The organism is Hydrotalea sp., assembly GCF_049968455.1.
GTDB lineage: Bacteria > Bacteroidota > Bacteroidia > Chitinophagales > Chitinophagaceae > Hydrotalea.
This window is the reverse complement of the sequence record NZ_JBMFQT010000005.1, coordinates 115,079-172,749: the sequence shown is the minus strand read 5'-3', so window position 1 is coordinate 172,749 and position 57,671 is coordinate 115,079. Positions and strand designations below refer to the sequence as shown.

At 34.2% G+C, this 57,671-nt stretch carries 53 protein-coding genes (2 of these 53 running past the window's edge); 23 read left to right on the top strand and 30 right to left on the bottom strand.

Going from position 1 to position 57,671, the window contains the following annotated elements:
- The 3 genes in view from ACP5P5_RS05400 to ACP5P5_RS05390 are tightly spaced (at most 9 nt apart) and all read left to right on the top strand, a layout consistent with a single transcriptional unit that may run on beyond the window.
- Positions 1-55, top strand: the final stretch of a protein-coding gene (locus tag ACP5P5_RS05400; RefSeq protein ID WP_428285084.1) for an AtpZ/AtpI family protein. 155 nt of this gene lie to the left of the window's left edge; only the last 55 of its 210 coding nucleotides appear in the window; its start codon lies beyond the left edge, outside the window; the stop codon is at positions 53-55.
- Between the two features lie 2 nt (positions 56-57).
- Entirely contained in the window at positions 58-459 is a 402-nt protein-coding gene (locus ACP5P5_RS05395) for a hypothetical protein (RefSeq protein ID WP_428285083.1), read from the top strand.
- Between the two features lie 9 nt (positions 460-468).
- Complete coding sequence (locus ACP5P5_RS05390; protein WP_428285082.1) at positions 469-1,095, top strand: SprT-like domain-containing protein; 627 nt, start codon at positions 469-471, stop codon at positions 1,093-1,095.
- Positions 1,096-1,153: 58 nt separating this feature from the next.
- On the opposite strand, the gene sucC is transcribed toward ACP5P5_RS05390, so the two are convergent.
- The 15 genes from sucC to ACP5P5_RS05315 all read right to left on the bottom strand — a co-directional run bounded on the left by sucC (position 1,154) and on the right by ACP5P5_RS05315 (position 18,357).
- Positions 1,154-2,365 (bottom strand): ADP-forming succinate--CoA ligase subunit beta, encoded by a 1,212-nt coding sequence (gene sucC / locus ACP5P5_RS05385; protein ID WP_428285081.1) that lies wholly within the window; start codon positions 2,363-2,365, stop codon positions 1,154-1,156.
- A 73-nt stretch (positions 2,366-2,438) separates the two neighbouring features.
- Positions 2,439-2,954 carry a DinB family protein gene (locus ACP5P5_RS05380; protein ID WP_428285080.1) on the bottom strand — a complete coding sequence of 172 codons (516 nt, stop codon included), beginning with the start codon at positions 2,952-2,954 and terminating at the stop codon, positions 2,439-2,441.
- Positions 2,955-2,972: 18 nt separating this feature from the next.
- The gene (locus ACP5P5_RS05375; protein WP_428285079.1) at positions 2,973-4,649 is read right to left on the bottom strand and encodes a S8 family peptidase; all 1,677 of its coding nucleotides are present in this window, start codon (positions 4,647-4,649) and stop codon (positions 2,973-2,975) included.
- 124 nt (positions 4,650-4,773) lie between these two features.
- Positions 4,774-5,100 (bottom strand): cupin domain-containing protein, encoded by a 327-nt coding sequence (locus ACP5P5_RS05370; protein ID WP_111293045.1) that lies wholly within the window; start codon positions 5,098-5,100, stop codon positions 4,774-4,776.
- A 9-nt stretch (positions 5,101-5,109) separates the two neighbouring features.
- Positions 5,110-6,633, bottom strand: a complete 1,524-nt coding sequence (gene amaB, locus ACP5P5_RS05365; RefSeq protein ID WP_428285078.1) for an L-piperidine-6-carboxylate dehydrogenase — start codon at positions 6,631-6,633, stop codon at positions 5,110-5,112.
- A gap of 202 nt (positions 6,634-6,835) precedes the next feature.
- A complete protein-coding gene (locus tag ACP5P5_RS05360) occupies positions 6,836-7,528 on the bottom strand; it encodes a LytR/AlgR family response regulator transcription factor (protein WP_428285077.1) in 693 nt (230 codons plus the stop codon).
- A 51-nt stretch (positions 7,529-7,579) separates the two neighbouring features.
- Entirely contained in the window at positions 7,580-8,743 is a 1,164-nt protein-coding gene (locus ACP5P5_RS05355; protein ID WP_428285076.1) for a sensor histidine kinase, read from the bottom strand.
- Between the two features lie 87 nt (positions 8,744-8,830).
- Positions 8,831-9,646 (bottom strand): 3-methyl-2-oxobutanoate hydroxymethyltransferase, encoded by an 816-nt coding sequence (panB, locus tag ACP5P5_RS05350; protein ID WP_428285075.1) that lies wholly within the window; start codon positions 9,644-9,646, stop codon positions 8,831-8,833.
- Between the two features lie 37 nt (positions 9,647-9,683).
- Complete coding sequence (locus ACP5P5_RS05345) at positions 9,684-10,571, bottom strand: exopolyphosphatase (RefSeq protein ID WP_428285074.1); 888 nt, start codon at positions 10,569-10,571, stop codon at positions 9,684-9,686.
- Positions 10,552-12,648: a polyphosphate kinase 1 gene (ppk1, locus tag ACP5P5_RS05340; RefSeq protein WP_428285073.1), complete on the bottom strand. Its 2,097-nt coding sequence runs from the start codon at positions 12,646-12,648 to the stop codon at positions 10,552-10,554. The genes ACP5P5_RS05345 and ppk1 overlap by 20 nt, the downstream gene beginning before the upstream one ends.
- A gap of 108 nt (positions 12,649-12,756) precedes the next feature.
- Positions 12,757-14,511 (bottom strand): YfbK domain-containing protein, encoded by a 1,755-nt coding sequence (locus tag ACP5P5_RS05335; RefSeq protein ID WP_428285072.1) that lies wholly within the window; start codon positions 14,509-14,511, stop codon positions 12,757-12,759.
- A gap of 88 nt (positions 14,512-14,599) precedes the next feature.
- A complete protein-coding gene (gene hpt / locus ACP5P5_RS05330) occupies positions 14,600-15,139 on the bottom strand; it encodes a hypoxanthine phosphoribosyltransferase (protein WP_428285071.1) in 540 nt (179 codons plus the stop codon).
- A 14-nt stretch (positions 15,140-15,153) separates the two neighbouring features.
- Positions 15,154-16,257 (bottom strand): glycoside hydrolase family 73 protein, encoded by a 1,104-nt coding sequence (locus ACP5P5_RS05325; protein WP_428285070.1) that lies wholly within the window; start codon positions 16,255-16,257, stop codon positions 15,154-15,156.
- A gap of 2 nt (positions 16,258-16,259) precedes the next feature.
- Positions 16,260-16,898 (bottom strand): O-methyltransferase, encoded by a 639-nt coding sequence (locus tag ACP5P5_RS05320; protein WP_428285069.1) that lies wholly within the window; start codon positions 16,896-16,898, stop codon positions 16,260-16,262.
- Entirely contained in the window at positions 16,882-18,357 is a 1,476-nt protein-coding gene (locus ACP5P5_RS05315; RefSeq protein ID WP_428285068.1) for a sodium:solute symporter, read from the bottom strand. Before ACP5P5_RS05315 ends, ACP5P5_RS05320 begins: the two co-directional genes overlap by 17 nt.
- Before the next feature lie 103 nt (positions 18,358-18,460).
- On the opposite strand from ACP5P5_RS05315, the gene ACP5P5_RS05310 reads away from it, so the two are divergent.
- Positions 18,461-19,012, top strand: a complete 552-nt coding sequence (locus tag ACP5P5_RS05310) for a TIGR00730 family Rossman fold protein (RefSeq protein ID WP_428285067.1) — start codon at positions 18,461-18,463, stop codon at positions 19,010-19,012.
- On the opposite strand, the gene ACP5P5_RS05305 is transcribed toward ACP5P5_RS05310, so the two are convergent.
- Together ACP5P5_RS05305 and ACP5P5_RS05300 are read right to left on the bottom strand one after the other, a co-directional pair.
- A complete protein-coding gene (locus ACP5P5_RS05305) occupies positions 18,981-19,646 on the bottom strand; it encodes a hypothetical protein (RefSeq protein ID WP_428285066.1) in 666 nt (221 codons plus the stop codon). The genes ACP5P5_RS05310 and ACP5P5_RS05305 overlap by 32 nt on opposite strands.
- Before the next feature lie 61 nt (positions 19,647-19,707).
- Positions 19,708-21,147, bottom strand: coding sequence for an FAD-binding oxidoreductase (locus tag ACP5P5_RS05300; protein ID WP_428285065.1), 1,440 nt, complete (start codon positions 21,145-21,147; stop codon positions 19,708-19,710).
- Positions 21,148-21,417: 270 nt separating this feature from the next.
- On the opposite strand from ACP5P5_RS05300, the gene pckA reads away from it, so the two are divergent.
- Positions 21,418-23,034 carry a phosphoenolpyruvate carboxykinase (ATP) gene (pckA, locus tag ACP5P5_RS05295; protein ID WP_428285064.1) on the top strand — a complete coding sequence of 539 codons (1,617 nt, stop codon included), beginning with the start codon at positions 21,418-21,420 and terminating at the stop codon, positions 23,032-23,034.
- Between the two features lie 94 nt (positions 23,035-23,128).
- Here pckA and ACP5P5_RS05290 read toward each other — a convergent pair whose 3' ends face one another.
- The 4 genes from ACP5P5_RS05290 to ACP5P5_RS05275 all read right to left on the bottom strand — a co-directional run bounded on the left by ACP5P5_RS05290 (position 23,129) and on the right by ACP5P5_RS05275 (position 27,968).
- The gene (locus ACP5P5_RS05290) at positions 23,129-23,764 is read right to left on the bottom strand and encodes a deoxynucleoside kinase (protein ID WP_428285063.1); all 636 of its coding nucleotides are present in this window, start codon (positions 23,762-23,764) and stop codon (positions 23,129-23,131) included.
- Between the two features lie 80 nt (positions 23,765-23,844).
- The gene (gene trpS, locus ACP5P5_RS05285) at positions 23,845-24,840 is read right to left on the bottom strand and encodes a tryptophan--tRNA ligase (RefSeq protein WP_428285062.1); all 996 of its coding nucleotides are present in this window, start codon (positions 24,838-24,840) and stop codon (positions 23,845-23,847) included.
- A gap of 75 nt (positions 24,841-24,915) precedes the next feature.
- The gene (locus tag ACP5P5_RS05280; RefSeq protein WP_428285061.1) at positions 24,916-26,208 is read right to left on the bottom strand and encodes an MgtC/SapB family protein; all 1,293 of its coding nucleotides are present in this window, start codon (positions 26,206-26,208) and stop codon (positions 24,916-24,918) included.
- 146 nt (positions 26,209-26,354) lie between these two features.
- A complete protein-coding gene (locus ACP5P5_RS05275; protein ID WP_428285060.1) occupies positions 26,355-27,968 on the bottom strand; it encodes an amidase in 1,614 nt (537 codons plus the stop codon).
- Between the two features lie 125 nt (positions 27,969-28,093).
- On the opposite strand from ACP5P5_RS05275, the gene recG reads away from it, so the two are divergent.
- The 3 genes from recG to ACP5P5_RS05260 all read left to right on the top strand — a co-directional run bounded on the left by recG (position 28,094) and on the right by ACP5P5_RS05260 (position 35,053).
- A complete protein-coding gene (gene recG / locus ACP5P5_RS05270) occupies positions 28,094-30,205 on the top strand; it encodes an ATP-dependent DNA helicase RecG (protein WP_428285059.1) in 2,112 nt (703 codons plus the stop codon).
- A 107-nt stretch (positions 30,206-30,312) separates the two neighbouring features.
- Positions 30,313-34,005 carry a PKD domain-containing protein gene (locus ACP5P5_RS05265; protein ID WP_428285058.1) on the top strand — a complete coding sequence of 1,231 codons (3,693 nt, stop codon included), beginning with the start codon at positions 30,313-30,315 and terminating at the stop codon, positions 34,003-34,005.
- A gap of 1 nt (position 34,006) precedes the next feature.
- Entirely contained in the window at positions 34,007-35,053 is a 1,047-nt protein-coding gene (locus ACP5P5_RS05260; protein WP_428285057.1) for a PorP/SprF family type IX secretion system membrane protein, read from the top strand.
- On the opposite strand, the gene ACP5P5_RS05255 is transcribed toward ACP5P5_RS05260, so the two are convergent.
- The 4 genes from ACP5P5_RS05255 to ACP5P5_RS05240 form a co-directional block, all read right to left on the bottom strand.
- Positions 35,054-35,551 carry a methylated-DNA--[protein]-cysteine S-methyltransferase gene (locus tag ACP5P5_RS05255; RefSeq protein WP_428285056.1) on the bottom strand — a complete coding sequence of 166 codons (498 nt, stop codon included), beginning with the start codon at positions 35,549-35,551 and terminating at the stop codon, positions 35,054-35,056.
- 144 nt (positions 35,552-35,695) lie between these two features.
- On the bottom strand, positions 35,696-36,568 hold the full coding sequence (locus ACP5P5_RS05250) for a transglutaminase family protein (RefSeq protein ID WP_428285055.1): 873 nt from the start codon (positions 36,566-36,568) through the stop codon (positions 35,696-35,698).
- Positions 36,569-36,805: 237 nt separating this feature from the next.
- On the bottom strand, positions 36,806-39,364 hold the full coding sequence (topA, locus tag ACP5P5_RS05245) for a type I DNA topoisomerase (RefSeq protein ID WP_428285054.1): 2,559 nt from the start codon (positions 39,362-39,364) through the stop codon (positions 36,806-36,808).
- A gap of 106 nt (positions 39,365-39,470) precedes the next feature.
- The gene (locus ACP5P5_RS05240) at positions 39,471-40,349 is read right to left on the bottom strand and encodes an alpha/beta hydrolase (RefSeq protein WP_428285053.1); all 879 of its coding nucleotides are present in this window, start codon (positions 40,347-40,349) and stop codon (positions 39,471-39,473) included.
- A 14-nt stretch (positions 40,350-40,363) separates the two neighbouring features.
- Between ACP5P5_RS05240 and ACP5P5_RS05235 the strand changes: the two genes are divergently transcribed.
- The 4 genes from ACP5P5_RS05235 to ACP5P5_RS05220 all read left to right on the top strand — a co-directional run bounded on the left by ACP5P5_RS05235 (position 40,364) and on the right by ACP5P5_RS05220 (position 44,320).
- Positions 40,364-41,158 (top strand): Rossmann-like and DUF2520 domain-containing protein, encoded by a 795-nt coding sequence (locus tag ACP5P5_RS05235; RefSeq protein ID WP_428285052.1) that lies wholly within the window; start codon positions 40,364-40,366, stop codon positions 41,156-41,158.
- A 261-nt stretch (positions 41,159-41,419) separates the two neighbouring features.
- Positions 41,420-42,361, top strand: coding sequence for a geranylgeranylglycerol-phosphate geranylgeranyltransferase (locus ACP5P5_RS05230; protein WP_428285051.1), 942 nt, complete (start codon positions 41,420-41,422; stop codon positions 42,359-42,361).
- 34 nt (positions 42,362-42,395) lie between these two features.
- Positions 42,396-42,983, top strand: a complete 588-nt coding sequence (locus tag ACP5P5_RS05225) for a Maf family nucleotide pyrophosphatase (protein WP_428285050.1) — start codon at positions 42,396-42,398, stop codon at positions 42,981-42,983.
- 38 nt (positions 42,984-43,021) lie between these two features.
- Positions 43,022-44,320: a DUF2851 family protein gene (locus ACP5P5_RS05220; protein WP_428285049.1), complete on the top strand. Its 1,299-nt coding sequence runs from the start codon at positions 43,022-43,024 to the stop codon at positions 44,318-44,320.
- Between the two features lie 3 nt (positions 44,321-44,323).
- Here the strand turns inward: ACP5P5_RS05220 and ACP5P5_RS05215 are convergent, their stop codons facing one another.
- Entirely contained in the window at positions 44,324-44,734 is a 411-nt protein-coding gene (locus tag ACP5P5_RS05215) for an OsmC family protein (RefSeq protein WP_428285048.1), read from the bottom strand.
- Positions 44,735-44,775: 41 nt separating this feature from the next.
- Between ACP5P5_RS05215 and ACP5P5_RS05210 the strand changes: the two genes are divergently transcribed.
- The 3 genes from ACP5P5_RS05210 (at position 44,776) to ACP5P5_RS05200 (ending at position 47,695) form a co-directional block, all read left to right on the top strand.
- On the top strand, positions 44,776-45,594 hold the full coding sequence (locus ACP5P5_RS05210) for a hypothetical protein (RefSeq protein ID WP_428285047.1): 819 nt from the start codon (positions 44,776-44,778) through the stop codon (positions 45,592-45,594).
- Positions 45,595-45,739: 145 nt separating this feature from the next.
- Complete coding sequence (gene lipA / locus ACP5P5_RS05205) at positions 45,740-46,675, top strand: lipoyl synthase (RefSeq protein ID WP_428285046.1); 936 nt, start codon at positions 45,740-45,742, stop codon at positions 46,673-46,675.
- Between the two features lie 141 nt (positions 46,676-46,816).
- A complete protein-coding gene (locus ACP5P5_RS05200) occupies positions 46,817-47,695 on the top strand; it encodes a DUF6089 family protein (protein WP_428285045.1) in 879 nt (292 codons plus the stop codon).
- A gap of 315 nt (positions 47,696-48,010) precedes the next feature.
- Here the strand turns inward: ACP5P5_RS05200 and ACP5P5_RS05195 are convergent, their stop codons facing one another.
- Positions 48,011-48,427 carry a nucleoside-diphosphate kinase gene (locus tag ACP5P5_RS05195; RefSeq protein ID WP_428285044.1) on the bottom strand — a complete coding sequence of 139 codons (417 nt, stop codon included), beginning with the start codon at positions 48,425-48,427 and terminating at the stop codon, positions 48,011-48,013.
- A gap of 137 nt (positions 48,428-48,564) precedes the next feature.
- Between ACP5P5_RS05195 and ACP5P5_RS05190 the strand changes: the two genes are divergently transcribed.
- Together ACP5P5_RS05190 and ACP5P5_RS05185 are read left to right on the top strand one after the other, a co-directional pair.
- The gene (locus ACP5P5_RS05190; protein ID WP_428285043.1) at positions 48,565-49,572 is read left to right on the top strand and encodes a DHH family phosphoesterase; all 1,008 of its coding nucleotides are present in this window, start codon (positions 48,565-48,567) and stop codon (positions 49,570-49,572) included.
- Positions 49,573-49,601: 29 nt separating this feature from the next.
- The gene (locus ACP5P5_RS05185) at positions 49,602-50,528 is read left to right on the top strand and encodes an FKBP-type peptidyl-prolyl cis-trans isomerase (protein ID WP_428285042.1); all 927 of its coding nucleotides are present in this window, start codon (positions 49,602-49,604) and stop codon (positions 50,526-50,528) included.
- Between the two features lie 98 nt (positions 50,529-50,626).
- Here ACP5P5_RS05185 and folP read toward each other — a convergent pair whose 3' ends face one another.
- Positions 50,627-51,460 carry a dihydropteroate synthase gene (gene folP / locus ACP5P5_RS05180; protein ID WP_428285041.1) on the bottom strand — a complete coding sequence of 278 codons (834 nt, stop codon included), beginning with the start codon at positions 51,458-51,460 and terminating at the stop codon, positions 50,627-50,629.
- Between the two features lie 135 nt (positions 51,461-51,595).
- Here folP and ACP5P5_RS05175 point away from each other — a divergent pair, with 135 nt between their 5' ends.
- The 4 genes from ACP5P5_RS05175 (at position 51,596) to ACP5P5_RS05160 (ending at position 54,946) form a co-directional block, all read left to right on the top strand.
- Positions 51,596-52,132, top strand: coding sequence for a DUF1599 domain-containing protein (locus tag ACP5P5_RS05175; protein WP_428285040.1), 537 nt, complete (start codon positions 51,596-51,598; stop codon positions 52,130-52,132).
- Between the two features lie 70 nt (positions 52,133-52,202).
- Positions 52,203-53,303, top strand: a complete 1,101-nt coding sequence (locus ACP5P5_RS05170) for a BT_3928 family protein (RefSeq protein ID WP_428285039.1) — start codon at positions 52,203-52,205, stop codon at positions 53,301-53,303.
- A 9-nt stretch (positions 53,304-53,312) separates the two neighbouring features.
- Positions 53,313-54,344 (top strand): ABC transporter permease, encoded by a 1,032-nt coding sequence (locus ACP5P5_RS05165; RefSeq protein ID WP_428285038.1) that lies wholly within the window; start codon positions 53,313-53,315, stop codon positions 54,342-54,344.
- A gap of 179 nt (positions 54,345-54,523) precedes the next feature.
- Positions 54,524-54,946, top strand: coding sequence for a CBS domain-containing protein (locus ACP5P5_RS05160; RefSeq protein WP_428285037.1), 423 nt, complete (start codon positions 54,524-54,526; stop codon positions 54,944-54,946).
- Between the two features lie 9 nt (positions 54,947-54,955).
- On the opposite strand, the gene ACP5P5_RS05155 is transcribed toward ACP5P5_RS05160, so the two are convergent.
- Both ACP5P5_RS05155 and recF read right to left on the bottom strand, forming a co-directional pair.
- The gene (locus ACP5P5_RS05155; protein WP_428285036.1) at positions 54,956-55,237 is read right to left on the bottom strand and encodes a DUF721 domain-containing protein; all 282 of its coding nucleotides are present in this window, start codon (positions 55,235-55,237) and stop codon (positions 54,956-54,958) included.
- 18 nt (positions 55,238-55,255) lie between these two features.
- A complete protein-coding gene (recF, locus tag ACP5P5_RS05150; protein ID WP_428285035.1) occupies positions 55,256-56,338 on the bottom strand; it encodes a DNA replication/repair protein RecF in 1,083 nt (360 codons plus the stop codon).
- A 63-nt stretch (positions 56,339-56,401) separates the two neighbouring features.
- On the opposite strand from recF, the gene pyrR reads away from it, so the two are divergent.
- Both pyrR and ACP5P5_RS05140 read left to right on the top strand, forming a co-directional pair.
- Positions 56,402-56,929 carry a bifunctional pyr operon transcriptional regulator/uracil phosphoribosyltransferase PyrR gene (gene pyrR, locus ACP5P5_RS05145; protein ID WP_428285034.1) on the top strand — a complete coding sequence of 176 codons (528 nt, stop codon included), beginning with the start codon at positions 56,402-56,404 and terminating at the stop codon, positions 56,927-56,929.
- A gap of 28 nt (positions 56,930-56,957) precedes the next feature.
- Positions 56,958-57,671, top strand: the 5' portion of a protein-coding gene (locus ACP5P5_RS05140; protein ID WP_428285033.1) for an aspartate carbamoyltransferase catalytic subunit. Its footprint extends 213 nt past the window's final position; 714 of the gene's 927 nt are visible here — the first part of the coding sequence; the start codon lies at positions 56,958-56,960; the stop codon falls past the right edge of the window.

Here is a 57,671-nt window from a genome sequence, read left to right as displayed (position 1 = left end):
ATTGGTTATTATTGCATTAATTGTAAAAGTTATTAAAGACACAAGCAAAGAGTAAATATGCAACAAAAACCGGTATCGTTTTTAAAAAGTATTGTTCCCTTGCTTATTGTATTTGTTGTAGTAAACATTTTATTGTTATTCCTGCATCATTTCATGAATACACATCAAATTAATGCTTGGGTAGTTTTTACTGCAAACGATTTATTGTTCATCGTTAGTTTATTGAGCCTTTTTTTACATATACAAGCCACTCAAAAAAAATCGGCCATGCGTTCGGTTAATAATGTTATGTTGGCTTCGGTTATTAAATTATTGGTTTTAGGGGGCGCTGCAATTTTGTATTTAATAGCTTCAGGCAGTAATCGAAGTATTTATGCCATTTTAGTAGGGTTGGTGTTATATATTATTTACACAGCTTTTGAAGTTTCAATTGCAACAAAAATAAATGGTAAAAAGTAGTAAGTAATTATGGCTGCAACGCAACATCCCATGCAGGCTTTAGCCGCTTTTTTACCTGATGGTTGTTTTGAACCTGTTGTAGATTATTTAAATCATTATAAAGTTCATTTAACCATTACCAAAAAAAGAAAATCGGTTTTGGGTGATTATAGGCATGCTTCAATGAATAGCCATCATGCAATAACCGTAAATGGCAATTTGAACAAATTTGAATTTCTAATTACTTTGTTACACGAATTGGCACATTTATTAACCTTTGAAGCATATAGTAATAGGGTAGAAGCACATGGTAAAGAATGGAAGATGTTTTACAGTAAATTGTTATTGCATTTTACTGAAAAGAATATATTCCCTCCTGATATTTTACAAGCCTTACAAAAAAGTATTCGTAATCCTTCTGCAACGGCAAATGGTGAAACAGAATTATTAATGGTATTACGCAAATACAATACAGTTACCCGAACTGATATTTTATTGTTGGCCCAAGTTCCTGAAGGTGTAATTTTTAAAACAGAAAATGGTCGATTGTTTAAAAAGGGGCCTAAACGTAGAAAGCGATATGAGTGTATTGAAATTCATTCAGGTTTAAAATATGCTTTTAGTCCCATTTGTGAGGTAAAAATTCATATGCAATAAAAAAAGCTGATTAGCGTTTTACTAACCAGCTCTTTTTAATATATAGTTGTCGTAAAACTTATGCTACCGCTTTTTTTACTAAATCAGCAGCTTCACTTAATTCAATAGCTGATTGTACTTTTAATCCACTTTCATCAATTAATTTTTTAGCTTCTGCAGCATTGGTTCCTTGCAAGCGAACAATAATAGGAATATTAATATTTCCTAGTTTATTGTAAGCTTCAATAACTCCGGCAGCAACCCTGTCGCAACGTACAATTCCACCAAAAATATTAATAAGAATGGCTTTAACATTGGGGTCTTTCATAATAATTTTAAAACCGGCTTCAACAGTTTGAGCGTTAGCTGTACCACCAACGTCTAAAAAGTTGGCAGGTTCACCACCACTTAATTTAATCATATCCATAGTAGCCATAGCTAAGCCTGCACCATTTACCATACATCCAACATTACCATCTAATTTTACAAAGTTTAGATTGTATTGACCGGCTTCCACTTCTGTAGGATCTTCTTCTGTAATATCGCGTAAAGCAGCTAAATCGGAATGACGCATTAAAGCATTGTCATCTAAATTCATTTTACAATCTACTGCAATAATTTTATCGTCACTGGTTTTGAACAAGGGGTTAATTTCCAACATTGAACATTCAAGACCTAAATACGCATTATATAAATTGGTTACAAATTTTACACAGTTTTTAAAAGCCTCGCCAGTTAAGCCGAAATTAAAAGCAATTTTTCTTGCTTGGAAGGGTAATAAACCACCGGATGGGTGTACCCATTCTTTATATATTTTTTCCGGTGTTTTGTGGGCTACTTCTTCAATATCAACACCGCCTTCGGTGCTGTACATAATTACATTTTGGCCCTTTGCTCTATCTAATAAAATTGATAAATAAAATTCTTTAACGGGGTTGGGGCCTGGGTAATAAACATCTTGCGCTACAAAAATTTTATTTACTTTTTTTCCGGCAGGTCCGGTTTGAACAGTTACTAAAGTACCACCCAAAATATTTTTAGCAATATTAGCAGCATCTTCAGCATTTTTTGCAACGGCAACACCTCTTTGTTCGGTGCCTACAATTTTACCTTTACCGCGGCCACCGGCATGTATTTGGGCTTTAATAACCGCAAAATTATTATTGGTTTGAGTTTTAATTTGTCTGTAAGCTTCTTCTGCTGCCATAACATTGTCAACAGCAATACCGTCTTGTACGGGAACATTGTATTTTTTCAACAATTCTTTCGCCTGAAATTCATGTAAATTCATACGTAACTATTTAGATTGCGAAGATAAGGTTTTTGTATGGGTAGATAAGGGGTTCGTAGTATTAAAAAAAGCTTTACTGTAAGTATTTTTCCTGCAATACTTTTTTGTGGTGCAATAAATGACCAAATAGCATAAAGCCCATAGCGTTTACAGTTACTTTATAGTTATTGGCGGTGCCTGAAAGAGATAGCATATCTTCAGTTAATGACATAAAAAACTGATTGGTTGAAGCACGTAATGCTACCCATTCATCTTGTAAGCTTTTTAAAGTTCTATTACTAGCATTGGCTCTTTTGGCATACCATTCTTCATCAAAGCCCGGTAGGTTTTTATTATCAGAACGAGCGAAGGTTAACATTCTATAAACCATTATTCGTTCTGTATCAATAACATGTTGAAGAATATCTTTGGGTGTCCACTTTCCGGGTGCATAACTAAAATTTTCCTTATCAACCGGAAGGCTGGTATAAAACTCCTGTAATGAATTGCTGAAATTTTGCACCAATTCATGCATATTATTACTGCCACTGGTTAATTGAATGTAATTTTCATAATAGGCAGGATAATCACCAACTAAAGGTCTGCTCATATTGTTCAATTATTTTGTTTAGTTAATTTTTTTGTTTGAACGATTTTTTTCAGCCGCCCATTCCTTTTCCATGTTTTCAGCCATTTTAACGGCATTATCAGCATTAATAATACCGCCTGTTTTTGATAACTCATTAAATGCAATGGCTTGTTGGGTTCCGGGTTTAAAATCGGCTAAAGTACTATCGGGGTGCATGACAGATTGCAAAATAATTTGCTTTACTTGTAATGCTGTTAGATTTGGAAAGTAGGAACGTAATAAGGCTGCAACACCGGTAACAATTGGTGCAGCCATACTAGTACCTTGTAAATTTCCATACTCGTCTTTGGTAGGTAAGGTTGAATAAATTTTTACCCCGGGTGCAAACACATCTACCTCTTTTGAACCATAATTACTGAAGTCGGCCGCTAAACCTTGTCCCATAGATGGATCATTACTGGCGCCAACAGTAATGACATTGTTAGCTGTGCCATTTTGAAACAAGAAATGAGGATTAGGATAGTTTTCTTTCGTATCAATATTGGCAGATTCATTACCTGCAGCATGAATAATCAATACATCTTTTTGCTCGGCATAACGCATAGCACTATCTACCCAATATTTCTGCGGGGAATATGATTTGCCAAAACTCATGTTAATAACTTTCGCCCCATTATTCACAGCATAAAAAATGCCCAATGCAACATCTTTGTCATATTCATCCCCATCTGGTACTACTCTTACCATCATTACTTTTACATTGTCGGCAACGCCATCCATACCAATGCCATTATTACGCTGTGCGGCAATTATACCGGTTACATGTGTACCATGCATGGGGTCGGGCCCCATCACATCTGGATTACCGTAGTATTTGTCGTTAATATTATTGTAATCGTCCTTAATAATTTTGCTTCTGTAGTTTATTGGCGGAGTTTCTTTTTCATTCAAAGCATCTTGTTTGCCATCAATGTATTCCTTTAATTCATTAATTACGGTTGTGTTCTTTTCTTCAGGGTCGATGCCAACCATACGCATTAAAGTTAAATAACCATATTTTGCTTTTTTCCCTTCAGTAGAAGAAGGCTCAAAACTTTCAAGCTGTGTACAGTTAAATACATTTTTACCCATTTCCTGTTGAAGGATTGAGTCATTTTTTTTGATGGAATTTAGGGTAATATTTAAAAAGTTAATTTCCATTTGGTCGTCGCCTGATTTATTCATTTCATCGGCTGCCATTTTCCAAATACGGTATTCATATTTTTGTTTGGCAGAAAGTACAGTAGTATCTACTTTTTTTCCATCAAATTCATTCTTAAACTGATAATATACCCTTGAGCGCTCATCGCCGGCCTTTTTAATATTTTCCCCATCTTTGTTTCCTAAAAAATTCCACCCATATATATCATCCACATAACCATTATGGTCATCATCAATGCCGTTGCCGGGAATTTCTTTAGGATTATGCCATAAAATTCCTTTCAGGTCTTCATGTGTAGTGTCTACTCCGGAATCTAAAACAGCTACAGTTACAGGTTTCGATTGAATGTGGTGGTCTTTTAAATATTGATAGGCTTCATTTAAACTAATGCCATAATATTTGTCTTTTGATGCATCTAATAGATGCCAACCTTTGGGTACTGCACTTTTTTGGGCATTTGCACTAAGGCTAAACAGCAAAACAATTGTTAGCAGTCGAAAATAAAGTTTAGTCATGTATATGTTTTTTACAGCAGATGAAAAGTTGCATAAAATTGCAACTTTTGCAAAGTTCTTATTAAAGTAGGAAATTGTATGAATTCCCACACTGTTTTAGCTTATTATTAAGCTAAATATTGTGTTATAGCGCTTTATAGTCTTCCCGTTCGGGATAAAAAACATCTAATAAACTACAATTTGTAATAGCCAATCCCTCATGAGGAACATTGGGTGGAATAACCATTACCTGCCCAGGCTGTAAGGTATAGGCAATGCCATCTACCGTTAATTGAAATGTGCCCTCCAATACATGTGCAATTTGTTGGTGGGGATGATGGTGTAAGCCTAAATGGCTACCCGCCTTAACTTGCAAATAGGAAAAAGTGTTTGTGCCGGTGTGAATAAAACGAGCTTTATATCCCGGCACAATTTCTTTTTCAGGTAAATGGTTTAATTCTATTAATGGCATAATGGTTAATTATAATTCAAATGTTATACCCTGTGCTAAAGGAAGTTGTGTACCCCAATTAATGGTATTAGTTTGGCGACGCATATAAGCTTTCCAGGCATCACTACCACTTTCACGTCCACCGCCGGTTTCTTTTTCACCTCCAAAAGCGCCACCAATTTCGGCACCACTGGTTCCAATATTTACATTGGCTATTCCACAATCACTGCCTGCATGTGATAAGAAACTTTCTACTTCACGAAGGTTTAAAGTCATAATGGCTGAGGATAAGCCCTGTGGTACTTGATTTTGTATTTCAATGGCTTCATCCAAAGTTTTGTAAGGCATTATGTAAAGGATAGGGGCAAATGTTTCGTGATGCACAATAGGCATATTCGGTTGCACCTCAGCTATACAAGGTTTTACATAACAACCACTTTCAAAGCCAGAGCCTTCCATAACGCCACCCGGAACAATAAACTTGCCACCTTGTTGTTGACATTGTTCAATGGCATGTAAATATAGTTGAACAGCAGTTTTATCAATTAATGGTCCTACATGGTTTTCCGGTTGTAATGGGTTACCAATTTTTAATTGTTGGTAAGCTTTCACCAACTTGTTTTTAAACGTTTCATAAACTGATTCGTGAATAATTAAGCGGCGAGTGGTGGTGCATCTTTGCCCTGCTGTTCCTACGGCACCGAATAAGCAACCTAATAAGGCCATGTCTAAGTCGGCGTGTTGTGAAATAATAATAGCGTTATTTCCACCCAATTCTAAAATACATTTACCTAAACGAGCAGCAACGGCAGTATTTAAGGCTTTGCCCATTCTTGTTGAACCGGTTGCACTAATTAAGGGAATTCGGGTATCATGGCTTAACCATTCACCTACGGTTTTATCGCCTTGAACCAAACAACTTACCCCTTCAGGTACATGGTTTTTAGCAAAAACATCGGCTACAATTTTTTGAACGGCGATACTGCACAAAGGGGTTTTTTCACTGGGTTTCCAAATACATACGTTGCCACAAACCCAAGCTATGGCTGTATTCCAACTCCAAACTGCAACGGGGAAGTTAAATGAAGAAATAATGCCCACGATACCTAATGGGTGCCATTGCTCATACATACGATGATTAGGCCTTTCGCTATGCATGGTTAGGCCGTATAGTTGGCGCGACAATCCAACGGCAAAATCACATATATCAATCATTTCCTGCACTTCACCCATTCCTTCTTGCAGGCTTTTTCCCATTTCAAAACTTACCAATTTACCCAGGTTTTCTTTATTGGCTCTGAGCGCCTCACCCAATTGGCGAACAATTTCGCCACGCTTTGGGGCAGGCCAATTTCGCCAAATTTTAAATCCTGAAGCAGCCTTGTGAACAACGGCTTCATAAGCCTCTTTGTCAGTGGTAGTAACACTGGCTATTAAAGAACCGTTTACGGGTGTAAAACTTTGTATTTCGTTTCCATAACTGGTTAGCCATTCATTTCCGGTTGAAGTACCCATATTGGTGGGTTCAATGTGCAGCAATCTGATGAAATCCATAACTGATTATTTTGGGTATGCAAGGTAAGTTAAATTATAGGTAACAAAAAAGGTATTGCCCAGATTGCGATCAATCAGCAATACCCTTTATTAAATGTAACCCTGCATGAAAATAAAACAGTTTGAAACTGATGTAAAGTTGAGAACAATGGTTGAACAATAAATATTTGATAGGTGAAAACGGAAAAGTTACCGATGAATTTTAACTGGGTTGTTTGCTTAATAGCAAATCGTACACATCGGAATAACTACTGCCGATAGGTATTTCTTTCCCTGCTACATAAATTTTGTTCTTATTAAATTTTTCAACCTTACTAATGGGAATTATATAGGAACGATGTACACGCACAAATTCCTTTTCAGGCAATTTTTCTTGCATATTTTTCAATGTCATTAAAGTTAAAACAGGATAGGGTTTAATGTGAATTTTAATATAGTCATCCAATGCTTCAATTAACTCAATATCTTTTAAATTAATTTTCATCATTTCATAGTTCACTTTCACATAAATAGAATTCAACTGTAATTCTTGTGAACTTAGAAACTCTTGGTACTCATTAGCTTTGTAGGCAGCTTTTAAAAAACGATTATAATCAAATGGCTTTAATAAATAATCAATGGCATCTACATTAAATCCCTCAACAGCAAAATCTTTAAATGCCGTTGTAAAAATTACCAAGGGTTTATTTGTTAAGTTTTTGTATAACTGAAGTCCATTAATATCCGGCATTTGAATATCTAAAAACAATAAATCAATTTTATTTACTTGTAAATACGCAATGGCTTCTTTGGGGTTGGTAAAGGTTTTTTCTAACTGTAAAAAGGGAATTTTATCGCAATACTGCGCTATTATTTTTAAGGCTAAAGGTTCATCATCTATGGCTATACATTTCATAATACTTCATTTATTGGTTAAATAAATATTGGTTAGATGGAAGCATGACAGTTATACCATTTTCAAAAGTGTTAATGTAACCCTAAAAGTATTTTTTTCCTTTTCAATCACAAGTTTATGCATATCGGGATACAAAAGCGCTAATCTTCTTTCCACATTTTTTATACCTATTCCTGTAGTTTCTGTGATTGTATTACCTGCGTTGGCAGCTATTGAATTAACAACAGAAAATACTATAGCATTTTCATTGATGTTTAAGTTTATTTGAATAAATGAATTTTCTACTGTGCTTACCCCATATTTAAAGGCATTTTCAACAAAAGGAATAAACAGTAATGGTGCTAATTTTTGATTGGTAATGTTGCCGTTAATATTAACATTTAAAACTACATTATCTGTAAGCCTAACTTTTTGCAATTCAATATAATCATTCAAAAAGTCAATTTCACTTTGAATGGGCACCCAGTCATATTTTGTTTCTGTTAAAATGTAACGCATAATGGCCGATAATTTTAATATAGCTGAGGCCGTTTTATCGCTACCGATAATTGCAAGGGAATAAATGTTATTAAGTGTATTAAAGAAAAAGTGTGGGTTAATTTGTGTTTTTAAAAATGATAATTCTGTTCTTAGCATTTCTTTTTCAATTTCTTCTTTTGTTTGTTCAACTTTTAGCCATTGTTGCAATAAAGAAATGCTTAAACCTACAGCAAGTACTAGCAAAAAGATAGCTTCACGTCCCGGAAAATAGCGACTGTTTCTACGTTTATTCAAATTGTCGGATTGTATTTGGGATTTTTTTTGTTGGCGTAATTCACTATTTTTTGTAGAATCTTTATTTAAGTAATTAGCTGTGTCAAAACGCCTAAAATCGGGTCTAAATTCGCTTCTTATTTTCGACTCTGTTGTATTATTAAGCCAAAGGGATATTTGTCTTGGAACATTTGTAAAACCATACATAGAAATGCTTACTATAATCACATAAATAATCCACCTTTTTTTAAACAGTAATTTAGGAATAAGCAATAGAGTGTTGAAATAATAAAATATTAATAAATACAAATTTATGACAATGTAAAGTGTTAAGATATATTTACTAACCTGTTCAGGAATATCTTTGGGTTGCGGTGAGAAAATATAGGGTAAAAGAAAAAATGAAGCCCAGGCAACAATATGGATTAATACAATGATTAACTTTTTGGAGCTTTTAGCCATATAAAAAATTGCTTTGGCTAAAGCTAACTTAATAGAGTAAAATACACGACATTTTTTCGGGTGAAATAATTAAACTGTCGGTAAATGTTAGTATGATTCGCTTTCGTTGGGAAAATCGTTCGATTTAACATCGGCTACGTATTGTTTAACCGCTTGAGTAATTTGTTCGTATAGGTTTAAATATTGCCTTAAAAAGCGGGGTTTAAATTCTGTATTAATGCCCAGCATATCGTGCATAACTAGTACTTGCCCGTCGCAATGGGGGCCTGCACCAATACCAATGGTTGGTATGTTTACGGATTCAGTTACTTTTTTAGCTAACTGTGCCGGAATTTTTTCTAATACAACGGCAAAGCAACCTGCTTTTTGTAATAATTGTACATCGTTTTGTAATTTTTGAGCTTCTTCATTTTGCGTAGCACGCACTGCATAAGTACCAAACTGATAAATACTTTGTGGTGTTAAGCCCAAATGTCCCATTACAGGAATACCTGCTTTTACAATTCGTTCAATACTTTCCAATACCTCTTCACCGCCCTCTAATTTAATAGCATGTGCTCCTGTTTCTTTCATAATTCTTATGGCAGATGCAAGCGCAATTTCACTGTTGGATTGATAAGTGCCAAAGGGTAAATCAACCACCACCAATGATCTTTTTACTGCACGAATTACGGAGGCGGCATGATAAATCATTTGATCGAGCGTTATGGGCAAAGTTGTTTCATGACCAGCCATTACATTACTGGCACTATCGCCCACTAAAATTACATCCATACCCGCAGCATCAAAAATGCCCGCAAATGAATAATCATAGGCAGTTAGCATAGATATTTTTTCGCCTCCTGCCTTCATTTTTTGCAAAGTATGTGTAGTAATTTTTTTTATTTCTTTTTGAACAGACATGATTTTTTTGTTTAGTGGGTGAAAGGTTTCAATATGATTATTTTCCTGCTAAGGTAAGTTCTTCATATAAGCTTTGAATTAAACCATCAGCTAATCCAATTTTAGGAACATAAATTTCATTAATACCACCCCAGCGCATTACATTGGTATAAATTTGTAAGGCCGGTAAAATTACATCGGCTCTGTCTTCACGTAACTTGTATATTCTAATTCTTTCTTCTAAACTTACGTTCGATAATTCTTTGTAATAATCTTTCAACAATTCCAATGAAAGTGGTTTCCCTTCTTTCTTTTTACTTAACGAAAATACTTTATTTATATTACCGCCACTACCAATTGCAGTTATAGGCAACGATGATTTTGTATTGGATTTTAAATGTTCTTTCAGTTCTAACCAGGTATTATCTGCCACCAAGCCTTTTAATAATCGAATGGTGCCAATATTAAATGACTCTTTATACTTTAGCTTGCCCTCGGCAAAAAAGGTTAATTCGGTGCTTCCACCACCTACATCAATGTATAAATAAGCATGTTGTTTATCTAAATTTTCGGCAATATGATTTTCAAAAATCATGGTAGCCTCTTCATCACCCGAAAGAATTTTTATTTCAATGCCTGTTTCCAATTTTACTTTTCTAATAATGTCGGCGCTGTTTTTCGCATCGCGCATGGCACTAGTAGCACATGCTTTTACATGTTGTACTTCATAAACATTCATTAAATGGTTATAAGCCTTCATGGTTTGTAATATCATGCCACGCTTGTGTTTTGAAATTTCAGCATTTTCAAATACATCGAAACCAAGCCGTAATGGAACGCGAATGAGGTTAATTTTATTAAATTGAGCTGTTCCCTTGTATTCCAACACGTCGGCTATTAAAAGTCGGGCTGCGTTACTGCCTATATCAATTGCTGCTAATCTCAATTTGTTGCTCTGTTTTTTTATGCAGGTAAAAATAGGTTTCTATTTGTGAATGAATTAATTTTTTTCCGTTATGGGGCACATATTCATTCAAAAGTTCACTATCTAAAATTCTGGCCTTTACATTATCGGAAAGTTGAATATTAATAATATCAATAATTTCCTGCTTCAAATGTTCATCAAATACAGGAATTGCGGCTTCTACCCGATGGTCTAGGTTACGCACCATCCAATCGGCAGATGATAGATATATTTTTGGTTTATTTTCGTTTTCAAAAATCATAACTCTGGCATGTTCCAGGTATTCATCAACAATACTAATTGCTTTTGCATGTTTACTCATTTTGCCAAAATCCATTTTTGCACAAAAAATGCCACGTACTATTAATTGAATTTTTACACCTGCTGCTGCTGCATCGTATAGTTTTTCAATTAATAAAACATCGCTTAAAGAGTTGAGTTTAATAGTAATACCTGCTTGTTTACCTGCTTTGGCATTTCTAATTTCTTTATTAATGAGTGCATTAATTTCATTGCGCATATTGGTAGGGCATACCAATAGTGTTTTACATGCTTTAAGGGGGTTGGTGTTTAGTTTCCAATTTTCTAAGTATCGGAAAATGCGGTTAATATCAGCCATTACATTGCGATTAGCTGTAAATAAACACATATCGCCGTAAACTTTTGCAGTGTCTTCATTCAAGTTGCCCGTGCTTACGAAACCATATTGTATAATTTTATTTTTTATTCGCTTTTTTATTATGCAAAGTTTGGCATGAATTTTCATTCTAGGCACACCCAATAATACCTTAATACCTTCTTCTTCTTCTAAAACTTTTTTCCATTCTAAATTTGCTTCTTCATCAAAACGGGCTTTCAATTCTAACATTACCACTACTTCTTTACCGTTGCGGGCAGCATTAATAAGTGCATTGATAATTTTAGATTTTGGTGCTAAACGATATGCTGTTATCTTAATTGATCGAACATCGGGATCAATAGCAGCCTCTCTTAAAAAATCAATTACAGTGTTAAATGAGTGGTAAGGAAAGTTTAGTATAATATCTTGCTTTACTATAACGTCTGTTACGCGTAAACTATTTGCTAATGCAGGATGGGTAAAAGGTTTGCGTTTTTCAGTATTGTGGCTAAATACATTCGGAAAATCCATAAAATGTCTAAAATTATGAATTCTACCGCCCGGAATAATGTTACTTTTTCTATTTAAGTTCAATCTGCGAATTAAGTATTCTAGCAGGCCTGCATCCATTTCTTTATCGTAAACAAAACGAACGGGCTTACCTTTGCGTCGGTTTTTAAGACCCTTCTCAATTTTTTCTACAAAAGTGGTTGATACATCATTGTCAATATCAATTTCTGCATCTTTGGTTACTTTAAAAACATGAGCACTGAAGTAGTCGTATTCAAATAAAGAAAAAATGTTGGGAAGATTAACTCTAATAACATCTTCCAACAACATGATATTCTTTTCATTGTTTTTTGAAGGTAGTAAAACAAAACGACCTACTGCTTTAGCCGGCACTTCAATTAAAGCATATTTTTGTTGATAGGCTGAATTTTTTTTACGCATCACCACACCCAGGTAAATACTCTTATCGCGCAGATAAGGCATTTGGGGTAAACTTTCAATCATTAGCGGAATTACATTTACCCGTACTGTATCATCGAAGTATTTTTTTACGAAAGTCAGTTGCTCATCATTTAAATGCGACTCATCGACTAAAAAAATTTTTTCTTGTTTTAGTTCTTCCAAAATACCTTCCCAAATTCTGTTAAACTCATTTTGTTGTTGCAAAACAATGGTATGAATTTCATCTAGAATTTTTTGTGGATGTTCTTCCATGTGCATATTTAATACCTTTCGCTTGGCGCTAAATTCAACCATTCTTTTTAGGGTAGCAACCCTTACTCTAAAAAATTCGTCGGTATTGTTTGAAAATATTCCCAAAAATCGAATACGTTGTTTAAGAGAAACAGAGGGATCATTCGCCTCTTGTAATACACGTGCATTGAAACTAAGCCAGCTTATATCTCTTTGAATAAATTTTTTTTTTGACATGAATGCTTGAATTCTTTCTTCAAAGATACAGAACCCATTCACTATTATGCTGAAAGAGAATAATGTTTATACTAATTTAAAACCTGAGTTTAAGCAACAAAATAAGTCTTACTTTTTCTTTCTATAATTGTAAATGTTATTAGCTTTTTGCATAAGTGTTAATAATTCCTGTTCTGAAATATTTGAATTATTTATGGATGATTGCGCTAGGTTTATGGCATCTTGAAAACCATAGTTTTTTACAAACTTTGATTGACGTAACAATGAGCCGAACATAATGATTGATGTGGCTAATTTAATTTGTTTTGGGGCATAGTTAAAATCAATAGTATTAAAAGGTAGTTGAAAGTTTTGTGTTATTTGTTTGGTGTGTTTGGGCAAATGAAATGATAGATTGAGTAGTGCAATATTGGGGTCTTTTAAATTTATTCTCTCATTTGTTACAGGAACAATTTCAAAAACTGCCATCATATTATGACCGCTTCCTACTTCACCGCCCTCCAATAAACTAGTAGTATCAATAATGGCCGCTCGTTTATTATCAAAACCAATTAAACGATATTTTTTTACTATTTCAGCATTAAATTCAACATTAGCATATGCATCAACGGCAACCGCATACATGGTTTTGGTAAATTCTCTGATTAAAGTTTTTTCTGCTTCATGAATGTTATCAATGTAAGCAAAATTGCCATTCCCTTTTTTAGCCAAAATTTCCAGTTTACTGTCTTTATAATTACCCATTCCAACACCTAAACAGGTTAAAAATATACCAGATTGTTTTTGATAACTCACTAGTTGTTCTAATTCTTGCTCAGTGGTTTTTCCAACATTAAAATCACCATCTGTAGCTAAAATAATGCGGTTGTTGCCATTAGGAATAAAGTTGTTTTTAGCAATATCGTAAGCTGTTTTGATTGCGCTTTCACCGGGCGTATCACCATCAGCATATAATGAATCAATAATATTATTAATTTTTAGTTTTTCATTGCCGGGTGTAGCACTTAAGGCAACATGTACGCCTCCGCCATAAGTAACAATTGAAACTTTATCTTCCGGTCTTAAATTTTCGATCAATAATTTAAAAGCAGATTGTAAAAGTGGCAGTTTACTAGGATGGTCCATAGAACCCGAAATGTCAATTAAAAGCACCAAATTATTGGGAGGAATTTTGTTTAAATTAATTTTAGGTGCTTGCAGTTGAACAAATAATAACAAATTAGTTTCATTCCATGGACAAGAAGTAAGGGTAGAAGCAACACAAAAACTGGCACTATCTTTCGGTTTTGGAAATTGAGGGCCCCGTAAATCGAAATAGTTCAACATTTCTTCAATTCTCACCGCATTAGAAGGCACATACATACCATTATTAATGAATCTTCGAATATTGCTGTAAGAAGCCTTGTCAATATTAATTGAGAAGCCGGTTTCGGGGTAATTTTTGGCATTCACAAATTGGTTTTCAATTAAAGAACTATAACTTTCGCCTAAAGTTGCAAAATATGATTCTCCATTATCTTCTAAGTTAGTGGTTCTAGAGCTTAGTTTGTTGGCATACAAACTAGCCGTTTCGGGCAACATTTTCAATACAATTTCATTAAAAACCTTTGTGTTTACTAGTTTCTTGTATACCTCATAACCATCGTAAAAAACAGTTATGGTATCTTGAGGATAAGGGCATAATATGCCAAATGCACCAAAATTGCCACTATAAAAAGGGGTATTACCTTTAGAGGCCAAATAAATTTTAGCTCTTTCTAGTTGCCGGCCTTTTTCGTCTTTAATTTCGCCACGTAAAAAATACTGGCTAATGCAAGGAATGGCAAAGCAACAAAATATACATACCAGCAGGTATTGTTTCATGGGTTGTTAGGTGAATAGGTATCTTAAAGATAGTAGATTCCTTTCACTTTTAATAAAATTACCTAGTATTCGCTAAGTTTTGAAATAATTATTCGGCTAATTGATAAATAGCTGATAGGTTTCTTCCAAATCCATCATAATCTAAGCCATAACCAACTACAAATTTATTTGGGATGCTAAAACAGCAATACTGAATGGGCACTTCATATGTGGTTGCTTCAGGTTTATGCAATAAAACAGCTATTGCCACCGATGCAGGTTGTTGGTTATGTATTTGTGGTAAAAAACTGTGCAAGGTTTTACCGGTATCAATAATGTCTTCAATTACAATTACATGCCTATTGGTTAGTGAAACATCTAAACCAATGGAGGTAATTACATTACCAGTTGATTTGGTGCCTTTGTATGAAGCCAACTTAATAAAACAAATTTCAGCTTCAATGGGTAATGCCTTAAATACATCAGAAGCAAACATGAATGCTCCGTTTAAGATGCAAAGAAATAACGGCTTTTTATTTTGATAATCAGCAGCTAATTGGTTGGCTAATTCTTGAACTTTGTTTTGAATGGTTGAAGCATCCAAAAAAGGAACGAAATGTTTGTCTAGTACTTGAATTGTTTGGCTCATGTGCTGCAAATATTTTAACGCGATGTTGTGCTATATTTTTCTGCAGCAATAGTAGTATATTTTGGTGTAGTAGGAGCGGGGAAACGCAAATAAATTTTTTCACCCGGCAATGGTTGCATTGTTTTTTCCAACTTATTATATTGTAATATATTTTCTAAGCGAACCCCTTCTACTTGACAAATTGTATATAAATTTTCATTTGATTTTACTGTATGAAAATCTTTGCTACCTTTTTTCAACTTCTTTTCTAGAAAAATGAGCTGGTTTTTTTGCAGAATATCTTCATTTTCTAAATCATTGTATTCTAATAAACGACTAAGGTTGATTTGGTATTGGTTAGCTATTGAAAGAAGGGCAGTGCCTTTTGTTGCGTAAATTACTTTTAAATGATTGATAGTAAAGATGCCCTCAGGATAGGATGTATTTTCTGAATCAGTTGTTTCAATTGCTGGTTGCTTTTGCGATTCATTTACCTTCACTAATGATTGATTATTGTTGCTTTCTGAGGTATTCTCAATGGTTTCGTTGTTGGGTGAGGCTGTATTTATAGTATTGTTTTCTTTTTCAACCACCGAAGCTTGAACAATATTCTGTTGTTGCTTTTCCTTGTTTAAGGCTATTTCGGTATAATCATTCAGGTTATATCTCTGAATTAACTCAATTAAACGTTGCGCATAATCTTTTTCAGTTGCATACCCTGCTTTTTTTAATCCAAAAGCCCAACCTTCATAATCAGTAGGGTTAAGTTGAAATAAACTTTGATAGTAAGGCCTGTTTTTTAAGAAGTTAGAGTGATCTTGGAAGGATGCAGCTGCATTAGGGTAGCTTCTAAAGCATTCATGTTTTAGGTCATCATCATGAAATACCCTATCGCCTGTCCAGTCGTTTTTACATTTAATACCAAAATGATTGTTTGATTTTTTGCACAAATCACTTTGTCCGCAAGAAGATTCTAAGATGCCTTGCGCCAGGGTAATAGAGGCCGGAACACCGGTTCGAATCATTTCCTGTATAGCAATGTCTTTATACTCGTTAATGTAAGCAATTGTTTTGTCTGTTTGGGCCATAGCAGTTTGCAATCCCATGAAAAAGAAGAATAAGAAACCAAACAATTTCATTGTTATAATTTTTGAATCAACAATAATCCATCACGAACAGTTAGTAATACTTGATGCGTTTTTGCATCATTAGCTACCCACTCATTAAATGCATGAATAGCTTTTGCATTTTTACCTTTTAATGGTTGTTCTACTACCTGTGCATGAAACAGCACATTATCAGCAATAATTACACCATTTTTTTTAACCTTGGGTAAAACCAACTCATAATATTGTGTATAGCTGGTTTTATCGGCATCTATGAATACTAAATCCCATTCGTAAGGTAAACTTGGAATAATGTCTAAAGCATTTCCGATGTGCAAATGTATCTGTTTTGCCCATTTGCTGTTGCTAAAATTTTGTTGAGCTGTTTTAGCATCTTCTTCCCTTAATTCAATAGTGTGTAGTTGTCCGTCATCTTTTAAACCACTGGCCAAACAAAGCGCACTATAACCGGTAAAAGTTCCAATTTCTAAAACGTAAGTAGGTTGAATGATATTACTTAAAAAACTTAAAAACTGACCCTGAACTTTACTACTCATCATATGCGCATGGGGATGTAACCGGTTGGTAGCATCAAAAACGGGCTGAAGCCAATCAGGTTGCGCTGTAGTGAACTTTTCAGCATATTGTTCAATAGCGTTATTGACTATTTCCATTTTTGATGATGTTGGTTTTATTAAAATTCGCAATTAACCATAAACCAAAGTAAGTTAAAATACCATTCAATAGCAATAATTCAATGCCAATATGAAAACCATTGGTAATTGCAGGAATCCATTTTTCTATAAAGAAACTTAGAATGGGCGCAACAATACAAACAAAAGTAATGGCATAGGTTTCTGGAACAGTCTTCTTACTAAAAATACCAAATGAAAATAAACCTAATAATGGGCCATAAGTGTAACCGGCTAAATCGAGTATGATGTTAATGATGGATTTACTATTGATGATTTTAAAAACAAAAATGCAGATTAAAAAAATGATTGCTAAGGCAAGGTGTACCCGTTGCCTTATTCTTTTTTGTTGTTGTTCAGTTAGGTTTTTCCTTCTTATGCCCAAAATATCTATACAAAATGACGAAGTTAGTGCAGTTAAGGCCCCATCAGCACTTGGAAATAGTGCAGAAATGAGTCCAATAATAAATATCATGCTTACAGCTTTAGGCAAATAACTAAGTGCAATGGAAGGGAATAAATCATCGCCAGAAAATTTTAATTGGCTTTGTGCCGCAAATAGGTATAATAACCCCCCCAATAACAAGAATAAAAAGTTTACAATTACAATGATAAAACTGAAAGTAACCATGTTGGTTTGTGCACCTTTTAAAGTTTTTACACTAATGTTTTTTTGCATCATTTCCTGATCTAAGCCCGTCATAGCAATGGTAATAAAAGCACCACCAATAATTTGTTTTAAAAAGAAGCCCTTGCTGTTTACATCTGTATTAAAAAAATGGGTGTAATTATTTTTATTTAATGCAGCAATCGTTCCACTGAAAGAAAGTTGTAAATGGTGCATAATATAAATAATGCAAACAACCAGCCCAATTAACATGAAACTGGTTTGTAAAGTATCGGTAAAAACAATTGTTTTTACACCGCCTTCAAAAGTGTACAACAAAATCATTAAAAGTATTATTGTGCTGGTTAACCAAAAGGGAATGCCTAAAGCATCTAAAATAAAAATTTGTAATACGTTAATTACTAAATATAAACGGGCTGTAGCGCCAACTGTTCGGGAAATGATGAAAAATAAAGCACCTGTTTTATAGGCAATGAATCCAAAACGGTTTTGCAAGTAATTGTAAATAGAAGTTAAGTTAAGCTTGTAATATAGTGGCATTAAAACAAACGCAACTACGAAATAACCCAACAAATAGCCAATTACAACCTGCATGTAGTAAAAGCCGTTGCTACTAACTGTTCCGGGTACGCTAACAAAAGTTACACCGCTTAATGAGGTGCCAATCATGCCAAATGCTACCAACATCCAATTACTGTTGCGATTGCCAATAAAAAATGAGTCATTGGTGCTATTTTTACCTGTGTACCAAGCTACAATTAACAGTATTGCAAAGTAGGCTAACACGAAGCTTAATAATATGAAAGGCGACATAAGCGGTTTAATTATAGTATAAAGTACAGTTTTAAATTAAATAACAGGTTTTTGCCAATAAAAGCAGAAAGCCCTTTAATATTGTGCTTAAATTTTTTTAAAGATGCAATATAAAAATATAGCGGTGTTTTGCGGAAGTAAAAATGGGAATAATTCCATTTTTGCTGAACATGCACAACAATTAGGTCATTTATTAGCTGAACATAATTTGGGATTGGTTTATGGGGGTGGAAATGTAGGGTTAATGGGTGCTATAGCCAATGCAGTATTAGAAAAGGGTGGGAAAGTTACTGGTGTTATTCCTAAAATTTTGGTAGAACAAGAGCGTCAGCACATGCAACTAACGGAATTAAAGGTGGTAGAAGATATGCACACCCGAAAAAAAATGATGTATGAATTCTGCGATGCAGCTATTGTTTTACCCGGTGGTAATGGTACCATGGATGAATTATTTGAAATGCTAACGTGGAACAATTTGCGTATACATAATAAAAAAATTATCCTGCTGAACTCAGCAGGATATTATCATGCGTTAATTGCACACTTACAAAATATGCAACACTTTGGCTTTTTGTACGAAAACTGGGATAGTAGCTTACACTATTTTGCTACTCCTTCAGAAATTATTGCTTTTTTGGATGCAGATAAAAGTTAAACCCTGCACGTATAATGGGTAATGCAGTGCTTGTAACTCCGTTATAACTGCGATAAGGCGAGTAAGGGCTATTCAAAACATCCACCATAATAAGTGTGTAAAAAGTGCTTTGCCCAATAATGCGTTGCGCATAGCCTACACCGGTTAAAAAGCTGGCAGCATTAGTACTGAAACTAGTTGCTTGGCTATTGGTCATGTTTAAATAATTATACTTAATCCAGTTTTCTTCAAATTGGCCTTGTATAAATAGTTGTTTGATAGGGAAAATACGAACGAAAGGCCCACCTCCATAGTTAAAACTACGTTGACGAATATCATTATTGTAATAAGGATCTGCTTTAATAGATTGATAATTGAGGTTTAATGAAACACCGGCATCTAACCACTCATTAAATGAATACCCAATTTCAGGGGTACCGCCAATATTAAAACTATAAGTTCCAAAGCCTAAGGAAAGTCCACCCCCAATAAACATATTTTGTTTTTGAAAACCGGTTGCATCGGGGTTGTAAGTACTATTACTATAAGGTGAATTGGAGTAGGTGGGTGGAACTTGTTTTTGTTGTGCATATATGGAATTACCATATAAAAATGCAGTGGCAGTCACTGAAATAACTAGAAAAAATTTCTTCATGTGTTTAATTTTAATACAACGAAAACGGAACAATTTAAATTGAATATACAAACCTAAGCGGTTATTGCATATCAAAAATTTTTCCGGCATTTAAAATATTGTTAGGATCGAATGCTTTTTTAATAGAGCGCATAATTTGCAAATTCGCTTCCTGCATTACCAAAGGCATGTATTTTTTTTGAATAAGTCCAATACCATGTTCGCCGCTAATGGTGCCACCCAATTTTTTTACCAATTTAAACAGTTCTCCCAACGCTTGTTGCATGTGTGGAGCATCATAACTGGTGGTTGTTCTCGGGTCTTTTATACGTATGTGTAAATTCCCATCACCGGCATGTCCATAACAAACTGCTTCAAACCCATGTTGCCGAGCTAAATCTTTTACACCTTTAATTAGTTCGGGCAAATAAGCTCGTGGTACTACAGTATCTTCCTCAATGGTATAGCCGGCTAATTTTACTGCTTCTGCTACTCTGCGGCGCAATTTCCAAAGTTCATTTTTTTGTGCTTCATCTTCAGCAAAATATAAATCACCGACTTCAAAATTTTCTAATAAACCTGCAATAGATTCCATTTCTTGCATCATCAAATCTTTATTGTTACCGTCTAATTCAATTATTAAGTGTGCAGCAGTGTTTTCATGAATAGGAATTGCATGGCTGTCGAGCATGTTACTTACAATTTTAAGTGCATCAATTTCTACCAATTCTAATGCACTGGGTGTATAACCGGCTCTAAAAATAGCACTCACAGCTTCACTGGCTTTTTGCAGATTATTAAATGAAGCCAACATGAGTACATCAAACTTAGGTAATGGAATTAGTTTCAAAGTAATTTTAGTAACAATACCTAAAGTGCCTTCACTACCAACAATTAATTGAGTTAGATTGTAACCTGTTGAATTTTTTAATACGTTGGCTCCTGTTTCAATAATGGTTCCATTGGGAAGTACTACTTCTAAATTCAGTACATAATCTTTTACTACCCCATATTTTACTGCTTTTGGGCCGCCACTATTTTCTGAAATATTTCCCCCAATAAAACAACTTCCTTTACTGCTGGGGTCAGGTGGATAAAAAAGACCTTTTTCTTTCACTGTATTTTGAAGCACTTCGGTAATAACACCGGGTTCAGTTATTACCTGTAAATTTTTTTCATCTATAGCAATAATTTTATTAAACTTTTCCATGCTTAATACAACACCCCCTTTGTGGGGAATAGCGCCTCCACTTAAGCCGGTGCCAGCTCCTCGAGGTGTTACCGGAATTAGTTTTTGATGGCAAATAGCCATAATTTCAGCTATTTGTTTTGCAGAATTGGGCTTTAATACCAATTCGGGCGTGCATTGAATGGTTTCTGTTTCATCATGCCCATATTGAAATATTTCATCCTTCTGTGTAAGTACATTTTCTTTTCCAACAATTTGTTCAAAACTTTCAATTAATTCTTTGTTCAACATAAAATAACAGTAAAAGTTGATGGTTGCTAAATGTAAAATCAAATAACCAATTTTTTGTTTTACTTCTAAAATAATTTTGGTTTGGTTAAAATAGTATGCAAAAATGCAAAAAATTAGCGGTTAAATAATTTCAAAACTATTTAATGAATAATAGCATAAATTATTGGTTTCGCAATTTTTTTATTAAATATTTGATTTAAAATATGGGATTGTGATAAAATTTGAAAAATATTGAAAGTGTATGGGATACACTATGTTTGTTTAACTAAAGAAGGCGAGTATATCTTTGCAAACTAACAAATGATAGTTTGTATGATTGCTACACTTATTCAACCACAACAAGTTAGTGAACACTTGCATTCACTTGGTTTTTCAAAAAATTTGGATGTACAATACCAGCTTTCACCTGAAATTTTAACGGAGCAGACGTTGGTTAGTGGGGAAGGTGTTTTAAATGATACGGGGGCATTATGTGTAAATACCGGGAAATTTACCGGAAGAAGCCCACAAGATAAATTCATTGTAAAAGATGCCATAACTGAACACACTATTGATTGGAATAATTTCAATATACCTTTTGAAGCAGCGAAATTTAACGCTTTAAAACAAGATTTAATTCAATATTTTAATTCAAAAGGTAAGCTTTGGGTTCGCGATGCCTATGCCTGCGCTCACAACGATTACCGCATTGGTGTAAGGGTAATTAATGAAAATTCGTGGAGCAATTTGTTTGCTTACAACATGTTTATTAGACCTACCGAACAGGACTTGACCAATTTTGAACCTGAATGGTTAATTATTCAAGCGCCAAGTTTTTTAGCAAATCCTGAAAAACATGGTACACGTCAAGCGAATTTTGCTATCATTTCTTTTACCGATAAAACTATCATTATCGGGGGAACTGCTTATACCGGCGAAATGAAGAAAGGTATTTTTACGGTATTGAATTTTTTAATGCCACAGCAGCATAATGTATTAAGTATGCATTGTAGTGCTAATGTTGGAGAAAACAACGATGTGGCTTTATTTTTTGGTTTAAGTGGTACAGGTAAAACTACTTTAAGTGCCGATGCCTGCAGAAAATTAATTGGTGATGATGAGCATGGGTGGAATGATACCGGTGTTTTTAATTTTGAAGGTGGATGTTATGCTAAATGTATAGATTTAGATGAAAAGAAAGAACCGGAAATTTACCATGCTATTAGGCCTGGTGCATTGGTTGAGAATGTAGTTTTTTATCCTAATACTAAGGCTATCAATTTTTCAGACAAATCCATTACAGAAAATACTAGAGTAAGTTATCCTTTGCATTTTATTAGTAATGCACTTATTCCTTCAGTAGCAGGAATCCCTCAGAATATTTTCTTTTTAACATGTGATGCATATGGTGTTTTACCTCCCATTAGTAAATTAACTACTGAGCAGGCTATGTACCAGTTTATTAGTGGATATACTGCGAAAGTGGCCGGCACCGAAGAAGGTGTAACTGAGCCGAAGGCCACTTTTAGTGCTTGTTTTGGTGCGCCATTTATGCCCTTACACCCCGGAAAATATGCTGCTTTGCTTGGCGAAAAAATAAAAAAACACCAAGTACAGGTTTGGATGGTAAATACCGGATGGACAGGCGGTCCTTATGGAATTGGCAAACGTATTAGTTTAGCCTATACACGTGCCATGGTTTGTGCTGCATTAAATGGTAAATTAGCTGAAGTTGAATTTGAAAAACATAGTACATTTGGTATGCTAATTCCTAAAAATTGTCCTGGTGTTCCAGTAAATATTTTACATCCGCGTTATACTTGGAGTGATAGAATAGCATACGATAAAGCTGCATTAGAATTAGCAAATTTATTCAATAAAAATTTTGAGAAGTATAAACAAGGTGTTTCTGCTGATATTTTAATGGCCGCACCTAAAACCACTGCATGAGAAAATTAACATTATGCCTCTTCGATTGCTCTGACAAATGAAAAAATCCCGCGTAATAGCGGGATTTTGTTTTAGGTATTGTTGTAAATAGGAATTAAAATAATCCAAATAAAGTAGCGTCAATTTTGCTAATAATTTCGCCAAAGTGTTCACTGTTATAAGCGAATTTGTTTTTATCACAATCAACAACTAAAATGGGGCCCTCTTTATAATTATCGGCAAACAGTTGGTAATAATCATTTAATTTTTTTAAGTAGTCTAATCTTATGTTGTCTTCATATTCGCGACCGCGTTTCTGAATTTGAGCTACTAATGTAGGAACAGATGCCTTTAAATAAATGAGTAGGTCCGGAGGTTGAATCATACTTTTTAAGGTTTGAAAAAAAGTATAATAATTCTCGAAGTCACGTTTAGGCATTAAACCCATATCATGCAGGTTGGGGGCAAAAATGGTAGCATCTTCATAAATGGTTCTGTCTTGAATAACTGTTTCCGTTCCCCTTTGAATTTCCAACAGTTGGTTCAAACGTTTATTCAAAAAATAAATTTGAAGATTAAAGCTCCATCGTGGCATATCTTCATAAAAGTCCATTAAGTATGGATTATGTTCTACATCTTCAAATTGCGGAATCCATTTGTAATGTTTACTCAACATTTCAGTAAGGGTTGTTTTTCCTGCGCCAATATTACCTGCAATAGCAATATGTTTTGGTTTTTTTATCTTGGCCATTTATATTAAAATGTTTTAATTTAAAAATTTCCTTACCTAAGTGAATTTAAACAATAATGATAAATTAGAGCAATATAGGATTAATATATCATTCTTATTGCTTTTCTAACTTCTTGTAAAGTAGCATTTGCACTCGCTCTGGCTTTATCAGCTCCCTGTTTAATTATTTTGTGAATTAGTTCTTTATCATTTTGTATATCAGAAGCTTTTTCCCTTATAGGCTTTATAAAAGCTACCATATCTTCAGCTAGCTGTTTCTTAAAATCGCCATATCGAATAGAACATTGGTTGTACTGTTCATCAAATCTATAATAAACTTCTTCAGTACTGGCAATTTTCATTAGCGTGAATAAATTTTCAATATAATCGGGTTTTATTGAATTAGGAGTAGTTGGGCCACTGTCGGTTTTGGCTTTCATAATTTTTTTTCGAATTGCATCGTCATCATCTGCTAAATACAAAGTAGCCATTTGGTTTTCACTTTTACTCATTTTGCCGTTTCCATCAAGACTCATAATTTTTATAAGGTTTTCACCGAAATTAAAGGCTTGAGGTTCAGGGAAAATGTGACCGTATCTAAAATTAAATCTTTCTGCAAAATTGCGTGCCATTTCAAGATGTTGCTCCTGATCCTTCCCCACCGGCACTTTCACTGCACGATGAATTAATATATCGGCTGCCATTAAAACCGGATAGGTGAGTAAACCTGCGTTTATATTATCTGGTTGAGTTTTCGCTTTTTCTTTAAAGGTGGTTGTTTTTTCCAATTCACCTTTATAAGCTAACATGTTTAAGTACAAATATAATTCTGCAATTTCAGGCACATCACTTTGAACATACAAAGCAACTTTTTCAGGGTCCAGTCCTGAAGCTACATTCTCAGCTATTACTCTGTAAACACTTTCTTGCAATGCTTTGGTATCGGGGTGTGTAGTAAGGCTATGCCAATTCGCAACAAAAAAATAGCAATTATAATCTTCCTGCATCTTAACGTAATTACGCATAGCACCAAAATAATTACCCAAGTGCAAATAACCGGTAGGCCTAATTCCGCTTAATACTGTTTCTTTATTCATGGGGGCGAAGATAGTAGATGTAAACAATTACCGTACCACAAAAACTACTTTTTTGTATGGATTATGTATAAAAATTTATTGGTGTTGTGATAAAAAAAGCCACAACGATACAACTATGCCGCTAATAATTAAAATACCGAAACTAATAGCAATTTTAAGTCTTATTGCTTTGCTGCTTAATGTAATAGCATATGCCATTTTTAAAATATTATTACTAATAATCGCATTTAATACAGATAAAACTATTACACCAGTTACTAATGCCATTTTGCTTTGAAACAAGTTTAAAATAAATGGATCAATATCAGTAACACCAACTACCAATGCCAAAATATTCAAACCTGTATTTCCGAATGTTTTAAATACATATTGTGTTATAATGGTAAACAATACAAATAAACCTGCAAAGATTAGTGCAGTTTTGAATTCCAAAGGATTATTGTGACTTTTAATTATTGTAGTACCTTTTGGTATAGTTTGTTTTTTAGTAGAAAGCATTAAAAAAAATATAATTAGTCCACATACAATAACAAAAAAAATAAAGAAGGGTAGAAGTGCCTGGGCAATTGCTGCGTTAAATATGTATGCTATTATAATAAGTCGTACATACATCATTAAAGTAGCTATTAACATACCCGGTAATACAAGCATATCAGAGGGGTTTTCTTTATTTTTTTCTGCTAAAATAACAGTAGTTGCGGTACTACTATATAGGCCCCCTAAAATGGCTGTTACTATAATGCCAGCATTTGGGAACAGGAATTTTTTTATTAAATAGCTTGCATATGAAATGGTAGAAATTACTACAACCGCCAACCAAATTTGATAAGGTGAAATAGGAATTTCTGTTGAAATAGCTTTGTTGGGTAACAGCGGAAGAATTACACCCACTAAAAGCATAAATTTTGCTAATATAATAAATTCATCTTCATCTAATAATTTTGAAACGGCGAATAAACTTTGTTTTGCTTCTGTTATTAATAAAATTAGAATTACAATGCTAAATGGAAGCCACAATGGTTGTGTATAAACAAGTGGGGCCAATGCATAAGTAACCAAAGCAATTAATATGGTTGTAAGTCCATATTTTTTCTCTAAGGAAATTTTTTGAAAATAATAAATGGATAACAAGAATGTAATACAACACGCGCCTATAATAAATACGTATAGTTGCTGAGGGTTGATAATATAAAAAATATAACCTGCAATGCCTAACAAGGTAAATGTTCTGTCGGTGCCAAATAAATTTTCAAAGGGTTCGTTTATGTGATGTCTTCTTTGTTCTAAACCAATTAACAATGCAAACACGACTACCAAAATAAAATTTAGCAAATTTGTGGGTATGTATTGTGACAATGTGTGAAACATGAAAATGTATATTGAAAATATTGGGTAATGAAAGTTAATAAAAATTTAAGTATAATTCACTTTTGTTCTAAGATTATATAATAAAATACCCCGCAAATAGCGGGGTAAGATGTATGCAATTGTTTATTTATTAATAAATTTTTTATTTAAATTATGTTTTTGGTAGGTATAAAAGAGGGAATATACTTTGGAATGGCTCTTTTTTTACTAGCCTGTTCAAATGCATAGGCAATAGATAATAATTGAGGTTCAGAATAAGCAGTACCCATAAAAGAAAGTCCAACAGGTAAATGTAGGTAAGCACCCATTGGTACTGTTATGTGTGGATATCCTGCCATTGCTGCGGGTGGACAAAAATAAAATCCGGTATCATAATCTCCATTAATTAAATCAATGCAGCAAGCAGGTCCAATACTGGTTCCGGCAATAGCATCTAAGTTTTGCACATGCATTAAGTTATCGATAATAGCACGTGCTGATGTTGATTTGGCTAATGCTTCTTTATAAGCTGAATCCTGTAAACTACCCCTTTCTTCACTCAATTCTAAAAGCTCTTGTTTAAAATAAGGCATAACGGTACTGGCATTGGCATTATTAAAAGCTATTAACTCTTTTAAAGAGTGCACTTTTCCTTTGGCAGTTGCCAGGTATTTATTGATGCCATCTTTAAATTCATATTGTAAAACAATATTTTCCGCCCTACCTAGTGGATTGGTTTCTTTTAGCAGATTCACTTCTACAATAGTAGCACCTTGTTGTTTTAAAATTTCAATGGCATTTTTGTACAAGGCAACAACTGCCTCATGTCCATGTAAGAAAGATTGTTCTATGCCAATTCGTTTTCCTTTTAAAGCATTGGCATCTAAAAATTGAGTATAATTATCAGGTATTTTACCTTTACTAGTTAAAGTCACAGGGTCGGCTTCGTCAATGCCTGTCATAGCACCCAATAAAATGGCTGCATCTTTTACAGTTCTGGCCATGGGGCCTGCTGTATCCTGCGTAGCAGAAATGGGTATAATACCACTTCTACTAAGTAAACCTACAGTTGGCTTAATACCAACAATGCCATTAAATGAAGAAGGGGCAATTACAGAACCATCTGTTTCGGTGCCTACTGCCACTGCACAAAGATTAGCAGAAACAGCTGCACCTGACCCTGAACTTGAACCACAAGGGCCTCTATCTAGCATATTAGGATTTTTGGTTTGTCCGCCACGGCTACTCCATCCACTGGTTGAACGGGTAGAACGCCAATTAGCCCATTCACTTAAATTCGTTTTTCCCAAAATAACGGCCCCCGCCTTGCGTAATTGTGCAACTATATGGGCATCATTGGCCGCGTAATTACCTACTAAAGCCAATGAACCTGCTGTGGTCATCATTTTATCGCCGGTATTAATATTGTCCTTTATCAGTATTGGTATGCCATGCATGGGGCCTCTTACTTTTCCTGCTTTACGCTCTTTATCTAAATTTTCGGCAATACTTAACGCATCTGGATTTAATTCAATTACAGCATTTATTGAGGGGCCATTTTTATCAATATCATTAATCCTTTGTAAATAAATTTTAACCAATTGTGCTGAGGTTAATTTTCCATCTTGCATGGCTTTTTGTAATGCTTCAATGGAAGTTTCTTCAATTGGGAAGGAATCATTTACCGTATTCTTTTCTGAAAATGTAAGTGATTGTTTGGCAATGGGTGTTAAAGAAAGACCGGCCAATGAGCCGTTTTTAATAAAATTTCTTCTATCCATAAAAAAGGTTTTGTGCATTTAGTATTAAAAATAGTGCAATTTCACAATAACTATGCTAACAGTTTTGAATGCCCGTTGTTACACAGTAAATTTGTTTCTTGTGTTGAATTAATTGTATAAAAAAAGTGCAAACAATAAACATATTACAAACACCTATTGAATATTTAAAAGGCGTTGGCCCTATTAAGGCCGATTTATTGAAAAAAGAATTAGGCATATTTGTATATGAAGATTTGCTCAATCATTTTCCTTATCGCCATATTGATAAAACCGTTATTACACCTATTTCCTCTTTAAACTATCAAATGGAATATGTTCAGGTAATAGGTAAGATTATTGATATTGATGTGTTAGGTGATAAAAGAACCAAGCGATTGATTGCGGAGCTTGCGGACAATTCTGGTGCCACCATTGAATTAACTTGGTTTCAAGGTATTAATTGGATACAAAAAAACATTCATGCCGGCAATACATATTTAGTATTTGGACGATTAAATTTTTTTAATGGGAAACCTCAAATTATACACCCGGAAATAGAAGTTGTCAATCAATTAAATGTATCGCCTAAAAATTATTTAGAGCCTGTTTACCCTACCACAGAAAAACTAAAAGCCCGTGGTTTAAGTGGCAGACAATTGGGAATATTAACCCAACAGTTGCTATCAATTATTAAGTCAGAACATATTGTTGAAAATATTCCACTTTCGCTGCTACAACAATTAAAGTTGCTAACTCGTTATGAAGCATATTGTGCCATTCATTTTCCTGAAACTTTGGTTCAATATGAAACAGCTTTGCGTCGTTTAAAATTTGAAGAGTTATTTATTGCACAGGTTCGGTTAAACTTAATAAAGTTAAGAAGACATAAGGCCAGCCGGGGTGTTGTGTTTTCAAAAGTTGGTGAATATTTTAATACTTTTTATAACGAATACTTACCCTTTCAATTAACCAATGCACAAAAAAAGGTAATTAGAGAAATAAGAAAAGATACTGCTCAAGGCCATCAAATGAATCGGCTTTTGCAGGGTGATGTTGGAAGTGGAAAAACAATGGTTGCACTGTTAGCCATGCTTTTAGCCGCCGATAATGGTTTTCAAAGCTGCATGATGGCACCCACCGAAATATTGGCACAACAACATTTTGAAAGTATTAGTGTATTATTAAAAAATATGCCTGTTGAAATTGCTTTACTTACCGGAAGTACCAAAACTGCTGAACGCAAAAGAATTTTAAAAGGATTGCAAGAAGATACCATTCATTTTATTGTTGGCACCCATGCCATTATTGAAGATGCCGTACAATTTAAAAATTTAGGTTTAGCTATTATTGATGAGCAGCATCGTTTTGGCGTTGAACAAAGAGCTCGACTTTGGAAAAAAGCAACGGTGCCACCACATATTTTGGTAATGACTGCTACCCCCATTCCACGCACCTTGGCTATGACTGCTTATGGCGATTTAGATTATAGTATTATGGATGAATTACCACCGGGGCGTAAACCAGTTATTACCCTTTACAGAAATGAAATGGAAAGAGCTGGTGTAATGGATTTTGTGAAGAAGGAAATTGATAAAGGAAGGCAAGCTTATTTTATATATCCATTGATTGAAGAAAGCGAAAAATTGAGCTATGAAGACCTAATGCAAGGATATGAACAAGTAAAAAGTTTTTTTCCTGAACCTAATTATAAAATAAGCATGGTACATGGTAAACAACCTCCTGACCAAAAAGAACTAAATATGCAACGATTTGTGAACCATGATACCCAAATTATGGTTAGTACCACTGTAATTGAAGTTGGGGTTAATGTGCCTAATGCCACTGTTATGGTTATTGAAAGCTCAGAGAAATTTGGTTTGTCACAGTTACACCAATTAAGAGGGAGGGTAGGACGAGGCAGTGAGCAAAGTTTTTGCATCCTTTTAACAGGAAGCAAAACAAGCGCTGAAGCGAAAGAACGTATCAAAATAATGTGTGAAACGAATAATGGATTTGTGATTGCAGAGAAGGATTTAGAACTAAGAGGACCCGGTGAAATTGAAGGAACTCGACAAAGTGGGGCCTTGAATTTTAAACTAGCCAGTATTGTTAACGATAAACAGATGTTAGAAGTGGCTCGCAAAGCTGCAGAAACTTTAGTTGAAGAAGATATTGAATTGACATTGCCGGAAAACCACAATTTGAAATGGTATTTACAACAATCAAAATCAAAAACAGGTTGGGGCAAAATTTCATAAAATCTTTTGCTAAATCGCTCTGTTTACCTAACAAAACAGCAAATATTTTGTAACTTACTAGGCATATGCTTGCGGAAATTTTTCGGTGGTAAAAAAAATTTTATTGTATGATGAGATTTCGCTTTTTATTGCTTATTACATTCATCGTTTTATTACTGCCAACCGTTCGTTCGCAGGCTAATCTTCAGTTTGTAGAAAACAAAGGCCAATGGAATAGTGATATGGCTTTTAGAGGTAATTTGCCTATTGGATCCATTGCTATTCAAAAGGATGGTGGGTTTAGAATGTTACTTTATAATCCAACAGATTATGCTGCTTTATCACCCCATCAACAATTTTCTAAACCACAGGCAAAATATGTTCAACAAATTAATGCTAGTGGGCAAACGTCTACTGTTGTGGCACCTCTAATGGAAGCCGGAAATAACGCCAGTAAAGTAATGCACGGTCACATTTATCAAGTTAAATTTTTAAACGCAAATCCTAATCCGCAAATCATCCCCGACAAACCTTTAGCAACTACTAACAATTATTTAATTGGGAATGACCCAAAAAAATGGGGCCAAAACTGTAAGGTATACCAAGCTGTAACCTGCAAAAATATTTATCCCAATATAGATGTTCGGTATTATACTACAAATGGTGCATTGAAGTACGATATCATTGTCAATCCCGGCGGTAATGTAAATAACATTGCTTTGTATTACGAAGGCGTTGATGCATTAAAACAAAGGAACGGCGAATTAATTATACAAACCTCGGCGCAAAATGTAAAAGAAGCGAAGCCCTATAGTTATGCAGTAAATCTTTACGGTAAAACAATTATTCCATGTAATTATATAATTAAAGGGAATATTGTTCGGTTTACTGCTGAAAAAACGGATCCCTCTTCAACTTTAGTCATTGACCCTCAATTTGTATTTTCAAGCTTTTCAGGCAGCACTGCCGAAAATTGGGGCTACACAGCTACTTATGATAATTCGGGTAATTTTTATGCCGGTGGAATTGTTTTTGGAGATCTTAACAAATCTTTCCCCGTAAGTAATGGGGCATTTCAAATTACTTTTCAAGGTGGCGTAAGAGAAGGTGAATTAACTGCGTACGATGTGGCTTTAATGAAATTTGATGCTACGGGAAGGAATAGGATTTATGCCACTTATTTGGGCGGAAATGGAAATGAGCAGCCACATAGTTTAATAACAGATAATGCAGGTAATTTAATTATAGCCGGAAGAACAAGTTCTTCAAATTTTCCGGTAACCAACAAAGTAGGACCGGGTGGTGGATTCGATATTTTTATAACCAAATTGAATGCCAACGGTACCGGCATTGTAGGTTCATTGGTAATTGGCGGAACAGGTGATGATGGGGTAAATATTCGTGGAAAATACACAGGTGCACCAGGCTACCAATCTACCCGCTTGAATTATGGTGATGATGCCCGTAGCGAGGTAATTATTGATGGAGCAGGAAATATTTATTTAGCAGGATGTACACAATCAACCAATTTCCCTATTACCGGAAATGCATTCCAAAAAAACAATGGAGGGGTAAATGGTTTAGGCTTTTTTCAAGATGCTGTAGTTATAAAAGCTACATCCGATTTAAGTAATGTGTTGTTTAGTTCTTATTTAGGTGGCAATGATAACGATGCCGCCTTTGTGTTATCTATTAATCCACTTACCAATAACATATATGTTGCAGGGGGAACAGCCAGCACAAATTTTCCCGGAACCGGTGGTAATGTAAAATTTCCTACCTATCAAGGGGGAATTTGTGATGGTTTTGTTTCAATTATTTCTAACGATGGCTCACAATTAATTAGCAGTAGTTATTTTGGAACCAGTGGCGCTGATATGTTGTTTGGCGTACAATTTGACAAATTAGGTTTCCCTTATATTATGGGTACTACCAACGGTACATGGCAGGTAGTTAACTCTCCATTTAACCAGACACAAGGGCAAACTGATGGTAAGCAGTTTATATGCAAGTTAAAGCCCGATTTGTCTGATTTTATTTACTCAGCAACATTTGGTGCACCCGGTAGTGCTCAACCTAACATTTCGCCAACTGCTTTTTTAGTAGACCGTTGTGAAAATGTATACGTTTCCGGTTGGGGTGGTGGAATTGATATTGGGGATGGGTATTTAAATAGTGGCGTTAGAAATATGTCAACACCTAACTATTTACAAAATACTACCGATGGGGCCGATTTTTATTTCTTTGTATTAGAAAAAAACGCACAAAGCCAATTATTTGGCAGCTATTTTGGTCAGAATGGTGCTTTGGGCGATCATGTGGATGGAGGTACCAGTCGATTCGATAAAAATGGTATTATTTATCAAACCATTTGTTCTTGCAAAGAAGGATCTCCTCCTGCCAATCCACCATTAACCGGGAGCCCACCTTATGTTTTCAGTACTACTAATAACGGACCCGACTGTAATATGATGGCATTGAAAATTGCATTCAACTTGGCTGGTATATCATCGGGCATTCAAGCAGCTGCTAATGGTATTGTTCGCGATACTACAGGTTGTGTGCCTTTGTTGGTTGATTTTGCCGACACCGTTGCACAAGGCAAAACATATACTTGGAATTTTAATGATGGCTCAGCACAAATTACAACTACACAACCTAAAACATCACACACATTTCAAAATGTTGGATTTTATAAAGTAATGTTGGTGTCTACCGATCCCAATAGTTGCAATGTTGATGATACCTCATATGTTACCATTAGGGTTAGAAATGATGCTGCTGTGTTGGGTTTAAATGCTGACAAAGTAGGTGGCTGTCAGTCATTAACTTTTCAATTCAATAATACGTCTACTGCTCCTGCTAACAAACCTTTTAATGGCCAATCCTTTAAACTAAATTTTGGAGATGGAACTTCGGTTATTACAGGTAATCAGGTACAAACACATACATATCCCGCAGAAGGAATTTACAATGTTAGTTTAGTTTTACACGACACAAGCTATTGCAATTATAATGATAGTGTTGTTTTGCAAATTCGTATTGCTGCAAATGTAAAAGCTGCTTTTGAAACACCTCCTATTGGTTGTGTACCATACACTGCCATATTTAATAATACCAGCACCGGAGGTACACAGTTTAATTGGAGTTTTGGTGATGGAACTACCTCAACTGATATTAATCCCACGCACCAATATAATGACACCGGTAGTTATACTGTTAAATTGGTTGCTTATGACCCAAATACCTGTAACCAATATGATTCAATTACGCAAGTAATACAAATGAAAATTAAATCCATTGCTAATTTTAGTGTAGCACCACAACCTCCTATAACCAATACCCCTATTCAATTTACTAACTTGTCACAACCTGCCAGTTCTTATAAATGGTTGTTTGGTGATGGGGACTCAACTATTACTTATAGCATATCCACCCCCGTTAGTCATATTTATGATTCTACTAAAACCTATACTGCCTGCTTACAAACAACGAATGAATCAGGTTGTATTGATGAAAAATGTTTACCTGTAAATGCATTAATTTCACCATTGTTCGATGTGCCTAAAGCATTTTCACCCAATGGTGATGGAATTAATGATAAAATCTATGTACAAGGGTACGGTATTACTAAAATGAAATGGAATATTTACAACCGTTGGGGTAAGTTGGTATATCAAGGTTTTACAAAATCAGGCGGATGGGATGGAACTTATAATGGTGTATTACAACCGCAAGATGTATATCATTATGTTTTGTTAATTGAAACCTCTGATGGGAAAAAATTTACGAAAACTGGCGACATTACACTTTTAAGATAATATGATGAAGCGTAGCGTTTATATTAGAAAAATTGCCCTATTACAAATGTTTATTTTGCTAACATCTGGGGGGTATTTAATGGCGCAGGACCTTCATTTTTCCCAATATTTTAATGCCCCGTTATTGGTGAACCCTGCCAATACCGGCTTTAATCCTGAGTCTGATTATCGTTTAGGCATTAATTACAGAAACCAATGGGCTAATATTGGTAGTCCCTATAAAACTATGAGTATGTGGGGCGATGCTCAACTATTCAATAATCGATTTGAAAATGGATGGGTAGGGGTAGGCGGTATGTTGTTTACTGATGCCGCAGGTGATGGTTCTTTAACTGCAACAAAAGGTTATGCATCTATTGCCTACCACCAAGTTTTAGGTTATGATGGTTTATTAAGTTTAGGTTTTGGAGTTGGGGGTGTAAATAAAAGAGTTGATGCTAGTAAACTTACATTTAATGACCAGTGGAACGGACAATTTTTTGATATCAATATCCCATCAAATGAGCCCTTTTATTATACTTCAGTTTATTACATGGATTTGAGTGCAGGCATTAATTATGCATACTTTGCTACTGATCACATTTATATTAATGCTGGCGCAAGTATTCAACACTTTAATCGGCCTAAAGAAAGTTTCTTTGCACCTTCTATTAGCAATAATACAGTTGAACCCCGCTACAACTTCTTTTTAAATTCAAATATTAAAATTCAAAACTTGTGGATACTAAATCCTAACATGTATTTTAGTAAAATGGGTAATGCCACGGAAACAGTTGTTGGTATGAATGCTAATCGTAATTTAAGTGGAGATGGGATTAGCCAGCTTATTTTGGGCTTATATTATCGAGTAGGCGATGCAGCCATTCCTATGATAGGATATCAGGTAAATAATATAAAACTGACCTTTAACTATGATGCTACAACTTCATCTTTATCTGGGTATAATGGTTCCCAAGGTGCATTTGAATTGTCGTTGGTTAAAACGGGTATTTATGGTGGCAATGATAATACCAAGAAATTGAAGTGTCCTAAAGCAGTACGTTTCTAATTAAAACAGGGTTTGTATACCATGCGTTGTTTTAAACTCGTATTGTAATAACCATTTTTTGCGCCACAAACCACCCGAGTAACCGGTTAAACTCTTGTCACTTCCAATAACACGGTGACAAGGAACAATAATTGCAATTTTATTTTTACCATTTGTAGTTGCAGCAGCACGAATGCATTTCGGATCGCCCATTTGTTTGGCTAAGTCAAGATAGCTGATTGTTTTTCCATAAGGTATGCTTAATAACTCGTTCCAAACTTTTTCTTGAAAAGGCGTTCCTTCCTGATGGATGGGTAAATCAAAGGTCTTTCTTCTCCCCTGAAAATATTCAATTAACTCTTCTGTGCATTGGTGCAATAAATCACTAACACCGGGTATACCGTGTTCTATTTGCTGGCTGTTATCAATAAAACTAATCTCTGTAACATATTGCTCTGTTCCTCCAATTTTAATTAAACCAATTGGGCTTTCATAATATGTATAATAATTTTCGTTCATTCCTATGCTACTAGCGTAGATTAAGTAAAATTAAGGAATGAAAGCTAAGCTTTAAAATTGTATTGAATAATTTGAAATGATGCCGTAAATATTTTTTTAGTTACCAACTTACATGCATTATTTTTTAAATGAAATAGTGCAGCCTTAACTATCCAACAAATTGCATAAAGCTAATAATTCAGCTTGTTTGTATTGGTTTGATGGTAATGTAAAACATTTAGCTACTTCTTGAAGCAATACTTGTATAATTTGCTGATTACTCATTGGTTTGAAATAGGATGCAACAGGAGGAACCGAAATTTTTTTAAAATAGTTTTCAATATCGGCATGTGAATAAGCTTGGCCGGTTAAACTATCTACATAAAAATGAATTTTTTCTTGCGGATGGCCTTTATAAGAATTTACATCATAATCTGAATGAAAGAAAGCAATGACCATTTGCCGAGGAATATTGATGATTTTTGCATTAATTTCTAATTGTGTGCACAATACTTGATAAATAATGCTGTTTGTAATTGTATTGCCTTTTTTTGATTCAATTACTTTATGTAAAAAAAAATCATCGGGGTGGTTATAACTTATTTCAATGCCCTTTAAATTATAATAATTATAAATAATGCTTGATAATACGTTGGCCTGTTCCAGTGGCGTTAAATAACTATTTAGTTCAAGCCAAACGTTTCTTCTTATCTTTTCAATGTCCTGTAACACAGGGGTGGTATGTAAATCGGGGTATTGAAATTTGGCCACTAGTAATGCACCTAATAATAAGTCGTGAAAGGGATTTTTATTCCATTCAATAAAATCGTTGGTTAAATCATTGTAATGCAAACGATGAATGAGCATTTCAATTTTTTCTTGTACTTCCGCATTTGGGGTATTTTCCCATAAGTTTTCCAGATTTGGAATAATTCCCTTTCCAAAAGAAACAATTTTTTCCGCAATGGTTTGATAAACCTCATCATCGGGATCATCAATTAATGAGAACAACGCATTTATTTCTTTTGTTTGTTGCATAGCCAAATAAGTAGAGTAGTTGATGGGTTAATTATTCAATTTGACTACCAAACTAAGCGCTTTTTTTCTTTTTTTAAAGTATAAGTTATTTACAGTTGTGGAAATGTTTTTTATTCACTTACACAATGATTTTGTAATTGTAGCGTTTAGACTTGTTTTTTTCAATTAGTTACAGGAATACATATTAAAAATATGCGGATTAAAAAAATGAGGAGTTAGAACCCCTCATTTACATTTTTATTTTTTGCTTTTTACTTTTGAAGTGGAAGTTTTTTTGGCAGCAGCTTTTGCTTTTTTTGCAAAGGCATTCGGTACTTGTTCTTCAATCATGGCTTTTACATCTTCCAAAGAAATAGTTGATAGTTCAGCAGCATCATACTTAGTGCCATCGGCCTTTTTGCCCACTTTTAGCATCTTCTTTTGAAAGCGAATGAAGGGTCCCCATCTTCCATTTTCAATTGCAATTTTTTCTTGGGGCCATTGTTGAATAAAGCGGGTTGCTTCTTTTTCTAATTTAGAATCAATTAGCTCACGAATATCGTTTGGCGATAGGACATCGAAATTGTACTTCCTGGGTACATTTATAAAAATGTCATTCCATTTAATGAAGGGCCCAAACCTACCTTTACCTTTGGTTACCGGCAGATTTTGATAAACACCTATTGGGGCATCTGCTTCATTTTTTTGCTGTATGTATTTTATGGCTTCGTTAAGCTCAATTTCAGAAAGGTCAGTGCCTTTAGGAAGGGAAATAAATTGTTCGCCCCATTTTACATAAGGACCAAATCGACCAACATTCACAGCAACCTCAGCATCTTCGTAAGTGCCTAATGTTCTAGGCAGCTTGAATAAGTTTAATGCTTCTTCTAAGCTAATTGTTTCAATGCTTTGGTTGGCATTGAGCTTTGCAAATCTTGGCTTTTCTTCATCGTCAGTACTACCAATTTGTACCATAGCCCCATAACGTCCCATTCTTGCCACCACTTTTTTGCCACTTTCAGGGTCAATACCCAATTCTCTTTCTCCTTTTGCACGTTCTGCATTTTCAAGGGTATGCTCAATATTTTCATGAAATGGTTCATAAAAATTTTGAATCATTTTATTCCACTGAATTCTGCCTTCAGCAATCTCATCAAAGTTTTCTTCAATTTTCGCAGTAAAACCATAATCCATAATTTTTTGAAAATGTTGTTTCAAAAAATCGGTTACCAGAATTCCTAAATCAGTGGGGAATAATTTGCCTTTGTCTGCACCGGTAATTTCCGATAAAATATTTTTTTCTATGTGGTTATTGCTGTTTAGTTTAAACTGTGCCAATTGTCGTTGTGTACCCTCCTTGTCCTTTTTTTCAACATAATTACGTTTTATAATTGTGGTAATTGTTGGTGCATAAGTTGAAGGCCTTCCAATGCCTAGTTCTTCCAATTTTTTTACTAACGAAGCCTCTGTATAACGTGCAGGTGGACGACTGTATTTTTCCGTTGCTGTCATTTCCTGAAAGGTCAATATTTGTCCTTGTGAGAGTGGTGGAAGATTTTTTTCGCTGTCTTCATCATCTTCATCATCTTTTCCTTCTAAATAAACCTTTAAAAATCCTTCAAATTTTAAAACTTCACCACTGGCAGTTAGTGTTTCATGGTTCGTAGAAATATCTATTTGTGCAATTGTTTTTTCAAAAACAGCATCACTCATTTGCGAAGCAATGGTTCTCTTCCAAATTAATTCATATAATTTTTTTGTATCTGGTTCGTCAATGGTATGCCGACTCATATAGGTTGGCCTTATTGCTTCATGTGCCTCTTGTGCACTTTCATTTTTATTTTTAAATTTCCTAGGCTGGTGGAATTCATTTCCATAATACGTAGTAATTTCTTGTTTAATGTCGGTTAAAGCGGTGTCAGAAAGTTGAATACTATCTGTACGCATGTAGGTGATATAACCACTTTCATATAGTTTTTGTGCCAGCAACATGGTTTTACTAACGCCATAGCCTAATTTACGTGAGGCTTCTTGTTGCAATGTTGATGTAGTAAATGGTGCGGCAGGAGTGCGTTTTGCAGGTTTAATTTCAACTTGTTGAACTTTATAGGTTGCTCCAACACATTGTTGCAGAAATTTTTCAGCTGCTTCATGGTTATTAATTTTCGCCGGTCCTTCAGCTTTAAACGTAACTGTTTTCCCATTTACGTCCGGTGCCGAAAATAAAGCTTCAACTTTAAAACTTTTTTCAGGTATAAATTGGTTTATTTCTCTTTCTCTCTCAACAATTAATCTTACTGCTACACTTTGCACTCTACCTGCACTTAAACTGCGTTGCATGCCAATTTTACGCCATAAAACCGGACTTAATTCAAAACCCACCAACCGGTCTAACACTCTTCTAGCTTGTTGAGCATTCACTAAGTTCATATCAATGCGGCGTGGATTTTCAACCGCTTTTTTTATAGCAGGAGCAGTTATTTCATGAAAAACAATTCTTTTGGTTTGTTGAGGATCTAGTCCAAGTACTTCAGCTAAGTGCCAACTTATGCTCTCTCCTTCACGGTCCTCATCCGAAGCTAACCATACCTCAGCTGCTTTTGCTGCTAATTGTTTTAATTCTTTAACAACTTTTTGTTTTTCATCGGGCACAACGTAATGGGGTTCAAAGTTTTTATTAACATCAATGCCCATATCATCCTTTTCCAGGTCTCTAATATGGCCATAGCAACTTTTCACCTCAAAATCTTTACCTAAAATTTTGGCTATTGTTTTTGCTTTTGCCGGTGATTCTACTATTAATAAATTCTTTGCCATTCTTTAAAAAATAAATTGTGAACAATACCAGTCAATTCCCTAAAATGAAACAAATTTTGCAATTTTCCGGTAAAAATACCTTGCAATATTAGTTGAAACCTCCAAATCACAAAAAATGTTGTTCATTAGCTGTGAAAGCTATAATGGTATTTTTTACTGATTTGCTCTTGTAAACGTTGCTGTGCCCAAGCCCTTTCGTAAAATAAAATTCAACATTGGGCAATTTTTTTTCCACAATTGGAATTACATCCTTAAATGGGCAAATTTTATCTAATTCATCATGAATCCATAAAACAGGGGCATGAATATGTTTAATTGCTCTACTTAAAGAATAGTATTGAATGCTGTGATTGGATAAATTTTTAATATGGTTGATAAAAGCAATTTTGGTATAAGTACTTAATTTTAAAAACTTTGTAAAAGCATAAATTGTAGTAGTCGTTTCAATAGCGGGTGCTATTAAAATTATTTTTGCATTTTCTTGCAATTTCTCTGCTGCTAAAGCCAGTGCCATTCCCCCTAACGAATGACCCATAAAAACCTCAAATGGTCCAAATTTTTTTATTATGGCTACTATTGCATTTCTGTATTCTAAAACATTGGTAGTTTTACCTTCGCTTAAACCATGAGCCGGCGCGTCGAATGCTATTACTGTAAAACCTTGCTTTAAAAAAGGTTGTATATAATGTGCGAATCGATAACTGCAACTGTCGAAACCATGTGCAATAAGTACTTTTCTACCGTTATTTACTTCCGGTTGAGGGGTCCATTGCCAGCCATATAAAATTTTTTCTTCAAAAAGCAATTGAAGTGTGGTGGCAAAAGCAAATTCGGCAGGAGCAATACGTTTTGGTTTACCGGAATAAGGAGTTGTAAATAATTTGAATGCCTTTAATGCTGCTGCTTTTGGACTGAATATTGAAATAATTTTCAAGAGAAAAATATAATAAATTACTTTTATATTGTTCTTTGTTCTATTACTCATACTAACTCAAATATATGAAAATTGTAATTTTGGGTGCCGGTAACATAGCTACTCTATTTGCAAAGCGATTGTTTGAAAAAAAACATACTATTTTACAAATTGTAGGTAAATCTGAAACCAAGGCCGCTTTATTAGCTAAACAAGTTAACGCTCCTTATACCACAAATATTGGATTGATACACAATAATGCCGATATATACCTATTTGCAACACCAGATAATGTAATTGTTGAAATTGCATCCAATCCAATTTTTAGAAACAAATTTTTAATACATACATCAGGTAGTATTGATGCTAAAGTATTTGAGCCTTTTACCAACCGGTTTGGTGTGCTTTGGCCAGTGCAAAGTTTGAATATTTCATTGAAAAATAATCCTGCATTTCCTTTGGTAATTTCAGCCTCCGATAATGAAGCATCCTCTGTTTTGAAAATGCTGTCTGCTGATCTTACCACTGAGCAAATTATTACACTTACTGACGAGCAAAAAAGGAATTTGCATTTGGCAGCAGTAATGGCATCTAATTTTACCAACTATTTATATCAAGTTGCTTATAATCTTTGCCAACAACATCAATTGCCATTTAGTTTATTATTGCCACTTATACATTATACTGCAGCAAGCATTACCAATAATGATGCTCCAATTAAAAAGCAAACAGGCCCTGCATATAGAAACGACACCATTACTTTACAAACTCATAAAGCTATTTTACAAGAAAACCCTGAATATTTGCAGCTTTATAACTTGTTTTCGCAGTTAATTATTACTGAAAAACAAAAAAATAAACCCCTCAGCGGTAAACCGTGAGGGATTTGTTTGGCAAGCAATTGAACGTAAACGTAAGCACAATATAATTTTTTTTATTTAAAACCAAATTTTTATTTATTCCGATTTGTTAATTTTAAAAATGGGTATCGGTATAATGAAAACAATACGGCTTTTGTTAGTTATATTATTGAAAACATGGGGTAATTCTATTTAAATAAACAAATAACATGGTTTAAGTCATTGCAGCATTTATTTTTGCCGCTGCAAACCGTTAATTGCTTCATTTCAAAAAGCCTGGTATTGAAAATTATCAAATCTTTTTTCACTTTAATTCGTTGGCCTAACCTGCTTTTTGTTCTTTTAACGCAGGTAATGTTTGAATATTTTATCGTTAAACCATTGTTTCATGAAGCACATTTAAACAATGTGTTGAATAACTTTTCCTTTTTTCTACTAACTACGAGCATCATTTTTATAGCTGCAGCCGGCTATGCCATTAATGATTATTTTGATTTGAATATTGACCTCATCAATAAGCCCCAAAAATTGGTAGTAGATAAAACAATTAGCAGACGCTGGGTTATATTGTGGCATTTGATATTTAGTTTTTTGGGTATAGCAATAGGTTTTTATATTGACTTTACAACAAGAACCATGTTTATTGGATTGTTTAATGCCATTAGTGTTTTTTTATTATTCATTTATTCTGCATCGCTTAAAAAGAAGTTTTTAATTGGTAATGTGCTGGTTTCATTAATAACTGCCTGGGCAATATTAATTTTATGGTGGGCTGAACAATATTATTTTCTTACCTATCAAATCTACGCAGGATTAGATGTACATAAATTATTCCGCTTTAGTTTTTTGTATGCCGGGTTTGCTTTTATTATTTCGCTAATTCGGGAAGTAATTAAAGACATGGAAGATGTGGAAGGTGATAGGAGGTACGGTTGTAAAACAATGCCCATAGTTTGGGGCCTTAATAGTACTAAAATTTTTACACTTGTATGGATTGTAGTACTTGCAGCAGTTTTATTGCTGCTGCAAGTTTATGTGGTATTTATTGGATGGTGGATTACTGCTTTGTATGGTTTCTTCTTTATTACTTTACCTTTATTACAAGTATTTCGGAAACTTTTAGTAGCACGAACAAGTAACGATTTTCATGCACTTAGTACATTGGTAAAAATTATTATGTTTACGGGAATTGTTTCAATGATATTTTTTTGGAAGCCCATATAAACTAATAATCTATTACAAAAAATAAAACTGATTTATGCAAGCAGATGAAATAATTTTAGCTTCTCACTCACCTCGCAGAAAAGAGTTATTAGAGAAAGTAGGTATACCTTTTGTTGTGGTAACCAAACCCATTGATGAAAGCTTTCCAAGTACATTAACTAAATCCGAAGTTGCCATACATATTGCACGTAATAAAGCATTGGCTATTAAAGAAAAAATTACTGCTGAATTTCATGGTGAATTGCTGAATAAAACAATTTTGGCTGCAGATACTATTGTAGTAATTGAAGATAAAGTTTTAGGTAAACCTGCCAACAGAACAGAGGCAATACAAATGATTCTCAATCTTTCGGGCAAAATGCATGAAGTTATAACCGGTGTTGTTTTATTGCATAAAGATGGGACCGAGCAGACTTTTGCTGAAATTACTAAAGTGTATTTTAATACCATAAGCTCTGAAGAGGCAAGTTACTATGTTGATAAATGCGAACCATATGATAAAGCAGGGAGTTATGCCATTCAAGAATGGATTGGATTTATTGGCGTAAAAGCTATTGAAGGTGATTATTATAATGTTATGGGTTTGCCTATCAATAAAATATATCAATTGTTGTGTAAGTGAAATAATTTGTATATATTGAAGTTTTATTGGTATAAACTATGCTTGAACTTCAATATCTGAATGAAAGATTGTTGCATTTTATATGGCAATTTCAATACTATAATAAGTCTTTATTAAAAACTGACACAGACGAATTACTAAAAATAGTAAAGCCCGGGACCTATAATACCCATCAAGGTCCTGATTTTGTAGAAGCTGTTATACAAATTGACGGTTTAACGTTGGTAGGCAATATTGAAGTACATAAAAATGCTTCTGATTGGCAGGCGCATGAGCACCAAAATGATCCTCATTTTAAAAATGTAATTCTGCACGTAGTATGGAACAACAATCAGCCCGTATACGACATCAACGGTAAGCCATTGCCCACACTTAGCTTAAGCAATAGAATACCTAAAGTATTGCTTGAGCGTTATGCGTTATTGCTTCAAAATATGCAGAAAATTCCTTGTGCTTCTTTCTTACCCACAATTGGACATGTTAATTGGATTAACTGGAAAGAACGTTTGGCGATAGAAATTTTATTGAACCGCACCAACAAAATCATTCAAAAATTACAGGCAACGCAAGGGCATTGGGAGGCTGTTTTTTGGCATGTTTTGGCATATAATTTCGGCCTTACACAAAATGCGCAATTATTTCAACAAATGGCTGAAAACACACCCATACAAATTTTAGCTAAACACAAAAACAATATACAACACCTTGAGGCCTTGCTGCTAGGCCAGGCTAATTTTTTTCATCATCAAACTTTTAATGATAAATATGTTCAAATGTTGCAAAAAGAATATTTCTTTTTACAAAAAAAATATGCTTTAAAACCGGCTGCTATTTTACCTGTTTTTTTAAGAATGCGGCCTGCCAACTTTCCTACACTTCGGTTAGCTCAATTAGCTATGCTCATTCATCAATCTTTTCATTTATTCGATGCAATAAAAGAAGCAGAAACTGTTCAACAAGTAATGCAATTATTTCAGATTACGGCTAATGATTACTGGCACTATCATTATAGTTTAACCGATGAACCATCGGAAAGGCTTCCCAAAAAATTAGGTAAGCAAATGTTACAAACTTTAATGATTAATACTGTTTGCCCTATGTTATTTGCTTATGGACATTATCACAACCATCATGTCTTTAAAAACAAAGCGTTACATTGGTTAAGCCTTTTGCCGGCAGAAAAAAATGTAATTACCCAACAATGGGAAAAATATCAAGTTGCCAATCAAAATGCCCTCGATTCGCAAGCGCTTATTCAATTATCACGTTGTTATTGTAACGAAAAAAAATGTTTATTGTGTGCAATCGGGCATCAAATATTAAAACAAAATGCTTAATGTTTATAACCAGGTAATTTGTAAATCAGTTTCTAAATCCGGGTGTAAACTTTTAGCAACAGGACAAGTGCGTGCTGTATTTTCTAAAATTTGTTTTTGTTTTTCATCTAAATGTTGCAAAGTGGAAGGGAAAGTTAAATGAACAATTATTTTACCTATTCTTCTGGGGTCACTTTTCATCATTTTTGTTATTTCAGCCTTCGTTCCGGTTAAATCTATCTCCATTGTATTGGCTTTTATACCCATGGTAGTAATCATACAACTGCCCAAAGCTGTTGCCACTAAATCCGTAGGAGAAAAACGTTCGCCCTTTCCATGATTATCGGTAGGAGCATCATTTTCAATAACAGTGCCACTTTGTAAATGTGTTAATTCTGTTCTTAAATTTCCTTTATACAGCACAATTGAAGTCATAAGGTTAAATTTTTATCTAAATTAGCATTAAAATTATTCTTGTGAAGCAATTTATTGTATTAACCTTAGCCTTGGTACCGTTTTCCTTATTTGCACAAACAACAAATGCACCTACTAGTCGTCAACAAAAAGCAGCCGAACGTAGAGAAAGAATAAACAACCTAATCAAACAAGAAGAGGAAGGCGCATTAATTTATCAGAAGCAAGGAGCTTTTGGAGTTAAATTAAATACGGATGGGTATGGAATTTTTTATGAACATGGGAAATATAAAACTATTACTAAAACCAACATTTGGTGGATGGAATTGGGTGAACATAAAGATAAGCATGAAGAAAGAACTTCAGTACCCTTAGTTGGTGGTGGATTTGTTTTTTTAGGTAACCCATATATTTATGGAAAAGAAAATAATTTTTACAATTTTAAAATTGGCTTAGGTCAACAACGATTAATTGGTGGTAAAGGAAATAAAAATGGGGTAGCTGTTTCGGCCATTTACGGAGGTGGATTTAGTTTGGGGATGTTAAAGCCTTACTATTTACAAGTGCAAGACCCTAATAATGCCAATCAGGTAAATGATATTAAGTATTCTGATAATCCTACCGCCTTTTTAGATTATACCTTAATACAAGGTTCATCTGGTTTTACAAAAGGGTTAAATGAAATAAAATATGTACCCGGGGCACAAGTTCGTGGCGCATTAAGATTTGATTATGGTCGCTACAATGAATTGCTTTCGGCATTAGAAGTAGGGGTAAATGTTGAATATTATACCCAAAATATGCCCATTATGGTGAACAGTTCCGACCGTAAATTATTTTTCAACGCTTATGTGGCCATTGTGTTTGGAAGAAGAAAGTAACCTAATTTTGCCGCAAGTTTTTGTTGTTTGTAGTGGACGGAATTAAGATGTTTCCTTTCTGCTATTATACAGATTTCCTTTTTGTTATTGTGAAAAACAGGGAGGCATTCAACAAAGTCATTTAATCATTTTTAAAAAAGTTATTGTGGAAACTTCAACAGTTACAAATTCTTCAAATAATTCAACCAGAATAAAAAAACCTGATTGGTTACGAGTTAAATTGCCCATTGGCGAAAGCTATAAACATGTTAGAGGATTAGTTGATACACATAAATTACACACTATTTGTGAAAGCGGTAATTGCCCTAATATGGGAGAATGTTGGGGCGAAGGAACTGCCACATTTATGATTTTAGGGAATATTTGTACGCGCAGTTGTGGTTTTTGTGCGGTGGCTACAGGAAGACCTTTACCTGTTGACTGGGATGAACCCCAACGTGTAGCAGAGGCAATTTATTTAATGAAAATAAAGCATGCGGTTATAACCAGTGTAGACCGTGATGAGCTTAAAGATGGTGGCTCAATTATTTGGTACAATACCATTAAAGCGGTTAAGGCACTTAATCCGAATACAACATTAGAAACCCTAATTCCTGATTTTAGAGGTATTACTGAGCAAATTCAACGTATAATTGATGCTGCCCCAGAGGTAGTAAGCCATAACATGGAAACTGTTGAAAATCTTACAAAAAAAGTAAGGGTTCAGGCTAAGTACAAAAGGAGTTTGGAAGTTTTGGCTACGCTAAAAAAAGGGGGGATGCGTACAAAAACCGGTTTAATGTTAGGTATCGGAGAAACTAAAGAAGAAGTGATTGCTACTATGCAACATTTAAGGGAAGTTGATTGCGATGTGTTAACTTTAGGACAGTATTTGCAACCTACCCCAAAACACTTACCTGTACAAAGATTTGTACATCCTTCTGAATTTGCCGAGCTAAAAGAAATAGGTTACAAATTAGGGTTTGATTATGTAGAAAGTGGTCCTTTGGTTCGTTCTTCTTACCATAGTGAAAAGCATGTTTTAAAAGGGTATGGTAGAGCGAAATGGGAATCAGAAAGAGCAGTACAAAAATTATTGTAGCTTATTAATTGCAATATGCCAATAATTTTCTGTAATATTTGGAACAGTTATTGTTTATAATTGCATAATTTATATATTTGAATCAAATTCAAAGAAGTATAAAAACTATATACTGCAATCATAAACTACTAACTCATATTAATGCATTATAAAGTAGCCATTCGCACCTCATTGTTAATAGTCATTCTGGCTTTTCAATTGTCTGCCTTTGCGCAACCCTTTCGTGCATTTGGTGGGTTGGGAGTAAGTGCCTATTTAGGCGATTTAATTCAAGGCTCTCCAGCATTCAAACAAGTTTCACCCGATGTTATGGGAGGACTTAGTTATGATTTTGCTGAAAAGTTTCGCTATCGTTTGGGTTTATCTTTATTAGGTGTAAAAGGTAATGATGCCCTTTCACCCAGGGCCGACTTAAGAGCACGTAACTTAAACTTTAAAAGTTTTGTTTGGGAAGTTTCCAACATGGTTGAATATGACATTCTAGATAGGCGTGTTTATAACATTGTTCCCTATGTATTTACCGGATTTGGTATTTTTCACTTCAATCCTACTACATACGACCGTAATGGAAACAAAGTTTACTTACACGATATTGGAACTGAAGGGCAATATTTGAATCAGCCAGGGTATCCTAAACCTTATCATCGTTTACAAATCAATATTCCTTTTGGTGCTGGTGTTAGGTATGAAGTGTCAGAAGATTTAGCGGTAGGGTTTGAATTTAATTATCGTATTTTATTTACTGATTATTTAGATGATGTAAGCACACCTAAATATGCCACCAATGCCTTATTAGCTGCAGGTCAGTTAGAGGCTGCATCATTATCATTTAGAGGCGATGAAATAGATCCCACAGCCAAGCCTCCCTTGTATCGTCCACGTGGCAACCCACATAATAAAGATTCTTATTACTCATTTCAAGTAACATTCTCTGTTCGTTTAAACAATTTTTATTTGTTTGGCAAAGATTATATTAGCCCTGCCGGTGGTCCGTTCATTCCTCGCATGAAAAATTATTAAAATAAAATTTTGGCTTTAATTTTATGGCATTAGCTACTCCTATTTCCCTAAGGTGTTTAATGTGCCTATAACAGTAAACATTACTTTCAAAAAATGGTTAAAATGCATTTGCTGTTATATAATTTTATCTATTTTTTAATTGTAAATCTGCTTACCACTTTTTTAAAGTGAGCAATATATTTTCAATCTATTTTAGGTTGCTTGATGATGATAAAAAGAAAAAGGGCTTCTGTGTGATAGAAGCCCTTTTTTCAACCCTAAACCCTTAAAAAACCATATTATTTGTAATAAAAATCGTGCCAGTTTTTGTTAAGACTAAAATCTTTCCAACTTTGAGAAAAAGAAATCACTTTCCCCCAAAGCGTTTTCATCACTATCACTACCATGAACTGCATTTTCTCCAACTGAGGATGCATATTTTTTACGAATGGTACCTTCATCTGCTTTGGCAGGATCAGTAGCGCCAATTAATTTTCTAAAATCATTAACGGCATTATTTTTTTCTAAAATTGCAGCAACAATAGGTCCACTACTCATGAATTCAATTAATTCTCCAAAAAAAGGCCTTTCTTTATGTATGGCATAAAATTCAGCAGCCTGATCAATGTTTAATTTAGTCCATTTCATGGCTTTAATAGTAAAACCAGCTTTAATAATGTCATTTAAAATAGCACCTGTGTATCCTTTTCCAGTTGCATCGGGTTTAATCATTGTAAATGTTCTGTTACTCATAAAACTTAAAATTCAAATTTGAGTGGCAAAATTAATGATTTACACTTCTAAGTTTTCATAAACACGCTTAAATAATTGCCTATATTTTAAAAAACAATGAAAGGCTTCAGGAATTACTCTATTTTTGCCCCCCAGTTATGGAAATAATTAACGCTTTATATCCGCTTCTACGTGCACCTAAGAAAATTGTTATTACAACGCATCAAAAACCAGATGGAGATGCTATGGGTTCATCATTAGGTTTGTATCATTTTCTGGTGAAAATGAATCATGCTGTTACCGTAATTTCTCCAACAAACTGGGCAGATTTTTTGAGTTGGTTACCGGGTGTTGAAACTGTCATTGATTTTGAGGCAAAACAAACCACAGCTGTTGAAAAGCTAAACGATGCCGACATTATTTTTTGCTTAGATTTCAATATTTTCTATAGAACAAAAAATGTTGAAAAATATTTGACCGCTTCTAATGCTGTTAAAGTACTCATAGATCATCATGAACAACCACAAGTAAGCGCTTTTCAATATGGCATAAGTGACATAAATAAAAGCTCTACCTGCGAAATGGTATATGATTTTATTACTCAGTCTGAAAACCCGGAATTATTAGATTTAAATATCGCAACTTGTTTATATACAGGCACTATGACTGATACCGGTTCTTTTCGTTTCCCGGCTACCTCTGCTTCGGTGCATAGAATGGTGGCCCATTTTAAAGATATGGGCTTGCAACATACACCTATCCATGAACAGATATATGATAGCTTTTTAGAAAATAGACTACGTTTTATTGGGCATGCACTATTAAACCGTATGGATGTGTTGTATGAATATAACACAGCTGTTATGGCAATTTCAAGAGATGATATTATAAAATATGACATTAAAACCGGCGATACTGAAGGGTTAGTGAATTATTTATTAACCATAAAAGGTATTAAGTTTGGTGCTATTGTAATTGATAGAAATGAAGAAAGAAAATGGAGTTTTAGAAGTAAAGGCGATTTTGATGTAAACGTGTTTGCACGCAACCATTTTGAAGGTGGTGGACATAAAAATGCTGCCGGTGGACGTAGTAGCCATCAGTTGGAGAAAACTTTGGCACATTTTTATGAAGTGTTGCCCAACTATAAAAATGAATTAGAATAAATCAGTAAACAATAACAATCAATAAACCAATGAAAATTACATTCAGAATTTTAGTATTTGCATTGCTGTTGGCCGGTTGCCACCAGTACGAAAAAACCAAAACCGGATTGGTGTATAAAATAATTCACGGTAACAGTAAAGTGCTTTTAAAGCAAGGCGATATTGTTAAGTTTAATATTGAATACAAAATGAAGGCTCATGGCAAAGACTCAATATTGCAATCAACTTTTGGCCATATTCCTGCTTATGTAAAAATTGATACAGCACAGTTTGGCAAACATAGCTTTACGGAAGTATTAATGCAGTGTGCTCCCGGCGATAAAATTAATTTCGTTATGAGTATAGATACCTTAAAAAATTTAGGTATGATACCTGAATATAATGAGTTATTCAAAAAGGGTGGCACAATTGATGGGAGAGTAGATATATTGAAAGTATTTCCAAATGATGCTGCTGTAAATGCTGATTACGAAAATGAAATGAATGAAGAAAAAAACAGAGAAGTAAAGGATCTTCAGGCTTATGCAGCAAAAAACAACATTAAAACTGTACAGTCACCCAATGGTGTTTTGGTAGAAGTACAAAAAGAAGGGGAAGGCCCAAAAGCTGATTCTGGCATGCAAGTTTCTGTTTATTATAAAGGGTACACTGAAAATGGTAAAGAATTTGACGGCAATATGGACAGTGCAGCTAAAAAACCTGCTTTTACTTTTGTAGTAGGAAAACACAATGTTATTCCAGGTTGGGATGATGGCTTACGTTACTTTGCAAAAGGGGGTAAGGGCCGTTTGTTAATTCCAGCCATGTTAGGTTATGGACCACAAGGAAGCCCTCCGGTAATTCCACCTTATACAAACTTGGTGTTTGATATTGAAGTGAATGATGTAACCACTCCGGCACCTCCTAAAAATCCTACTCCATTAATGCCTCCCGGTGCAATAAAACCGGCGAAGTAAAATGATAAAGCACATTTTAAAAGGCTATCCATCAATTGGGTAGCCCTTTTTATAATATTATGTTGGTGTTGAATTAACTAGAATTTGAATAGTGGAAATTAAGCTGTGGTATAAGCTTCAAAAAGGGTAATACATTCTTTGGCAGCGGCAACATCATGTACTCTTAAAATATTTGTACCATTTAATAAACCTAACATATGCATAGCAGAAGTAGCATTCAATGCATGGTCTGCATTAGGCAGTTGTAATGTTTTATATAAGAAGGATTTTCTGGAAATACCCAATAAAATAGGCATTTGTAATATTTTAAATGCACTTAATTGTTTAATTAATGAAAAGTTTTGCTGAATGGTTTTACTAAAGCCAATTCCGGGATCAATTATCACATCAACAATCCCCGCTTTTTTTGCTTCAGTGGTTGTTTTTATAAAATAATCAGTAAGCTCAGTAATTAAATCATTGTATTGGGTAAATTGTTGCATGGTTTGTGGCGTGCCTTGCATGTGCATACAAATGTAGGGTACTTGCAATGCTGCAACTGTTTTAAACATATTGCTATCTAACTGCCCACCGCTAACATCATTTACCATATCAGCTCCTGCCTCAATTGCGGCCTTGGCAACTGAAGCGTAGAAAGTGTCGATTGAAATAAATACATTGGGTAACGTGTTCCGAATTTGTGTAATAATAGGAATGACTCTCTCCAATTCTGTTTCAGCTGTTTGTAATGTACTGGATGGATGCGTGCTTTGTCCACCAATATCAATAATAGTTGCACCATCTGCTTCCATTTTTTTTGCTTCGTCAACAGCAGAATCTATAAATTGATGCCTGCTATGTGCATAAAACGAATCGGGTGTAGCATTCAAAATGCCCATAATAATGGGCTTATTTATAATTAATAATCTTCCTTTGCAATTAAGGGTGTACATTCTTTTCTTTCATTTATATTGCGACAAATTTAGTATTAAACCATACTGTTTGTTGTAATTGAAAATTATTGATATTTTCATGCTTATTATAACACCAGACAAATAAAACACACCTTTTCAACATAAATAAATGTTATGGATATAACCAGTCAGCAATACGATGCCATAATTGAACAGTGTAAAAAAATTTTTATACAAAAAGCTGCCGATTATGGAACTGCATGGCGGGTTTTGCGTATTATTTCTGTAGTAGACCAACTTTTTATTAAAGCTTTACGTATTCGTACTATTCAAGATAAAAAAGTTCAATTGGTTGCTGATGATATTACTTCTGAATTTAAGGGTATTGTAAATTATGCTGTAATTGGACTTATTCAATTAGAAATTAATCAGCCTAAAGTAGAGGAATTACCGCTGAATCAAGTTGCAGAATGGTATGAAAAAGAAGTAAACATCGCTAAACAAGTTATGCAAAATAAAAATCATGATTACGGTGAAGCTTGGCGTGATATGAGCCAGGAAAGTTTTGCAGATTTAATTTTAATGAAGTTAATGCGCATAAAGCAAATTTTAGCCAATGATGGTAAAACCTTAGTGAGTGAAGGTATTGACGCAAACTTTATTGACATTATAAATTATGCCGTGTTTGCTTTAATTCTTATGCCTAAATAACAACACAAAATTTTATTTTTATCAATAGAATTTTGCCTAACAAATAAAATTTTACCCAAAAATTGAATCTATGAAATATATTGTTGGTATAGTTAGGTGGTTGGTAGGTTTGCTGTTTATTTTTTCTGGGTTAGTAAAAGCCAATGACCCTTTGGGTTTAAGCTATAAAATGCAAGAATTTTTTGAAGCTTGGCATTGGTCATTCTTCGATAATTTTTCTCTCTACATGGCCTTTGGTATGAATATTTTAGAAATATTGGCCGGGCTTGCTATTATTATTGGGTGGCAGTCTAAATTTTTCAGTCGCTTTTTATTAATACTGATTATATTTTTCACGTTTTTAACCAGTTATGTATTGTTTAGTGGTAAAATTAAAACTTGCGGTTGTTTTGGCGATTGTATTCGACTAACACCTATTCAGACTTTTACTAAAGATGTAATTCTATTGGTATTAATAATCTTTTTAACCATTACTTATAAGTACATTAAGCCCATTTTTGCATCAACTTTATCATTGTTTATTTTAATTATTGTGGTTGGGTTAACTTGTATTATGCAATGGTATGTTTTGCGGCATTTGCCATTTGTAGATTGTTTACCATACAAAGTGGGCAATAATTTAATTGAGGAAATGAAAACACCTGCTAATGCAGTTCCTGACACTTATAGTTATACATTTGAATACGAGAAAAATGGGAAAAAGTTTAATTTTTCCGAAGATGATTTACCGGATGATTTAGACAGTAGTTATGAATTCATTGGACGTAAAGCCACATTAGTTAAGAAAGGAAATGGGTTAACTGCCGCAATTTCAGATTTTACCTTACAAACACCTGCTGGGATAGATACAACCCAAGCCATTTTACAAACACCGGGTAAGTATATTTTATTTTTTGCAAAGGATTTTGATAATATGGATCGATGGCAATCGATGTTTGACGCCATATATGATGATGCGAAAAAGAAAAAAATTCCTTTATTTTTAGTAACTGCTCAAATGCATACAGCAGAAAAATTGTTTCCAACGGTACCCCTTTTGCAATGTGACGCTACTGTTATGAAAACAGCAGCAAGGGTTATTCCTACTTACATTATTATGCAAGGGCCGATAGTATTTCAAAAAATTAGTTTTGCCGATGCTTCCAAAGTAATGGAGTTCCTAAAGAAATAGTTTTTTAAAATGTTTAAAAAAATACTATACGGATTTGTTGTTTTGCTTGGAGTAATTACGGTAGTATTTATTTTGTTTCAAGGTTTGGGCGATCCTACACAATTCATCACCGGTCAAAATACCGATAAAACTACTATTCAAAATATTCGCAAAGAGTTGTCGTTAGATGAACCCAAATGGAAACAATTTTTATTTTATGTAAATGATGTATCACCAGTATCAATATATACGGCTAATGCAATACAGCAGAAAAAAATAGAAGGGTTATTCCTGGGGAGTAATCTTAAAGTTGGTGTTAAGTGGCCATATTTAGGTAGTTCATATCAAAGTAAAAAACAAGTTACAGTCATATTAATGCAGGCTTTACCTAACACTATTGTGTTAACAATAGCAGCTATGTTGTTGGCAGCAGTAGTCGGTATTGGATTAGGCATTTTAGCAGCAGTTTACAAAGGCACATGGGTAGATACTTCAACTTTGTTTACAAGTATTTTAGGAATATCTGTTCCTTCATTTTTCACCGGTATTGTTATTGCATATGTATTTGGCTTTGTTTTATCAAAATTTACCGGATTGCATATGTTGGGTAGTTTATATGAAGTAACCCCTTTTAATGGTAAAACTTTGGAGCTTAAAAATTTAATTTTACCGGCACTTACATTAGGTATTCGACCATTAGCCATATTTGCACAGTTAACTAGGAGTAGTATGTTAAATGAATTGCAGCAAGATTACATACGAACTGCCTATGCAAAAGGTCTTAGTCGTACCAAAGTATTATTTTCACACGCCTTAAAAAATGCATTTAATCCCATTCTTACTGCTATTACCGGATGGTTTGCTGAATTATTGGCCGGAGCTTTTTTTGTAGAATTTATTTTTGGATGGAATGGTATTGGAAAAGTTACGGTAGATGCATTAGAACAACTTGATTTCCCAGTGGTTATGGGTAGTGTTTTATTAACATCTTGTTTTTTTATAGTTGTCAACATTTTATCCGATGCAATGTATGCCTACCTCGATCCAAGGTTGAAATATTAAACTCAGTATTAACTGATTTTTATCATTTTTTGCCGACACTGTTTTCCTAATTTTACATTGCAATTCTGCAATCACCTTCCATCAGGCAATTTCAATAAATCCTATATGTATGTATTTAATTAAAAATACAATATTGTTATAATTTATTGTATTGTCTGTGAGAAATAAAATGTGCAATTATGAAAAATGTAAAAGAGTTATTGGCCACCCAGTCTGCTAAGTTTAATTTTATTAGCAGTAAAGCTACTGTATTAGAAGCTTTGGTTTTAATGAAAGTTGCCAATGTTAGTTACATAATTGTTAGGGACGATGATCAATACAAAGGAATTGTTTGCGAGAAAGATTGTTTACATAAAATTACTTTGAATGGGCTAAAGCCGGAAAAAACATTGGTGAAAGATATTTTAATTAAAGACTTTCCTATTGTTTCGCCGGATGATAGTACAGAACATTGCCTTGAATTAATGAATAGTTTTCAGGTGTTGTATTTACCTGTATTCAGTGGCCATCAATTTTTGGGTGTAATTAGCGTTTATGATATTTTAAAAGAAACTGCCGAAGAGCAACACATTAAGCATAAACAAGATTATACCTACGCTTAATGGGAAGTATTAACGAATCACTACTTCTTGAATTAAGGGTTCTTGTAGTTTTTCATTAATGCGTTCAATGATTTGTGCTTTTTGGAATTGAAGCTCATTTTTTAATGGGCCTACAGGGGTATATATGAACAATGTGTTATTAATAATTTCTATTTTTTCAGTATATTTTGCAATGGTTTTGCCCATTACTTCCTCCCAAATTTGTGTAATCTGTAAAGCTCGTAAGCCATTTCGTAAATTACTTTTATTCATAAACTGATGCAATGCATCGCCAATACTATATTCTCCCATAGAGTAAAGATAATAATGTTATAAATTGATGATTTGGAAATTTATTTGCATTTTGGATAAATATTCGTTTAACCGATTGTAATGGGTATCTGTAATAAATACTTGGCATTGTTCGGATACACAAACCTTATAAAACAGTTTTTCCATTCTTTGTTCATCTAACTTTTCAAAAATATCATCTAACAATAAAATAGGGGCAACTGCTTTTTCTTTTTTTAAAATTGAAAATTCAGCAAGTTTTAAAGCAAGCAGTAACGTTTTTCTTTGGCCCTGTGAAGCCCTTGTTTTAAAAGATATATCGTGCATGTAGAAAGTTAAGTCATCTTTATGTACCCCCATTTGGGTGCGTTGTAAAATTATATCTTTATCAACCGATGATTTAAGCAAGGATTCAAAATCATTATCATGCAAATGACTTTCGTATTGCAGTTTTAAGCCATCTTTATTATTAGCAATTTCTGTATAGTATTGAATTACCATTGGGGTAAATTCCTGCATAAATAACTGCCTTTGCTTGTAAATTATTTCACCATAATGCACCATTTGCAGGTTTATAGCTTCTAACAAATCTTTATCATACACTTTGTGTTCAGCTATTTGCTTTAACCAACTATTACGTTGTTGCAGTAGTTTATTGTATTGTATTAAAGCTTCTAAATAGCTTTGGTTGCATTGCGAAATTATAGTATCAATAAATCGGCGGCGTTCTTCACTTAATCCTGTAATAATAGAAATATCATCAGGGGCAATCATTACACAAGGAATTCGACCAATATGTTCAGAAAATTTTTTGTAGGGTTCAGTATTCAACAAAAATTCTTTCTTATTATTCTCACGCAAAATGCCCACTACTTCCATTAAGCTTGTATTATTTAAAAAACTTCCCTCAACACGCATTCCCAGTTTACCCTGCTCCACATTGTTAGCATCTTGCCGATTAAAATAGCCTTTGGTAAAACATAAAAAATAAATGGCATCTAATAAATTCGTTTTTCCTACGCCATTTGGCCCACAAATGCCAATAACCGGTTCGGTAAAATACCAATGGTTGTGGCTATAATTTTTAAATTGGAATAATGATATTTTGTTTAAATAAAGCATGGTAGATTTGCAAAGTAAGCACGATAAACGGAAACACGTATTTTTATAAAAATTTAAGTACGATTGAAAACAATACTTAATCAGCAACAGTTACAAATTATGGTGCAGCGGTTGGCTTACCAAATTCGAGAAGACCATCCCGACATGCATAATACCGTATTAATTGGTTTGCAGCCACGCGGCATATTTTTTAGTGACAAAATAGTTGATGTTTTGCAACAACTTATTCCCGGTCATACTTTTCATTATGGCAAATTAGATATTACTTTTTATAGAGATGACATAAGAAAAGCATTACACATTGCCAATAAAACGGACATGTTATTTTCTATTGAAAACAAAAACGTTATTTTAATTGATGATGTATTATATACCGGCCGCACTATACGGGCTGCCTTAGATGCATTAATTGATTTTGGAAGGCCGGCAAAAGTAGCCTTATGTGTTTTAATTGATAGAAGATTCAGTCGCGAATTTCCAATACAACCCGATTATGTGGGCCGAGCTATTGATACCATTGTTTCCCAAAAAGTAAAAGTGCATTGGCAGGAAGCTGACGGAAATGAATATGTAGAATTATTAGACAGTTAATTATTGAAAACATTATCTTCGCTTTTTAATGGCACTATCTACCAAACATCTCCTTGGTATTAAGGATCTTCAAAAAGAAGATATAGAACTTATTTTACAAACTGCCGTTCAGTTCAAAGAAGTTTTACAACGGCCGGTTAAAAAAGTTCCTTCATTACGCGATGTAACTGTGGTTAATTTATTTTATGAAAATTCTACCCGAACACGTATTTCGTTTGAATTAGCAGAGAAACGACTCAGTGCAGACACCATTAATTTTACTGCAAGTGGTTCTTCGGCAGCGAAAGGTGAAACACTTTTAGATACGGTGAATAATATTCTAAGTATGAAAGTGGATATGGTGGTAATGCGACACAGTGCCAGCGGAGCCCCTCATTTTTTGTCAAAACACATTCCTGCTGCAATCATTAATGCAGGCGATGGAATAAATGAGCATCCAACACAGGCTTTGTTAGATGCCTTTTCTATGCAAGAAAAATTCGGTAGTCTAAAAGGTTTAAAAGTGGCTATTATTGGTGATATTATGCACAGCAGGGTAGCTTTAAGTAATATTTATTTGCTGCATAAAATGGGAGCTGAGGTAATGGTGGCCGGTCCGCCCACTTTAATTCCCCCCTATATTCAACAAGCCTTTGGCGTAAAAGTTACTTACCATGTAAAGGAAGCTTTACAATGGTGCGATGTTGCAAATGTGCTTCGTATTCAGTTAGAACGCCAAAATCAATCTTTATTCTCTTCACTT

Coding starts and splice junctions, on each gene's coding strand:
- ACP5P5_RS05395 (WP_428285083.1), top strand. CDS start 58: ATGCAACAAAAACCGGTATCGTTTTTAAAAAGTATTGTTCCCTTGCTT.
- ACP5P5_RS05390 (WP_428285082.1), top strand. CDS start 469: ATGGCTGCAACGCAACATCCCATGCAGGCTTTAGCCGCTTTTTTACCT.
- sucC (WP_428285081.1), bottom strand. CDS start 2,365: ATGAATTTACATGAATTTCAGGCGAAAGAATTGTTGAAAAAATACAAT.
- ACP5P5_RS05380 (WP_428285080.1), bottom strand. CDS start 2,954: ATGAGCAGACCTTTAGTTGGTGATTATCCTGCCTATTATGAAAATTAC.
- ACP5P5_RS05375 (WP_428285079.1), bottom strand. CDS start 4,649: ATGACTAAACTTTATTTTCGACTGCTAACAATTGTTTTGCTGTTTAGC.
- ACP5P5_RS05370 (WP_111293045.1), bottom strand. CDS start 5,100: ATGCCATTAATAGAATTAAACCATTTACCTGAAAAAGAAATTGTGCCG.
- amaB (WP_428285078.1), bottom strand. CDS start 6,633: ATGGATTTCATCAGATTGCTGCACATTGAACCCACCAATATGGGTACT.
- ACP5P5_RS05360 (WP_428285077.1), bottom strand. CDS start 7,528: ATGAAATGTATAGCCATAGATGATGAACCTTTAGCCTTAAAAATAATA.
- ACP5P5_RS05355 (WP_428285076.1), bottom strand. CDS start 8,743: ATGGCTAAAAGCTCCAAAAAGTTAATCATTGTATTAATCCATATTGTT.
- panB (WP_428285075.1), bottom strand. CDS start 9,646: ATGTCTGTTCAAAAAGAAATAAAAAAAATTACTACACATACTTTGCAA.
- ppk1 (WP_428285073.1), bottom strand. CDS start 12,648: ATGTCAAAAAAAAAATTTATTCAAAGAGATATAAGCTGGCTTAGTTTC.
- ACP5P5_RS05335 (WP_428285072.1), bottom strand. CDS start 14,511: ATGAAACAATACCTGCTGGTATGTATATTTTGTTGCTTTGCCATTCCT.
- hpt (WP_428285071.1), bottom strand. CDS start 15,139: ATGAGCCAAACAATTCAAGTACTAGACAAACATTTCGTTCCTTTTTTG.
- ACP5P5_RS05325 (WP_428285070.1), bottom strand. CDS start 16,257: ATGAAATTGTTTGGTTTCTTATTCTTCTTTTTCATGGGATTGCAAACT.
- ACP5P5_RS05320 (WP_428285069.1), bottom strand. CDS start 16,898: ATGGAAATAGTCAATAACGCTATTGAACAATATGCTGAAAAGTTCACT.
- ACP5P5_RS05315 (WP_428285068.1), bottom strand. CDS start 18,357: ATGTCGCCTTTCATATTATTAAGCTTCGTGTTAGCCTACTTTGCAATA.
- ACP5P5_RS05310 (WP_428285067.1), top strand. CDS start 18,461: ATGCAATATAAAAATATAGCGGTGTTTTGCGGAAGTAAAAATGGGAAT.
- ACP5P5_RS05305 (WP_428285066.1), bottom strand. CDS start 19,646: ATGAAGAAATTTTTTCTAGTTATTTCAGTGACTGCCACTGCATTTTTA.
- pckA (WP_428285064.1), top strand. CDS start 21,418: ATGATTGCTACACTTATTCAACCACAACAAGTTAGTGAACACTTGCAT.
- ACP5P5_RS05290 (WP_428285063.1), bottom strand. CDS start 23,764: ATGGCCAAGATAAAAAAACCAAAACATATTGCTATTGCAGGTAATATT.
- trpS (WP_428285062.1), bottom strand. CDS start 24,840: ATGAATAAAGAAACAGTATTAAGCGGAATTAGGCCTACCGGTTATTTG.
- ACP5P5_RS05280 (WP_428285061.1), bottom strand. CDS start 26,208: ATGTTTCACACATTGTCACAATACATACCCACAAATTTGCTAAATTTT.
- ACP5P5_RS05275 (WP_428285060.1), bottom strand. CDS start 27,968: ATGGATAGAAGAAATTTTATTAAAAACGGCTCATTGGCCGGTCTTTCT.
- ACP5P5_RS05265 (WP_428285058.1), top strand. CDS start 30,313: ATGATGAGATTTCGCTTTTTATTGCTTATTACATTCATCGTTTTATTA.
- ACP5P5_RS05260 (WP_428285057.1), top strand. CDS start 34,007: ATGATGAAGCGTAGCGTTTATATTAGAAAAATTGCCCTATTACAAATG.
- ACP5P5_RS05255 (WP_428285056.1), bottom strand. CDS start 35,551: ATGAACGAAAATTATTATACATATTATGAAAGCCCAATTGGTTTAATT.
- ACP5P5_RS05250 (WP_428285055.1), bottom strand. CDS start 36,568: ATGCAACAAACAAAAGAAATAAATGCGTTGTTCTCATTAATTGATGAT.
- topA (WP_428285054.1), bottom strand. CDS start 39,364: ATGGCAAAGAATTTATTAATAGTAGAATCACCGGCAAAAGCAAAAACA.
- ACP5P5_RS05240 (WP_428285053.1), bottom strand. CDS start 40,349: ATGAGTAATAGAACAAAGAACAATATAAAAGTAATTTATTATATTTTT.
- ACP5P5_RS05235 (WP_428285052.1), top strand. CDS start 40,364: ATGAAAATTGTAATTTTGGGTGCCGGTAACATAGCTACTCTATTTGCA.
- ACP5P5_RS05225 (WP_428285050.1), top strand. CDS start 42,396: ATGCAAGCAGATGAAATAATTTTAGCTTCTCACTCACCTCGCAGAAAA.
- ACP5P5_RS05220 (WP_428285049.1), top strand. CDS start 43,022: ATGCTTGAACTTCAATATCTGAATGAAAGATTGTTGCATTTTATATGG.
- ACP5P5_RS05215 (WP_428285048.1), bottom strand. CDS start 44,734: ATGACTTCAATTGTGCTGTATAAAGGAAATTTAAGAACAGAATTAACA.
- ACP5P5_RS05200 (WP_428285045.1), top strand. CDS start 46,817: ATGCATTATAAAGTAGCCATTCGCACCTCATTGTTAATAGTCATTCTG.
- ACP5P5_RS05195 (WP_428285044.1), bottom strand. CDS start 48,427: ATGAGTAACAGAACATTTACAATGATTAAACCCGATGCAACTGGAAAA.
- ACP5P5_RS05190 (WP_428285043.1), top strand. CDS start 48,565: ATGGAAATAATTAACGCTTTATATCCGCTTCTACGTGCACCTAAGAAA.
- ACP5P5_RS05185 (WP_428285042.1), top strand. CDS start 49,602: ATGAAAATTACATTCAGAATTTTAGTATTTGCATTGCTGTTGGCCGGT.
- folP (WP_428285041.1), bottom strand. CDS start 51,460: ATGTACACCCTTAATTGCAAAGGAAGATTATTAATTATAAATAAGCCC.
- ACP5P5_RS05175 (WP_428285040.1), top strand. CDS start 51,596: ATGGATATAACCAGTCAGCAATACGATGCCATAATTGAACAGTGTAAA.
- ACP5P5_RS05170 (WP_428285039.1), top strand. CDS start 52,203: ATGAAATATATTGTTGGTATAGTTAGGTGGTTGGTAGGTTTGCTGTTT.
- ACP5P5_RS05165 (WP_428285038.1), top strand. CDS start 53,313: ATGTTTAAAAAAATACTATACGGATTTGTTGTTTTGCTTGGAGTAATT.
- ACP5P5_RS05160 (WP_428285037.1), top strand. CDS start 54,524: ATGAAAAATGTAAAAGAGTTATTGGCCACCCAGTCTGCTAAGTTTAAT.
- ACP5P5_RS05155 (WP_428285036.1), bottom strand. CDS start 55,237: ATGGGAGAATATAGTATTGGCGATGCATTGCATCAGTTTATGAATAAA.
- recF (WP_428285035.1), bottom strand. CDS start 56,338: ATGCTTTATTTAAACAAAATATCATTATTCCAATTTAAAAATTATAGC.